Here is a 53,419-nt window from a genome sequence, read left to right as displayed (position 1 = left end):
GCCTCCCGTGTGCTGGAGCGGCGCTGGGCCCACGCATGAATCCATTGATCGAATTCCAAGGCTTCAACAAGTTCTTCGGCCAGCACCAGGTGCTGGCAGACATCGACCTCAAGGTCCAGGCCGGCGAGGTGGTGGTGATCCTCGGCCCCAGCGGCTGCGGCAAGAGCACCCTGCTGCGCTGCCTCAACGGCCTGGAAGAGGCCCAGGGCGGCAGCCTGCGCCTCGACGGCCAGGAGCTGCTCGGCCCCGACACCGACTGGCGCCAGGTGCGCCAACGGGTCGGCATGGTGTTCCAGAGCTACCACCTGTTCGGCCACATGAGCGTGATCGACAACTTGCTGCTGGGGCCGCTGAAGGTGCAGAAGCGCGAACGCCACGAGGCCCAGGCCCAGGCCGAGGCTCTGCTGGCCCGGGTAGGGCTGCTGGACAAGCGTGACGCGTTCCCGCGCCAGCTCTCCGGTGGTCAGCAGCAACGCATCGCCATTGTCCGTTCGTTGTGCATGAACCCACAGGTGATGCTCTTCGATGAGGTCACCGCCGCCCTCGACCCGGAGATGGTCAAGGAGGTGCTGCAGGTGATCCAGGGTCTGGCCCGCGAAGGCATGACCCTGCTCATCGTCACCCACGAAATGGCCTTCGCCCGCGCGGTGGCCGACCGCATCGTGTTCATGGAGGCCGGCAGGATCCTTGAACAGAACCACCCTGAGCGCTTCTTCACTCAACCGCAGACCGCACGCGCGCAGCAGTTCCTGGAGAAATTCTCGTTCGTCGAAAGCCTGCCCAAGACACTGTCTAAGCCACTGCACAAGGAACTGTCATGAAGACTGCCCCTTTCGCCAAACTGCTCGCGCCATTGCTGGGCCTGGCCCTGCTGGCCGGCTGCAACAAATCCGAAGACCCGGCCAAGCCTGCCGCCGCCTCGCCGGCCACCAGCTACCTGGAAACCATCAAGGCCCGTGACAAGCTGATCGTCGGCGTGTTCACCGACAAGCCACCGTTCGGCTTCGTCGATGAAAGCGGCCGCTACGTGGGCTTCGACACCGACATCGGCCGTCGCTTCGCCAAGGACCTGCTGGGCGACGAGAACAAGGTCGAGTTCGTCGCGGTCGAGCCTGCCAGCCGCATCCCGTTCCTGCAGAGCGACAAGGTCGACCTTATCCTCGCCAACATGACCGTCACTCCGGAACGCAAGGAGGCCGTAGACTTCACCAACCCCAACCTGCGCGTGGCGGTGCAGGCCATCGTCGCCGACGGCAGTTCGGTGCAAAAGCTCGACGACCTGGCCGACAAGACCATCATCGTCACCACCGGCACCACCGCCGACATCTGGCTGACCAAGACCCACCCGGACTGGAAACTGCTCAAGTTCGAGAAGAACACCGAGTCGCTGGCCGCGTTGGCCAACGGTCGGGGTGATGCCTATGCCCAGGACAACCTGATCCTGTTCAGCTGGGCCAAGCAGAACCCGGGCTACCGCGTGCTGCCACAGCTGTTGGGTGACGAAGCACCGATCGCCCCGGCGGTGAAGAAGGGCAATACCGAGTTGCGCGATTGGGTGAACGCCGAACTGGCCAAGCTCGGCGAGGAGAAGTTCCTGCTCAAGCTGTACGACCAGTACGTGCGCAAGGAACTGAGCGACGACACCAAGCCTGAGAGCGTGATCGTCGAGGGCGGCAACTGGCAGGGCTGATCGCCTGAACGGGGCCGCTGTGCGGCCCATCGCCGGCAAGCCGGCTCCCACAGGAACCCGCGTAGCCCATGTGGGAGCCGGCTTGCCGGCGATGGGCTGCAAAGCAGCCCCTTTCGGTCTCAGTAATTGCGCGGTAACCAGTTCAACAGGAAATCATTCACCACCTGCGGATTCTCCAGGCTGGAGATATGCCCGGCGAATGGAATCTGTGCCGCCAGGCATCCAATCAACTGCGCCATCTCGGCGGACTCCGCCGGTGGCCTTGGGATGTCCTGGTCGCCACAGAGCACGATGGTCCGCTCTCCCGGCAGCTCACCGAGTCGCGCCAGCAGGTCTGGCCGGCCGAAAATTACCCGGCCCATGGGGTCGAGGCTTTCGCGGATGGTCTTGGCAGTGCTCGCCTTCAGCCCGGCGCGGAACTGCTCGCGCACGTCAGGCACGGTTTCCCCTCCGGCATGAAAGAAGATCGGCACCACGACGTCCAGCAACGGATCGATAAAGGCTCCCGCCTTGCTTGCCGCATCCAGCAAACCGAAATACTTCAGCCGCGTCGCCTCGGGCTCCGCGCCCAGGTAGGTGTCCATCAGCACCAGGCGGTCGACTCGTTCAGGGTGGTCGATGGCCAACTGCGCGCCCCACATGCCGCCAACCGACAACCCGACCAGGTGGCACTTCTGGATATCCAGGGCATCGAGCAACGCCAGGTGCTGGCGGGCCAGGGCAGCCATGTCGACGGTGCTGGCGGGCGGGGCGGCGGAATCGCCGTGGCCCCACAGCTCAGGCACGATGACCCGGAAGTGCCGTGACAGGGCGGCGATCTGCGGTTGCCACATGGCGGACGACCACAGGTAGCTGTGTCCCAGCAGCACTGGGAAGCCCTGGCCCTGGTCGATATAGCTCATGCGTGCTCCGTCGATCTCGATGAAGTGTTTCTGCATTGCGTGACCTCATGGATTGCGAGAGGGCCGCTGTGCGGCCCCGGTTTCTATCTGGGCACCAGCCGCAGCGTGCTTTGCGCCGGAATCACCCCCATCCGCGCCTTGTGATAGCGCCCCTCGATGTAGTCCTCGGCCTGGTCGCCATAGTGCCGGTCGAATGGCACGCCACTCTGCCCGACCGGGTTGATGGTCAGCGCGGCGCCGGCGTCGGCGAAGTCGATCAGGCGGCGGGTGGATGGCCCGTAGGTGACCGGCCAGGGCGCCGGGCCGATCTTCGCCGACAGGTTGTTCGGCACCTCATGGGTCCCCGGCGCGGCGTAGGGCCCGACATTGAACAACAGGTTCAGCGGCTTCTTCACGCCCAGCGGATGGTTGTGCGTGAGGGTATGGGCCTTGCCCCACTGCCAGCTGGCCGGATCCTTGCCGAAGGTCGCGCGCAGGTGCTTGAGGCTGCGCTGCCAGGCCAGGCGCACGATGGCGTTGCGATCGGTGTGTTCATTGCTACCACGCAGATTCCACCACGGCGATTGAGGGTCGCCAGCCAGGCGAGGCAGCGCGGCGTCGATGGCACGGGTGCTGATCAGCACCGGGAACCAGGTGTCGCCCAGTTCGTCGTGCAGGGCGGCGAACGCCAGCTCGTAGAGGAACTGGTTGAACAGCGTGGCGCTGGTGGAGTCCAGCGGGTAGTCGCCGCGCCAGGCCGCCAGTTGCTCGACCAGTTCCTTCTCTTCGTCGCCCTGGGCGACGTTGCGCAAGGTGCCGAGCAGCGGTGCCAGGGTACGCGGGCCATAGTCGGTGCTGGTGTCCAGCTGCAAGGCCTGGCTGTTCTCGGTGTCCCACTTGATGTCCGGGTCGCGTAACAGGCGATCGAGCTGGCGCCCCCGGTCGGCCAGGTTGTAATAGCCGGGCACGGGCATCGCGCCGGGTGGCTGGAAATTGGCCGAGACGATATAGCCGCTGGCCGGGTTCTCCTGCTGTGGATTGGCACTGAACGGGTAGAACCCCGGCTTGGCGGCCTGGCCGCTGCCGCCGTCGAGGATGAACGCCGGGTTGACGCCCTCCGGGCGGATCGGCAGGCGCGCCGCCGCCCACCAGCCGATGTCGCCACGGGCACTGGCCCATACCAGGTTCAACCCTGGCGCCTGGATCTTGCTTGCCGCCTCGCGCATCTTGTCCAGGGTGTCGGCGCGGTTGATCTGGTAGAAACCCTCGAGTATCGGGTTCTCGGTTTCCAGGAAGGCCCACCACATGGCGATGGGCGTCGGGCCGGCGGTGTCGCCGAGCACGCTGTTGACGATCGGACCGTGGGGCGATCGGCGCAAGGTGATGCTGGCCGGCTGCGCAGCCTTGACCGCGATTTTCTGCTCGGTCTTTTCAAGTGTCTGCCAGCGGCCATCGACCATCACCTGCTCGGGGTCCTGCGGGTTGGTCTGTTCCGCGATCAGGTCGACGTCGTCGTTCTGGAACATGGTCAGGCTCCAACCGAAGTCGCGGTTGTGGCCGAGCAGGGCGAACGGGTTGAGCGCCTGGAAGTAGCCATACAGGTTGAAGCCTGGTGCCGACAGCTCGGCTTCGTACCAGATCGCCGGCACCGCGAAGCTGATGTGCGGGTCACCCGCCAGCAGTGGCCGGCCGCTGCGGGTATGGCTGCCGGCCACGGCCCAGGCGTTGCTGCCCTCGAACTGCGGAATGCCGGCATCGCCCAGGGCCTCGTGGCTGAGCCGCGCCAACTGCTCCAGGCTGTGCCAGTCGGCGGCGGCCAACGGCGTGGCCACGGCGCCGTCGGGCTGCCAGTCGAGGTCGAAGATCTTCAGGTACTCGGGGCCGAGCTGATCGCGAATGTAGGTCAGCGCCGGGTCGGTGCGGAACGCGGCGGCGAAGCTGTAGGCGAGGTAGCCGGCAATGCTCAGGGTGTCCTCGGCGGTGAAGGGGCGCGGCGTGATGCCGAGCAGGTCGAACTCCATCGGCTTGGGGTGGCTGGCCTGCCACTGGTTGATGCCGTCCAGGTAGGCCTGCAGCGCCTGCCAGGCCGGTGACTGGCGGTCCTGGCGTTGCACCATCAAGGCCGCCTGGTCGCGAATGCGCAGGCTGCGGAACAGGGTATCGGTGGGCAGCAACTTCTCGCCCAGCACCTCGGCCAGCTCGCCGCGAGCCAGACGGCGCATGATCTCCATCTGGAACAGACGGTCCTGGGCTTGTACGTAGCCCAGGGCGCGGTACAGGTCCTGCTCGTTCTGCGCCTGCAGGTGCGGCACGCCACGGGCATCGAAGCGCACGCTGACCGGCGCCTGCAAGCCGTTGATGGCCGCTTCGCCATCACGCTGGGGCTGCTTGCCCTGCACGTACCAGTAACCGCCGCCCGCGGCGGCCACGGCGATCACCACCGCCAGCAAGGTCAGGCTGCGCTTCATCGAGACTCCTTGTGCACTCGAGCGAAAGAATGTGGTCCGATCATCGGCGGATTCGCGAACTGAGCATAGCCCCCTGAAAGGAGTTTCCATGTCCCTCAGCGAAAAACAGAAAATGCTGGCAGGCCAGCTCTACCATGCCGGCTGCCCCGAGCTGCAAGCCGAGCAGGCGGCCAACCGTCAGTGGATGCACCGTTACAACGGCAGCGTCGAACAACCCAACGAGACGCGCCATGATTTGTTGAAGGCGCACTTCGCCAACGTGGGCGAAGGCGTGGTGATCCGTCCGCCGTTCCACTGCGACTACGGCTACAACATCAGCGTGGGCGCCAACACCTTCATGAACTTCAACTGCGTGATCCTCGACGTGCTGCCGGTGCGCATCGGCGCCGACTGCCAGATCGCCCCGGCGGTGCAGATCTACACCGCCGACCACCCGCTGGACCCGGCGCTGCGCCGCAGCGGCCTGGAAAGCGGGCGGCCGGTGATCATTGGCGACAATGTCTGGATCGGCGGCGGGGCGATCATCCTGCCTGGGGTGACCATCGGTGATAACGCCGTGGTCGGCGCCGGCAGTGTGGTGACCCGGGATGTGCCGGCCGGGGCGGTGGTGGTGGGTAATCCGGCGCGGGTGCGTCAATCGATCCAGGGGCAATAGCAGCCGACCGCCAGGGTATTCGAGGCCTGCACCCGACGCCCTTGTGCCAGCGCCTTGAGGATCGGCTCGATGAAACTGTTGCTCGAGTTGCACACCGCGCCTTCGCTGTAGGGGCCGAAGTAGGCGAGGTTGCCGTCGTGGTCCCAGATCGCCACGGCGGGGCTGGCGGGCAGGTGCTCGCTGCCGGGCAGGCTGGCCAGGGGCTTCAGTGTTCCCAGGTTGGCCGGCAGTTGGCCATGGCTGCCAGGCTTTTGCACGACATGGAAACTGACCCCGAGCGGCGCGAAGTGCTCGACCAGCTCGCCCAGGTGCTGCTGGTTGCCGACATTGCACGGGCAGGCCGGGTCCCAGAAGTGCACCACGCGGATCGGGCCCGGGCCGGCCAACTCGGCTGGGAGGCGCAGTTGGCTGCCGTCGAAGAAGGTGGCCTGGTTGTCGAACGGACGCAGGTAGCGGGACTGGAAGCTGTCGTAGGCCCACCAGGCGGTGGCAGCGCAGAGCAGCAGGGCAAGGAATATCAGAAGTCGCTTCGCCATAGGGGCCTTGCGCGATGCTCGTGGGAGCGGGCTCGCATTGTTCGTCGGAGGAGGGCCAAGCTTGCCATGACGCGGCCCAGAGCTGAATATCGCAGATCAATACTTGCTTCACTCTGGATGTACCGATGCCCGCCAGTTTCCACCCCGACCTGCTGCGCGCCAGCCTGTCGCCCCTTGCCGATCGCCACCTGCTGTCCACCCAGGGCCAGGCCTACCAGGGCTTCTACGGCCTGGGCCTGTCCGCACACAGTTGGCTGGGCGGCTTCCAGGTGGCAGGCTTCGACCTGGTCGGCCAGGTCTGGCTGCCCGAACGGCCACAGGCGACGTTGTTCCTGTTGCATGGCTACTACGATCACATGGGGCTATACCGTCATGTGATCGAATGGGCCCTGGGGCGCGGCTACGCCGTGATCGGCTGCGATCTACCAGGTCATGGTCTGTCCAGTGGCGAACGGGCCAGCATCGATGATTTCAGCATCTACCAGCAGGTGCTCGAGGCGTTGTTCGAACAGGCCCGCGTGCTCGACCTGCCACGGCCCTGGCATCTCTGTGGCCAAAGCACCGGTGGGGCGATCGTGGTCGACCATCTGTTGCACCAGGGCGAAAGCAGCCCTGTCGACGGCGAGGCAATCCTGTTGGCCCCCCTGGTGCGCCCGCGCGCTTGGCGCTGGTCAAAGCTGAGCTATTGCGTGCTGCGCCACTTCGTCAATGGCATCGAGCGGCGCTTCAGCGAAAACACCAACGACCCGGGCTTCCTGCCTTTTCTCGAAGCTGACCCGCTACAGCCACGGCGCCTGCCGACCGCCTGGGTCGGTGCGCTGATGAAGTGGGTCCGGCGCATCGAAGCCGCGCCCCGGAGTACGCGGCGGCCGCTGATCGTGCAGGGCGAGGCGGACGGTACGGTAGATTGGCCGTACAACCTCAAGGTGCTCAAGGCCAAGTTCGCAGAGCCGCAGATCCTCATGCTGCCTGAGGCGCGGCACCACCTGGCCAACGAGCTGCCTGGCATCCGCCAGCGCTACTTCGAGTTCATCGGCCAGCGCCTGGACTGACTTACTTCAGGTTGGCGGCGTTCTGGCCCACGGCCAGGGCGGCGCGAATCGCGGCCACCGCGGCCTTGTAGTAGGCCTGGCCGTCCGTCGATTCGGCGAAGGTGGCGAACTGCTCGAGCTCAGCGTCGGACAGGTCGCGATAGACGTACAACAACGTGTTGTTCAGGTCCTCGCCCACTTGGCTCATCAAGCGCTGGCGTTGGCCATCGAGCAGGTTCTGGGCCTGGCCGCCGCCGAACAGGCCGGGCAGCATCGAGCTCAGGCTGTCGGCCGCCACGCCGGCGATCGCCAGGCTGACCTCGGCGCCGGCCTCGCGGGCGGGCAAGGCCTGGGCCAGGTGGCCGACGATCAGCACGCGGTTGTCGCTGGCCTGGATCTTCGGCAGGCCCTTGGCGTGCTTGGCCAGTTGGTCCTTGCGTGTGGCAAGCAATTCGGCGGCCACGACCTTGCGCCCCAGCGGCGACTGGAAGAAGGCCAGCGCCGGCGAGGGGTTGGGCAGGTTGGCGCGCAGTTGCGCCTGGGCCCGTTGGTCCATGGCCTGGGCTTGGAACCGTTGGTTGCTGTTGTTGACCAGGGCCTGGTAAACCGCAGGCGGCAAGCTGTTGCGGTAGCGCTGTTGGGCGGCGCTCACGGCATCGTTGAAATGGGCGCGCTGGTCGGGCCAGCCAGCGACCTTGTACAGCTGATCGAGGGTGTCTGCCCAGACAGGCATGGTGCAGATCATCAGCAGAAGCAGGGAAAACAGACGGCGCATTCAGGACTCCTGTCGGCAGGCCGCTATTGTCCTTGGCGTGGCGGGGCTTTGTCGAGTCGCCAGCGGCGCTTCCTGACCAAGTGGCGCTGTGCGAGCGCTGGCCGAATGGCTATGATGCGCCATGCACATTCCTTCCGAACATCCGCTGCTGTCGACCATTGTCGATGACCTGGCCACCCGTGGCTGGTCGCAGCAATCTCTTTTCCTGCCCGACGAACTGTCGCGCGCGCTGGCGGCCGAATGCCGCCGTCGCTACGCCGAGGGTGAGCTGAACCCCGCCGGCATAGGGCGTGGCGCCGCGCAGGAGATCCGCGAGGCGATCCGTGGCGACCAGATCCAGTGGATCGACCCCGGTGAGTCGGAGGTCTGCGACCGCTACCTGGGGGCGATGGACAGCCTGCGCCAGGCCATCAACCAAGGGTTGTTCCTGGGGCTCGAGGACTTCGAGTGCCACTTTGCCCTGTATCCGCCGGGCGCCTTCTACAAGCGCCATCTCGACCGCTTCCGCGACGATGACCGGCGCATGGTGTCGGCCGTGCTGTACCTCAACGAGGGCTGGCAGCCGCAGGACGGTGGACAATTGCGCATGTTCCTGAAGGGCGATGTCGAACACGACGTGGCGCCGTTGGCCGGTAGCCTGGTGGTGTTCCTGTCGGGTGAAGTCCCGCACGAGGTACTCCCGGCAGGGCGTGAACGCCTGTCGTTGACCGGTTGGTTCCGGCGCCGTGGCAATGAGCCGTTCTGAGCTGGTGAAGGTGCTGGTCAGCGCCTGCCTGCTGGGCCAGCCGGTACGCTATGACGGGCGTGCCAGCGGCCATCCCGACGTATTGCAGCGTTGGCAGGCAGAAGGCAGGGTGGTGCCACTGTGCCCGGAGGTTGCCGGTGGCTTGCCTACACCACGACCGCCTGCGGAGATACCCGGTGGGCAGGGCGGGGCGGTTCTGGATGGGCAGGCACAGGTGCTGACGGTGACCGGCGCCGATGTCAGCGGCGCCTTTCTCGCCGGGGCCCGCGTGGCGCTGGAACTGGTGCGTCGGCATGGCATCCGTGTGGCGGTCCTCAAGTCGGGCAGCCCCTCGTGTGGCAATCTGCAGACCTACGACGGCAGTTTCAGCGGTGTGAAGGTGGCGGGTGAGGGCGTGACCACGGCCTTGTTGCGGCGCGAAGGGGTGCTCGTGTTCAGCGAGCTGGAGCTGGAAGACGCGCAGCGAGCGTTGAGCCAGATCTGATCGCGGGACAAGCCCGCTCCCACGCGATGCTGATCATGACGGCATTGCGTGGGAGCAGGCTTGCCCCGCGATGCGGTGTTACTGTCCGGCGCTTGCCTGCTTGGTGCCCTTGAGCCATTTGCTTTCCAGGTCAGCCAGGCGGCCATCGTCCTCGATCCGTTGCAGGGCATTGCTCACAGCCGTCTCGAAGGCTGGATTGCCCTTCAGGTACGGAATCACCAGTTTCTGGCTGGCGAGAGTCCGAATGGTGTCGAGTTGGTCGCTCGGTTCGATGCCTTGCTTATTGAAGGCCATGTCGAACTTGCCGCTCTCCACCCCAGGCAGCACCTCTTCGGCTGGGGTCTCGACGAACTCGGCCCGCACATCCAGCTCCTTGGCCAGGGCCTGGCCCAACTCGATCTCGAAGCCGGTCAGGTGTTCGTTTTCCTTGAACGCATAAGGTGGTGAATCGCTCAGCACGGCAATGCGCAGTTCGCCACGGTCGTTGATTTCGTCGATCAGTTCGGCCTGGGCCAGTGGGCTGAACAATACCGCCAGCAGAATGCCAATGGTCAAACGCATGAGTGCCCCTTCTTGTTCGGCAGGTGAATGTCATTCGCCGAGGCTTTCTTTTCTGCCGCGGTCGAACGCAGCCTATGACCGTGTAGCCGCGTTAATGTTTACGCCGGCCTGAAATATTTCTGCCCCTGTTTTTGAACCTCTGCCTGGCTGGTTGGACTATGGTGAAGTACCGCTGTGCTTCGTTTAAGTGATAGCGGTCAATTGAAGTGAATCACAGGAGAAGTGAATGAAAAGCCTATTTTCGCGTGCTGCCGTCGCCGGTTTGCTGATGGGGGCGTCGGTGTTCGCCAGTGCCGCGGATGCGCTGAAGAGCCAGCAGCCACCGGAGGGCGCCAAGGTCTTCATCGTTTCCCCCGCCGACGGGGCCACGGTCGACAAGACCTTCACCGTCAAGTTCGGTATCGAGGGCATGGGCCTCAAGCCTGCGGGTGACCAGACTCCGCACACCGGGCATCACCATCTGCTGGTAGATGTGGACAAGGCGCCGGTCGCCGACATGCCGTTGCCGACCAGCCTGATGCCGGAGAACAACGCACCCCTGCCAGCTGGCCCGCAAGTACTGCACTTCGGCAAGGCACAGACCGAGGCGACCATCACCCTGACGCCGGGCAAGCACACCCTGCAACTGGTGCTGGGCGACATGTACCATGTGCCGTTCAAACCGAACGTCGAGTCGCAGAAGATCACCGTCACCGTCAAATGACGCTTGCTCTGTAGACGCACGCAACGAAAAAGGGAGGCCGCCAGGGCCTCCCTTTCTCATGCAGCCGGCAAACTTAGAACAGTACGCGCGAGCGAATAGTGCCCTTCACATGCTGCAGTTTTTCCTGGGCCAGGTCGGAGTACTCGGCATCGACGTCGATGACCACGTAACCCACTTTCTCGTCGGTCTGCAGGAACTGACCGGAGATGTTGATACCGTTCTCGGCGAACACTTTGTTGATCTCGCTGAGTACGCCCGGGATGTTTTCGTGGATGTGCAGCAGGCGGTGCTTGCCTGGGTGGGCCGGCAGCGCGACTTCCGGGAAGTTGACCGACGACACCGAGGTACCGTTGTCGCTGTACTTGACCAGCTTCTCGGCCACTTCCAGGCCGATGTTGGCCTGGGCTTCGGCGGTGGAACCACCGATGTGCGGGGTCAGGATCACGTTGTCCAGGCCACGCAGCGGGCTTTCGAACTCTTCGTCGTTGGAGCGTGGCTCGACCGGGAACACGTCGATGGCGGCGCCGATCAGGTGCTTGTCCTTGATTGCGGCGGCCAGGTGGTCCAGCTCGACCACGGTACCACGGGCGGCGTTGATCAGGATCGCGCCCTTCTTCATCGCGCGGATTTCCTTCTCGCCGATCATCCACTGGGTGGATGGCAGCTCGGGCACGTGCAGCGAGACGATGTCGGCCAGGCCCAGCAGCTCGTTCAGGCTGGTGACCTGGGTGGCGTTGCCCAGCGGCAGCTTGGTCAGCGGGTCGTAGAAGTAGACCTGCATGCCCAGGCTTTCGGCCAGCACCGACAGCTGGGTACCGATCGAGCCGTAGCCGACGATGCCCAGTTTCTTGCCGCGGATCTCGAAGGAGTTGGCCGCGCTCTTGATCCAGCCACCGCGGTGGCAGGAGGCGTTCTTCTCGGGGATGCCGCGCAGCAACAGGATGGCTTCGGCCAGCACCAGTTCGGCCACCGAACGGGTGTTGGAGTACGGCGCGTTGAACACCGCGATGCCGCGGTTGCGGGCCGCGCTCAGGTCGACCTGGTTGGTGCCGATGCAGAAACAGCCGACCGCGACCAGTTTCTTCGCACAGTCGAAGACCTCTTCGGTCAGCTGGGTGCGCGAGCGGATGCCGATGAAGTGGGCATCGGCGATCTTTTCCTTCAGCTCTGCATCCGGCAGCGAGCCGGTGAGGTACTCGATGTTGCTGTACCCGGCAGCCTTGAGGATATCCACCGCATTCTGGTGGACGCCTTCAAGAAGAAGGAACCTGATCTTGCTCTTGTCGAGAGAAGTCTTGCTCATCTGCGTAAACCTGTATCCCGGAGAAAAATGGCGAGGGGGGTGAAGCGGCGCGGCGTCGGCCTTAGCACGAACAGCGGGAGGGCTATGCTAGCATACGCGACACAATCTGAGCCCATCCCGACAGGTGAAGCGTGCTCAGGGTGACTATGAATAAGTCGAGAGTTCCAGCGATGACCCAGTCCGTGGTAATTGATGAACTGATGACCCTGGTCGACCCTGGCAAGGTCCTCACCGACCCTGCCTCGCTCGACGCCTACGGCAAGGACTGGACCAAGCACTACCCGCCTGCGCCAAGCGCGATCGTCTTCCCCAAAACCATCGATCAAGTCCAGGCCATCGTGCGCTGGGCCAACCGGCACAAGGTCGCCTTGGTGCCATCGGGCGGGCGTACAGGATTGTCGGGCGCTGCCGTGGCCGCCCATGGCGAGGTGGTGGTCGCCTTCGACTACATGAACCAGATCCTGGCCTTCAATGAGTTCGATCGAACCGTCGTGTGCCAGCCGGGCGTGGTGACCCGCCAGCTTCAGCAGTTCGCCGAGGACCAGGGGCTTTACTATCCGGTGGACTTCGCCTCCTCCGGCTCCAGCCAGATCGGCGGCAATATCGGCACCAATGCCGGCGGAATCAAGGTGATTCGCTACGGCATGACCCGCAACTGGGTGGCTGGGCTGAAGGTGGTCACCGGCAAGGGCGAGCTGCTCGAGCTGAACAAGGACCTGATCAAGAACGCCACCGGCTACGACCTGCGCCAACTGTTCATCGGCGCCGAAGGCACCCTGGGGTTCGTGGTGGAGGCGACCATGCGCCTCGACCGTGCGCCGCGCAACCTTACGGCGATGGTGCTGGGCACGCCTGACTTCGACGCGATCATGCCAGTGCTGCACGCCTTCCAGGGCAAGCTCGACCTCACCGCATTCGAGTTCTTTTCCGACAAGGGCCTGGCCAAGATCCTCGCCCGGGGCGATGTGCCCGCGCCATTTGAAACCGACTGCCCGTTCTATGCCCTGCTGGAGTTCGAAGCCAGCACCGAGGAGGTGGCCAACGAGGCGCTCGCCACCTTCGAGCACTGCGTCGAGCAGGGCTGGGTGCTGGACGGGGTGATGAGCCAGAGCGACACCCAGCTGAAGAACCTGTGGAAGCTGCGCGAGTACCTGTCCGAGACCATCTCCCACTGGACGCCCTACAAGAACGACATCTCTGTCACCGTCTCGAAAGTGCCGGCGTTTCTGCGCGACATCGATGCCATCGTCGGCGAGCACTATCCGGACTACGAGGTGGTCTGGTACGGCCATATCGGCGACGGCAACCTGCACCTGAACATCCTCAAGCCCGACCACATGAGCAAGGACGACTTCTTCGCCTCCTGCGCCAAGGTCAACAAGTGGGTGTTCGAGATCGTCGAGCGTTACAACGGCTCGATCTCCGCCGAGCACGGCGTGGGCATGACCAAGCGCGATTACCTGGGCTACAGCCGCTCACCGGAAGAAATCGCTTGCATGAAGGCGATCAAGGCGGTGTTCGACCCGAACGGCATCATGAATCCGGGTAAGATCTTCGCTCCCGAATAAAAAGCAGTGTTCACAGGAGTCGGCCATGAGTTACCAGCACCAGTACGTAGACGGCACGCGCATCCACTTCCCGCTGGGCAAGGTGGTGTGCATTGGCCGCAACTACGCCGAGCATGCCAAGGAACTGGACAACCCCATCCCCAGCGAGCCGCTGCTGTTTATCAAGCCCGGCAGTTGCGTGGTGCCCCTGGAAGGTGGCTTCAAGATTCCGACCGAGCGTGGCTCGGTGCACTACGAGGCGGAAATCGCGGTGTTGCTGGGCAAGCCGTTGTCGACCAAGCCGACCGAGGAAGAGGTGCTCGACGCCATTTCCGGCTATGCCCCGGCTTTGGACCTCACCCTGCGCGACCTGCAGAGCAAACTGAAGGAAAAGGGCCTGCCGTGGGAGCTGTGCAAAAGCTTCGATGGTGCTTGCGTGCTGCCGCCTTTTGTCTCGGCAGGCGCCTTCGAGGATGTGAAGGACATCGGTATACGCCTGACCATCAACGGCGAGGTGCGCCAGGACGGCAACAGCGCGATGATGCTCAACCCCATCGTGCCGATGATCCAGCATATGGCCGCGTGCTTCTCGTTGCAGGCGGGTGATGTGATCCTCACCGGCACTCCGGCGGGTGTGGGGCCGTTCGAGGTTGGCGACGAGCTGGTGCTGGAGCTTCCAGGCGTCAGCCGGTTCGAGAGCCGGGTGCTCTGAGCCGAAGGTTCGCGCCTTTCCTGGAAAAAGTGCAGAGACGTTTACCGTTTTTTCACACCCTTTGCGGATAATGCGCGAACCTACGCCTATCCTCAGGACCCTTGCATGCCCTCTCCCTCCCGCGCTTCCGTGTCTCCCAAGCGCCCCTTTTACCGGCGCTGGCCGTTCGGCCTGGCAGCAGCTGCGGTTATTGGCTACGGCGTCATTTCGGCCATGCACTGGGATGACCGTGGCCTGCTGTGGATAAAGGAAGGTTTCGAAAGCCAGGCTGAACGCCAGGAAAGCATCTGGCTGCCCAGCTACGTGGTCGACATCGATGCCAAGCCGTTGCCCGGTATGGAGCGTGACGAGGCGTCGGACCTGGCGTTCAACCCGCACACCCGGTCGTTGTTCGCAGTCATGGGCAAGCACCCGTTCCTGGTCGAGCTCACCCTCGATGGCGATGTGTTGCGCAAGATCCCCCTGGTGGGTTGGTCCAATCCGGAAGGGGTGGCGGTGCTTGAGGATGGCCAGATCGCCATCGTCGATGAGCGCAACCATGACCTGACACTGGTCAAGGTGGATGCCGGTACCACGTCGCTGAACCGCGCCGACTACCAGCCCTACGACCTGGGCGACGCTGATGAAGGCAACAAGGGCTTCGAGGCCATTGCCTGGGACCTGATGCGCCAGCGCCTGGTCATCGGCGCCGAGCGGCCGCCCAGGATGTTCATCTGGAACACCGATGGGCGCAACCCGCTCAAGGGCCAGAAGCAGCCGCTGGCCAGCGACGAACTGGATCTGCGCAACTTGTCCGCGCTGGGTATCGACCCGCGCACAGGGCATCTGCTGGCATTGTCGGCAGACTCCAACATGCTGCTCGAGCTTGACGAAAAGGGTGAGCAGGTCAGCTTCATGACCCTGCTGGGCGGCTTCAATGGCCTGGCTGACACCATTCCCCGGGCCGAGGGAGTGGCAATGGACGACCAGGGCAACCTGTACATGGTCAGCGAGCCGAATCTGTTCTATCGCTTCAAAAAGAACTGACCGATCAGACATTTCTGATGGTGGCATTAAGCTTTGCTTCAGTTGATAGTGGTTAGCTACGCGCTCCTATTGCCGAGTCCGCCCGCATGCGCCGCCACGTTCGCCTGATCTTCGTCTTCTTCGTGTTTGTCTGCCTGCTCGTGCTGGGGGCTGCCGGGCACGAGTTCCGCATGTTCGAGCGGGGCTGGTTCAACCTCAAGACCTGGTGGCAGCCGGCTGAGCAGAGCATCGGCCTGGATCGTTACCAGGTGGTGCTCGAGGCCAGGCCTATCGAGGGCCTGGACGACGACATCTCGGCGTTGACCTACGACCCCGACCGCAAGAGCCTGTTCACCGTCACCAATGCCCGGTCGGAGCTAATCGAGTTGTCACTGGATGGCCGTATCCTGCGCCGTGTCCCGCTGACCGGCTTCGGCGACCCCGAGGCGGTGGAGTACGTCGGGCCCAACAGCTACGTGATCACCGATGAGCGCCAGCAGCGGCTGATTCGTGTGCGCCTGGACGATGACACCCTGTTCCTCGATGCCGCCGACGCCGAGCAGTTGTCCCTGGGCATCGGCCTGAACGGCAACAAGGGGTTCGAGGGGCTGGCCTACGACTCGGCAGGCAAGCGCCTGTTCGTGGCCAAGGAGCGGGACCCGATGATGATCTACGAGGTGCACGGCTTTCCCCACGACAATCCCGACAAACCCTACGCCGTGCATGTGGTGCAGGATCGCAAGCGCGACCGGCGGTTGTTCGTGAGGGACCTGTCGAGCCTGCAGTTCGACGAACGCAGCGGGCACCTGCTGGCGCTGTCCGACGAGTCGCGGCTGGTGCTGGAGCTTGATGTGAAGGGGCGGCCGCTGAGTACCCTGTCATTGCGCAAGGGGTTCCAGGGGTTGAAGCAGACCGTGCCACAAGCTGAGGGGATTGCGATGGACGATGCCGGGACCATCTATCTGGTCAGTGAGCCGAACCTGTTCTATGTGTTCAAGCAGCCTTGATGGGTTGAGGATGGCCCTTGCTTCGCCGGTGTTCGCTGGCAAGCCAGCTTCCACAAGGTAGTGCGGACCCTGTGGGAGCTGGCTTGCCAGCGATTCGAGGGCGCAGCTCTCGCTGGCGATTACTCGGCCTTCAGGCTCTTCACGCCTTCAGCGGTCCCCAACAACAGCACATCCGCCGGCCGCGCCGCGAACAGACCATTGGTAACCACGCCGACGATCGCGTTGATCTGGCTTTCCAGCTCCACCGGGTTGGTGATCTGCAGGTTGTGCACGTCGAGGATGACGTTGCCGTTGTCGGTTACCACGCCTTCGCGATAGACCGGGTCGCCGCCCAGCTTGACCAGCTGGCGCGCCACGTGGCTGCGGGCCATCGGGATGACCTCGACCGGCAGAGGGAAGGCACCCAGCACCGGCACCAGCTTGCTGGCGTCGGCGATGCAGATGAAGGTCTTGGCCACTGCCGCGACGATCTTCTCGCGGGTCAGGGCCGCGCCGCCGCCCTTGATCAGGTTGAGATGGGCATCGCTCTCGTCGGCGCCGTCCACGTAGAACTCCAGCTCGCTGACGCTGTTCAGCTCGTACACCGGGATGCCATGGCCCTTCAGGCGCTGGGCGGTGGCCTCGGAGCTGGCGACGGCGCCGTCGAAGGCGGTCTTGTGCTGGGCCAGGGCGTCGATGAAGAAGTTGGCGGTCGAGCCTGTGCCAACGCCGACGACGCTTTTCTCATCCAGTTTCGGCAGGATGAGGTCGACGGCGGCCTGGGCGACGGCCTGTTTGAGTTGGTCCTGGGTCATGCGGGCTCCGGGAGGGGCAGGGCGGATATCGAAAGTTGCCTAGTATAGCGGCTCCGGCGGCTTTGCTGTGGTCGCCCGACGTGGCGCTGCGGTAGACTCCCAGCCCTTGTCCCGCGGCCCAGTGATGCTTTCCGATGCTCGAACAGTACGTCAAGAAGATCCTCACCTCGCGCGTCTACGACGTTGCTGTCGAAACCCCGCTGCACACGGCCGGGCAACTGAGCAAGCGCCTGGGCAACACGGTGCTGCTCAAGCGCGAGGACCTGCAGCCGGTGTTCTCGTTCAAGATCCGCGGGGCCTACAACAAGCTGGCGCAACTGAGCGCCGAGGAGCTGGCCCGTGGCGTGGTCACCGCCTCGGCCGGCAACCATGCCCAGGGCCTGGCACTGGCGGCGCGGGAGCTGGGTATCAAGGCGACCATCGTCATGCCCAAGACCACCCCGGAGATCAAGATCGAAGGCGTGCGCTCGCGTGGTGGCAAGGTGTTGTTGCATGGCGACAGCTTCCCCGAGGCGCTGGCCTATTCGCTGAAGCTGGTGGAGGAGAAAGGTTTCGTCTACATCCACCCCTACGACGACCCGCACACCATTGCCGGGCAAGGCACGGTGGCCATGGAGATCCTGCGCCAGCACCCGGGCCAGCTCGACGCGATCTTCGTGCCGGTCGGCGGCGGCGGTCTGATCGCCGGTATCGCCGCCTACGTGAAGTACCTGCGTCCGGAAATCAAGGTCATCGGCGTCGAGCCGGACGATTCCAACTGCCTGCAAGCTGCCATGGCCGCCGGTGAGCGCGTGGTGCTGCCGCAGGTCGGGCTGTTCGCCGACGGCGTGGCGGTGGCGCAGATCGGCCAGCACACCTTCGATATCTGTCGTCATCATGTGGATGAAGTGATCGCCGTCAGTACCGACGAGATCTGCGCCGCAATCAAGGATATCTACGACGATACCCGCTCGATCACCGAACCTGCTGGTGCTCTCGGTGTTGCCGGGATCAAGAAGTACGTCGAGCTCAAGGGTGTGGCCGGGCAGACCCTGGTGGCCATCGACTCGGGCGCCAACGTCAACTTCGACCGCCTGCGGCATGTGGCCGAGCGCGCCGAGCTGGGCGAGAAGCGCGAGGCGATCATCGCCGTGACCATTCCTGAGCGCCCAGGCAGCTTCAAGGCCTTCTGCGAGGCTATCGGCAAGCGCCAGATCACTGAATTCAACTACCGCAAGCACACTTCTGACGAGGCGCACATCTTCGTCGGCGTGCAGACTCACCCGGAAACCGACCCGCGTGCGGCATTGGTACAACAGCTGACGGAGCAAGGTTTCCCAGTCACAGACCTGACCGACAACGAACTGGCCAAGCTGCATATCCGCCACATGGTGGGTGGCCACTCGGCCGGCGCCAGCGATGAGATGGTGCTGCGCTTCGAGTTCCCGGAGCGGCCCGGTGCCCTGTTCAACTTCCTCAACAAGCTGGGCGGGCGTTGGAACATCTCGATGTTCCACTACCGCAACCACGGCGCCGCCGACGGGCGCGTGGTCGCGGGCCTGCAGGTGCCGGAGGAAGAGCGTCACCTGGTGCCGGCAGCCCTGGCCAAGATCGGCTATCCATACTGGGACGAGACCGAGAACCCGGCTTACCGGCTATTCTTGGGCTGAACACGCTTCACCTCGCGGGAGCGGGCCTGCCCCGCGATGAGGCCGAAAGCGAAAAAGCCTGCTGAAGGATGATTTTCACATGGAACACCTGACCACCCTCAAGACCCTGCACATCCTCGCCACGGCCCTGTTGCTGCTTGGCGCCCTGGGCCTGGCGGGCTGGACCTGGCATGCCCGGCGCAAGGGCGACACCGAGGCCTATGGCAAGTTGTTGCGCCGCCCGCTGGTGTTCGTCTGGCTGCTGATGGGGCTGTGCCTGCTGAGCATGCCGTTCACCGGCTGGTGGCTGGTGCACCTGGTCGGCTGGCCGCTGGGGCAGACTTGGGTGCTGGCCTCCAGCGTCATCTATACCCTTGGCGCGTTTGCCGTGTGGTGGCTGGTGGCGCGCCTCAACCGGCTGCGCAAGGCCGAAGCCGTCGGCTTGAAGTTCACCTTGGCGCTGGCGGTGTTCAGCGGTGTGTGCTTCCTGTCCATCGCCGGCCTGATGGGCGCCAAGCCGGTCTGATGACACCCGCCAGCCCGCTCCCATTGGTAAACCTTGGGGGCGGGCGGGGCCCGCGAGGGGTTAACGCAGTCGCGTCACCTTGCCTTCATGCAAACCCTGTATACCAGTGCCACGCCCGGTGTGGCGACGCTCGCCCAATACGCAGTCTTCACCTCGCCGCACATAAGCGTGGCGGGCGCGTTGCTGCGCGCTCAGGCTTTGTGGAACAATGCGGCGACATGCGTTTGCGAGGTTGCTGCCGTGATCGACCCGGATGGTTTTCGCCCCAATGTCGGGATCATTCTCACGAATGATGCCGGGCAGGTGCTATGGGCTCGGCGGATCAACCAGGATGCCTGGCAGTTTCCACAGGGGGGTATCAACCCTGACGAAACGCCGGAAGATGCCCTGTACCGCGAGCTGAACGAAGAAGTAGGCCTGGAACGCCAGGATGTGGAAATTCTTGCCTGCACCCGTGGCTGGTTGCGTTATCGTTTACCCCAGCGCCTGGTGCGCACCCACAGCCAGCCGTTGTGTATCGGCCAGAAACAGAAGTGGTTCCTGCTACGCCTGGTGAGCAATGAGCAACGGGTGCGCATGGACCTGACCGGCAAGCCGGAATTCGATGGCTGGCGCTGGGTCAGCTACTGGTATCCGCTGGGCCAGGTGGTGACATTCAAGCGCGAGGTATACCGCCGCGCCCTGAAAGAGCTAGCCCCGCGCCTGCTGACGCGCGACTGACGACGGAGTCCGACCCCGAGCCATGCTCAATACGCTGCGCAAGATCGTCCAGGAAGTGAACTCCGCCAAAGATCTCAAGACGGCGTTGGGGATCATTGTCTTGCGCGTCAAGGAGGCAATGGGCAGCCAGGTCTGCTCCGTCTACCTGCTCGACCCGGACACCAACCGCTTTGTGCTGATGGCCACCGAGGGCCTGAACAAGCGCTCCATCGGCAAGGTCAGCATGGCGCCCAACGAGGGCCTGGTCGGCCTGGTCGGCACCCGCGAGGAGCCGCTTAACCTCGAGAACGCCGCCGATCACCCCCGTTACCGCTACTTCGCCGAAACCGGCGAAGAGAAATTCGCCTCCTTCCTCGGCGCACCGATCATCCACCATCGTCGCGTGGTCGGCGTGCTGGTCATCCAGCAGAAGGAACGCCGCCAGTTCGACGAAGGCGAAGAGGCCTTCCTGGTCACCATGAGCGCGCAGCTCGCCGGGGTTATCGCCCACGCCGAGGCGACGGGTTCGATCCGTGGCCTGGGCCGTCAGGGCAAGGGCATCCAGGAAGCCCGTTTCGTCGGGGTGCCGGGTTCGCCGGGCGCGGCGGTCGGTCGATCGGTGGTGATGCTGCCGCCCGCCGACCTGGAGGTGGTGCCCGACCGCACTGTCGAGGACATCGACAACGAACTCAAGCTGTTCAACAACGCGCTCGAAGGCGTGCGCGAGGACATGCGCAAGCTGTCGGCCAAGCTCGCCACCCAGCTGCGCCCCGAAGAACGTGCGTTGTTCGACGTGTATCTGATGATGCTCGAGGACGCCGCCCTCGGTGGCGAGGTGGTCGAAGTCATCAAGACTGGCCAGTGGGCCCAGGGCGCCTTGCGCCAGGTGGTCGGCGAACACGTCAATCGCTTCGAGCTGATGGATGACGACTACCTGCGCGAGCGGGCATCGGACGTCAAGGACCTGGGCCGGCGCCTGCTGGCGTATCTGCAGGAGGCCCGTTCGCAGTCGCTGGTCTACCAGGACAACACCATTCTGGTCAGTGAAGAACTGACCCCCGCGATGCTCGGCGAGGTGCCGGAGGGCAAGCTGGTGGGCCTGGTTTCGGTACTCGGCTCGGGCAACTCCCACGTGGCGATCCTGGCCCGGGCCATGGGCATTCCCACGGTCATGGGGGTGGTCGACCTGCCTTACTCGAAGGCCGACGGCATCGAGATGATCGTCGACGGCTACAAGGGCGAAGTCTTCACCAACCCCGGCGAAGTGCTGCGCAAGCAGTACAGCGACGTGGTCGAGGAAGAGCGCCAGCTGGCCAAGGGGCTCGATGCCCTGCGCGAGCTGCCGTGCATCACCCCGGATGGCCACCGCATGCCGCTTTGGGTCAACACCGGCTTGCTTGCCGATGTTGCCCGCGCCCAGCAGCGCGGCGCCGAAGGCGTGGGCCTGTACCGCACCGAAGTGCCGTTCATGATCAACCAGCGCTTCCCCAGCGAAAAGGAGCAGTTGGCGATCTACCGCGAGCAGCTGCAGGCGTTCCATCCGCTGCCGGTGACCATGCGCAGCCTCGACATCGGCGGCGACAAGTCGCTGTCGTATTTCCCGATCAAGGAAGAGAACCCGTTCCTCGGCTGGCGCGGCATTCGCGTCACCCTCGACCACCCGGAAATCTTCCTGGTGCAGACCCGCGCCATGCTCAAGGCCAGCGAAGGGTTGAACAACCTGCGCATCCTGCTGCCGATGATTTCCGGCATCCACGAGCTCGAAGAAGCCCAGCACCTGATCCACCGCGCCTGGGGCGAAGTGCGCGACGAAGGCACCGATGTGCCGATGCCGCCGGTCGGGGTGATGGTGGAGATCCCCGCCGCGGTGTACCAGACCCGCGAACTGGCGCGCCAGGTTGACTTCCTCTCGGTCGGCTCCAACGACCTCACGCAATACCTGCTGGCCGTCGACCGCAACAACCCGCGGGTCGCCGACCTCTACGACTACCTGCACCCGGCAGTGCTGCAAGCTCTGCAGACCGTGGTCAGCGTGGCCCACGAGGAAGGCAAGCCGGTCAGTATCTGCGGCGAGATGGCCGGTGACCCGGCCGCGGCAATCCTGCTCATGGCCATGGGCTTCGACAGTCTGTCGATGAACGCCACCAACCTGCCGAAGGTGAAGTGGATGCTGCGCCAGATCAACCTGAGCAAGGCCAGGGAGCTGCTGGCCGATGCCATGAGTCATGACAACCCGCAGGTTATCCACAGCTCGTTGCAGCTGGCGCTGAAGAATCTTGGGCTGGCGCGGATGATCGGGCCGAACAAGACCCTCTGATTTGTGGCGTCTGGGCTGCCGGGCACGGCGTCCTCTGTAGGAGCGGCTTGAGCCGCGATGGAGGCAGCGCGGTATGTGGCACCCGCTTTGCGGGTGATCGCGGCTAAAGCCGCTCCTACAGAGGCCAGGTCAAGTAAATTGGGTCGGTGAACAGGCCGTTACAACACCTCAAACCTCCAGGCTAACCTCGCCCAGATGCCCCCCAAACGGCCCGAAACTGCGCTCGATCATGCGCCGACGGCCTTGGTCATCGACGATCAGCACCGTGCTCGCCCGCGTCCCGTAGTTCTGGCTGGCGATGAATACACTCGATAGCAGCCGCTCGGTGGCCAGCCCCACGCCGGTCTCGGGTAGTTCGCCGTCCGGCGCGGGCTGTGCATCACCCAGCAGCGTCAATAGTTGCTGTGGATCGGCGTTTTCGAGCAATTTCTCAAGCCCGCTGCGCGCTTTGATCAGCTTCGGCCATGGCGTATCCAAGCCGGCATTCGACAGCCCGTACACCCCCGATTCAAGCAGGCGTGGCGCCGGCTCACGGGCATGCAGGTAGCCCAAGCGCTTGTCATCGCCGACCAGCAGGTTGAACCCTGAATACTGGTCACTGCGGCTGGCTACCCGGTCCAGATAGGCCTCGACCCCCAGTTCGCCCTGCAGGTAGGCTGCCACCAGTTCACCGCGGGACCGCGGCCCCAAAGGCTGGCGTGGATCACGGATATTGGTCAGCGCCGCAAAACGCCCGTTCGGCCCGACACCCAGCCAGGTGCCACCGGCTTCCAGGTCACGCCCGGCGTGCACACCCGTCGCGTCCTCCCAGGCCTTCAAGGCCTGGGTCGGCCGCGCATAGAACTCATCGCGGTTGGCCGCGACGATCAGTGGCCGGGCTGTCCCCGGCCGCCAGGCGAATACGATCAGGCACATAGGTTGTCCCCTTGTGTATTGGGCCACTCTACCCGCGCCGCTGGCCGCTATCCATCTTCTGACACAGAGTTCACTAGAGCGCCGGGCGTGGGTTCCGTTACCATGCCGGATTGTTTTCCACTGGGGCCACGAATGGAATTCGCTCTCTATCTGCTGTTGGGCGCCTGCGCCGGCGTGCTGGCCGGGCTGTTCGGCGTCGGTGGCGGCATCATCATCGTGCCGGTGCTGGTGTTCAGCTTCACCTTGCAGGGCTTCGACCCTTCGGTGCTGACCCACCTGGCGGTCGGCACCTCGTTGGCGACCATCGTCTTCACCTCGATCAATGCCGTGCGCGAGCACCAGCGCAAGGGCGCGGTGCAATGGCCGATCTTCGCCTGGATGACCGTGGGCATCCTGCTCGGCGCGCTGGTCGGGGCCAAGACCGCCTCGCTGATCCAGGGCCCGATGCTGCAGAAGATCATCGGTGTGTTCGCCCTGGTGATCGCCGCGCAGATGGCCCTGGACCTCAAGCCCAAGGCCAGCCGCGGCATTCCCGGCAAGCCCGGATTGACCACCGCCGGTGGGGTGATCGGTTGGGCCTCGGCCATTTTCGGCATCGGCGGCGGCTCATTGACCGTGCCGTTCCTTACCTGGCGTAGCCTGCCCATGCAGCAGGCAGTGGCGACTTCGTCGGCCTGTGGCCTGCCGATCGCCCTGGCCAGTGCCCTGGGCTTCATGTGGCTGGGTTGGCATGAGGAGCATCTGCCGGCCCACAGCCTGGGCTACGTCTATCTTCCGGCGCTGGTCGGCATCGCTGCCACCAGCATGTTCTTCGCCCGCTACGGCGCGCGTCTGGCCCACAAGCTGTCGCCGCGCGTGCTCAAGCGTCTGTTCGCCGCACTGCTGTTCTGCGTCGGACTCAGCTTCCTTATCTGAACCTAGAGGAAAGACAATGCTGCCTTACCCGCAGATCGACCCGGTGGCCGTGGCCCTCGGTCCACTGAAAATCCACTGGTACGGCCTGATGTACCTGATCGGCATCGGCGGCGCCTGGCTGCTGGCCTCGCGCCGATTGAACCGCTTCGACCCCACCTGGACCCGCGAGAAGCTCTCCGACCTGGTGTTCTGGCTGTCGATGGGCGTGATCGTCGGCGGGCGCCTGGGTTACGTGCTGTTCTACGACCTGCACCAGTACCTGGCCAACCCGACGCTGATCTTCGAGGTATGGAAGGGCGGCATGTCGTTCCATGGAGGTTTCATCGGTGTGATGCTGGCCGCGCTGTGGTTCGGCAAGCGCAACAACAAGTCATTCTTCGAGCTGATGGACTTCGTCGCGCCGCTGGTGCCGATCGGCCTTGGCGCCGGGCGTATAGGCAACTTCATCAACGCCGAACTGTGGGGCAAGGCCACCGACGTGCCGTGGGCAATGATCTTCCCGCCGTTCAGCGACCCGGCGCAATTGCCGCGTCACCCGTCGCAGCTGTATCAGTTCGCCCTCGAAGGTGTGGCATTATTCGTCATCCTTTGGCTGTACTCGCGCAAGCCGCGCCCGACCATGGCCGTTTCCGGCATGTTCGCGCTGTTCTATGGCATCTTCCGCTTCATCGTGGAGTTCGTGCGCGTACCCGACGCCCAGCTTGGCTACATCGCCTTCGGCTGGTTGACCATGGGTCAGTTGCTCTGCGTGCCGATGATTCTCGGCGGCATCTTCCTGATCTGGTGGGCCTACAACCGCAAACCGACGGCCAAGGCCACCGTTTGATTTCCACGGCAGGGGCGATCCCCCTGCCGTTCTTGTTACAGGTAAGCCATGAAACAGTATCTAGATCTGGTCCGTGACGTCATCGACAACGGCACGCTGCAGGAAAACCGCACCGGTATCCGCACCATCAGCCTGCCTGGCGCGATGCTGCGTTTCGACCTGCAGAAGGGCTTCCCGGCCATCACCACGCGCAAGCTGGCGTTCAAGTCGGCGATCGGCGAGATGGTCGGCTTCCTGCGCGGCGTGAAGAACGCCGGCGAGTTCCGCGAGCTGGGCTGCAAGGTCTGGGACCAGAACGCCAACGAAAACGCCCAGTGGCTGGCCAACCCTTTCCGCCAGGGGCATGACGACCTCGGCGAAATCTACGGCGTGCAATGGCGCCAGTGGCCCGGCTACAAGCGCATACCGCTGAGCAACCCGGCCGCCATCGAGATGGCCGAGAAGGCCGGCTTCCGCCGTATCGCCCAGGACGAGGAGGACGGCCAGGCGTTCGTCATCCTCTACAAGGCCATCGACCAGGTGCGCCAGTGCCTGGACACCATCGCCAACGACCCGGGCAGCCGCCGCATCCTGTTCCACGGCTGGAACTGCGCCCAGCTCGACGAGATGGCCCTGCCACCGTGTCACTTGCTGTACCAGTTCCACCCGAATGTCGAAACCCGGGAAATTTCCCTGACCCTCTACATCCGCTCCAACGACCTGGGCCTGGGCACGCCGTTCAACCTCACCGAGGGCGCGGCGCTGCTGTCGCTGTTCGGCCGCCTGACCGGCTACACCCCGCGCTGGTTCACCTACTTCATCGGCGATGCCCATGTGTACGAGAACCACCTGGATATGCTGGGCGAGCAGATGAAGCGTGAACCGCTGGCGGCACCGAAGCTGGTGATCAGCGACCGCGTGCCGGCGTTCGCCGAGACCGGCAAGTACGAGCCGGAGTGGCTGGAGAAGATCGAGCCGAGCGACTTCTGGCTGGAAGGCTACGAGCACCATGCGCCGATGACGGCGCCGATGGCGGTCTGACAGACCTTCATCGCCTGAGCTTGAACAATCGCGGGGCAAGTCGCATCGGCGCACCGCCGCTCCCACGCAGGTTATGCACAGCCGGCGTGGGAGCGGCGGTGCGCCGATGCGACTTGCCCCGCGATGCTTTTGGTATCAATGCCCGTGGCTGCGCCCCACATGGGGATGCTCGATCTCCGGCACCGACACCGCCCCATTCGTCTCCAACTGCTGCAAGATCGCGCACTCCGCCCCCTGCGCATTGCACTGCTGCCGCAGTTCCACCAGCTGCGCCTGCAGCGCCACCAGCCCATCGATCCTCGCCTGCACATGCTCGATATGCTCGTCGATCAGCGCGTTGACGCTGCCGCATGAGCCGTCGGGGCTGTCGCGCAGGTTCAACAGGCTGCGGATTTCGTCCAGGGTCATGTCCAGGGTGCGGCAGTTGCGGATGAAGGTCAGGCGCTCGACGTGGGCCTGGGTGTAGAGCCGGTAGTTACCGTCGCTGCGGGCAGGTTCCGGCAGCAGCTGTTCGCGCTCGTAGTAGCGGATGGTCTCCACGGCGCAGTCGGTGGCCTTGGCCAGTTCTCCGATCTTCATGGCAAATCTCCTGCAAAGGGCTTGACCCTATAGTGGCTACAGGGTGTTCACTTGGCAACAACCCACTCTGTGGATCTCTACAGAGGCCAGCGCTCAGTTAAGGATGATTCCATGAACCAGCCTGTCAGCCCCGACCACAAGCATGATCACGCCCATGACCTCGATCATGGCCTCGATCATGGCCACGCGCCCCACGCCCACGGCTGCTGCGCCAGCAAGGCCGCCCCGGCCCTGGTGCAACTGACCGAAAAGGCCAGTGGCCAGGCGCAGCTCAGCCGCTTCCGCATCGAGGCCATGGACTGCCCTACGGAGCAGACCCTGATCCAGGACAAGCTGGGCAAGTTGGCCGGTATCGAGCAACTGGAATTCAACCTGATCAATCGTGTGCTCGGCGTGCGCCATACCCTCGAGGGCACCGCCGAGATCGAGCGGGCCATCGATAGCCTGGGCATGAAGGCCGAACCCTTGGCCGCCGAGGATGATGGCGCCGCCAGTGCGCCCCAGGCCAGCAAGACCCGCTGGTGGCCGCTGGCGTTGTCCGGTGTTGCGGCGATCGCCGCCGAAATCGTGCACTTCTCCGGCAAGGCACCGGAGTGGGTGGTCGCCGCGCTGGCCCTGGCGGCCATCCTCGGCTGCGGTCTCGGTACCTACAAGAAGGGCTGGATTGCCCTGAAAAACCGCAACCTCAATATCAATGCGCTGATGAGTATCGCCGTGACCGGCGCCGTGCTGATCGGCCAGTGGCCGGAAGCGGCCATGGTCATGGTGCTGTTCACCGTTGCCGAACTGATCGAAGCCCGTTCACTGGACCGCGCGCGCAATGCCATCGGCGGGCTGATGCAGCTGGCTCCGGACATGGCCACCGTGCAACAGGCCGATGGCCAGTGGCGCGAGGTCGAGGTGCGCGAGGTGGCAATCGGCGCACGGGTGCGGGTGCGCCCGGGCGAGCGTATCGGCCTGGACGGCGAGGTGGTCAGTGGCCAGTCCAGTGTCGACCAGGCGCCGATCACCGGGGAGAGCCTGCCGGTCGAGAAGGCGGTCGGCGACAAGCTGTTCGCCGGCACCATCAACCAGGCTGGCGCGATGGAATACTGCGTCACGGCCGCAGCCGGTCAATCGACCCTGGCCCGCATCATCAAGGCCGTCGAAGAAGCCCAGGGCGCCCGTGCGCCGACCCAGCGCTTCGTCGACCAGTTCTCGCGCATCTACACCCCCGTGGTGTTCGCGGTAGCGCTCGCCGTGGCGCTCATCCCGCCGCTGTTCATGGCCGGTGCCTGGTTCGACTGGATCTACCGTGCCCTGGTGCTGCTGGTGGTGGCCTGCCCGTGCGCGCTGGTGATCTCCACCCCGGTGACCATCGTCAGCGGCCTGGCCGCGGCGGCGCGCAAAGGCATCCTGATCAAGGGCGGTGTGTACCTGGAGGGCGGGCGCAAGCTGGACTTCCTGGCCCTGGACAAGACCGGCACCATCACCCACGGCAAGCCGGTGCAGACCGACAGCAAGGTGCTCGACCCACTGTTCGAAGGCCGCGCCCAGGCCCTGGCCGCGAGCCTGGCTGCCCGTTCCGACCACCCGGTGTCGGGTGCCATCGCCCTGTTCGCCAAGGGCCAGGATCTCGTTCTGAGCGAAGTCTCCGAGTTCGCCGCCCTGGCCGGTCGCGGTGTGCGCGGTGATATCGAGGGCCAGACCTACCACTTGGGCAACCATCGCCTGGTGGAAGAGCTCGGCCTGTGCTCCCCAGAGCTGGAAGCGCAACTGGATGTGCTGGAGCGCCAGGGCAAGACCGTGGTGCTGCTGCTCGACCGCTCAGGTCCGCTGGCGTTGTTCGCCGTGGCCGACACGGTCAAGGACAGCAGCCGCCAGGCGATTGCCGAGCTGCACGCGCTGGGTATCAAGACGGTCATGTTGACCGGCGACAATCCCCACACCGCCCAGGCCATTGCGGCCCAGGTGGGGATCGACCGCGCCGAGGGTAACCTGCTGCCTGCGGACAAGCTCGCCAGCATCGAGAACCTGTACGCCCAGGGGCATCGTGTCGGCATGGTCGGCGATGGCATCAACGACGCGCCGGCCCTGGCCCGCGCCGAGATCGGCTTTGCCATGGCCGCCGCCGGTACCGACACCGCCATCGAGACCGCCGATGTGGCGCTGATGGACGACGACTTGCGCAAAATCCCGGCCTTCGTCAGGCTGTCGCGCCAAAGCGCGGCGATCCTCACCCAGAACATCGTGCTGGCCCTGGGGATCAAGGCAATCTTCCTGGCTATCACCTTCGCCGGCATGGCCACCATGTGGATGGCGGTATTCGCCGACATGGGCGTGAGCCTGCTGGTGGTGTTCAACGGTCTGCGCCTGTTGCGCAAATAACGCCTGTGGCGTGAAAAAGAGGTTCTGCCAATGCTGAGCGCCGAGCTCAAAGCCTTCTACATGGTGGCCCGCCTGGGCAGCATCACCCTGGCGGCGAAGAAGCTCGGGCTCAGTCAGCCCACGGTGACCACGCAGATCCGCAACCTTGAGGGCCAGTACAACGTCGAGCTGTTCTACCGCGGCGGCCGGCGCCTGGTGTTGAGCGAGGAGGGCGTGCGCCTGCTGCCGATGGTCAAGGCGCTGCTGCAGCAGGAAGCCGACATCGAGTTCGAGTTGCGCAACAGCGGCCAGGCCCAGGGCAGCCTGCGCATCGCCGCCACCGCGCCGTACTACATCCTCGACCTGGTGAAGATCTTCCGCGAGCGCCTGCCGCAGGTGGAGGTGGCGGTGGATATCGGCAACTCGCAGCAGGTGCTGGAAATGCTCGAGGACTACCGGGTGGATATCGCCGCCTCGTCGCAATTGCTCGAAGACGCACGCCTGGTACGCCGGGTGCTGGGCAGCGACCCGCTGGTACTGGCGGTGCACCGCAATCATCCCTTGGCGCAACGCCAGGCAGTGTCGATCGAGGTGGTGGCCGGGCATTGCCTGCTGATGCGCGAGAAGGGCTCGACCACCCGCAAGCTCACCGAGCAGATGATGCAGGACGCCGGGGTGAAGGCCGGGGCGCTGCTGGAGATCGGCAGCCGCGAGTCGATCCGCGAGGCGGTGCTGCGCAATATCGGCATCAGCATCATTGCCCGCCATGAGGTGCCGCATAACCCCGAGCTGCGGGTGCTGGCGCTGGAAAACGCACCGGTGATGCACGAGTACCTGTACTGCCTGAAGGAGCGGCGCCAGGCGCGGTTGCCGGCGGCGTTCCTGGGGGTGGCGCAGGAGGTGGTTGGATCGCAATTCTGACAGTTCTCTACTGGTTGCACCGGCCTCATCGCCGGCAAGCCGGCTCCCACAGGGTTGGCGCCGACTTGCTTTTGTGGGAGCTGGCTTGCCAGCGATAGGGCCCTCAAGACCACTACAAAATCTGCCTATACCACTATCACCGGCTTTTGCCCCAACGCCACAGAACCTTCGCACAGTCTGCCTAGCATGGCCCCCATCGCTTCGATGAGGACCTGCCATGAACCACGTCACCCCGGGCGCACAGATGAAAGTGCGCGGCATCCACAAACGCTTTGGCGCTTTCACCGCGCTCAACGACGTGTCCCTCGACATCGCCGCTGGCGAGCTGGTGTGCCTGCTCGGCCCCTCGGGCTGCGGCAAGACCACCCTGCTGCGCTGCATCGCCGGCCTCGAGCGCCAGGACCGCGGCACGCTGTACATCGGCGACCGCGATATCTCCGAGCTGCCGCCCCAGGCCCGTGACTACGGCATCCTGTTCCAGTCCTACGCGCTGTTCCCCAACCTCACCGTCGAAGCCAACATCGCCTATGGCCTGACCGGCAGCAACCGCGAGGCCTCCCGCCAGCGGGTGAGCGAGATGCTCGAGCTGGTGGGCCTGGCCGGCAGTGAGAAGAAGTATCCCGGCCAGCTCTCCGGTGGCCAGCAGCAGCGCGTGGCCCTGGCCCGCGCCTTGGCGCCGTCGCCCTCGCTGCTGCTGCTCGACGAGCCCATGTCGGCCCTCGACGCCCGTGTTCGCGAGCACCTGTGCACCGAGCTGCGCCAGCTGCAACGCCAGCTGGGCATCACCACGCTGATGGTCACCCACAACCAGGACGAGGCCATGCTGATGGCTGACCGCATCGCCGTGATGAACAACGGCCAGGTCGAGCAATACGCCACGCCCCAGGAAATCTACGACCAGCCGGCCACACCCTTCGTCGCGGAGTTCGTCGGCCAGGGCAACTGGCTGCCGTTCCGGCGCAGCAGCAATAGCCACGCCCAGGTCGGTGGCATGCACATGCGTCTGGCCGACAACGCCAGCGCCGTCAGCAGCGGCCGACTGTTCTGCCGGCCCGAGGCGATCACCGTCAACCCGGTGGTGCACGAGGAAAACCTGTTCCCGGCCAAGGTTCGGGAAGTCACCTTCCTCGGCAACCGATGCCGCATGAGCTTCGAGCTCGAAGCCCTGCCGGGCCATGCGCTGCTCGCGGAGCTTGCGCCCGAAGCCATGCCGCGCCTGGGTTCGCAGGACATCTGGGTGGCCCTGCCGCCGCAGAGCCTGCAGGTGTTCGCCTGAGATGGCCGCGCCCATGACCCTGCCGCTCACTCACGGCAACGACAGGCCACGCACCGGCGTCGCCCTGGGGGACCGACTGTTCGTCGTCGGTGGCAAGAGCCTGTTGCTGGGCCTGCTGGTGCTGGCGGTGCTGCTGCCGTTGCTGGCGATCTTCTGGCGTGGCTTCAGCACTGAAGCCGGGCAGGGCGGGGGACTGCTGGCCGCCCGCGAACTGTTTGCCAGCGCGAACTTCCACTGGCTGCTCGGCAACAGCCTGTCGGTAGCCCTCACCGTTGCCGCCATCGTCGTGCCGCTCGCCTACCTGTTCGCCTATGCCCTGCAACGCACGCTGATCCCGACCAAGGGGCTGTGGCGCGGCATTTCGCTGCTGCCGTTGTTGGCGCCGTCGATGCTGCCGGCGATCGCGCTGGTCTATCTGTTCGGTAACCAGGGCCTGCTGCGCGGGCTGCTCAGCGACAACATTTACGGCTTCTGGGGCATCGTGCTTGGCGAGGCCATCTACACCTTCCCCCATGCGTTGATGATCCTGCTCTCGGCGCTGTCACTGGCCGACGCACGGCTGTTCGATGCCGCTTCGAGCATGGGCGCGGGGCCTGCCCGGGCATTCTTCAGCATCACCTGGCCGGCCACGCGCCAGGCGGTGTTCGCGGCGTTCTGCCTGGTGTTCACCCTGACCATCACCGACTTCGGCGTGCCGGTAGTGGTCGGTGGTGATTACCAGGTGCTGGCGCTGGAAGCCTACAAGGCGGTGGTCGGCCAGCAGCAGTTCGGCCGTGGTGCGCTGATCGGCATGGTGCTGCTGGTGCCGGCGCTGCTCAGTTTTACCGTGGATGCCTGGCTGCGCCGCCGCCAGGGCGAGGCCATGAGCGGCCGCGCCCAGGTGTTCGAGCCCAAGCCGTCGAGGCTGCGTGATGGCTGCTACCTGGCGATCGTGTTGCTGGTCTGCACGGCGCTGCTGGCGGTGATCGGCATGGCGGTGTACTCGTCGCTGGTCAAGTTCTGGCCGTACAACCTGTCGCTGTCGCTCAAGCACTACATGTTCGAAGACACTGCCGGCGGCGGCTGGCTGGCCTATCGCAACAGCGTGACCATGGCCATCGGCACCGCGCTGATCGGCAGCGTGGTGATCTTCACCGGTGCCTACCTGATGGAGAAGACCCAAGGCCAGCGCCTGCTCAATCAGCTGCTGCGCCTGCTTAGCTTCATCCCCATGGCGGTGCCCGGCCTGGTGCTGGGCCTGGGCTACGTGTTCTTCTTCAACCTCAACGGCAACCCGTTACACGTGTTCTACGGCAGCATGGCGCTGCTGGTGGTGTGTACCATCGCCCACTACCTGACCACCGCGCAGATGACCGCCACCACCGCCCTGCGCCAGCTCGACGGTGAGTTCGAAGCCGCCGCGCTGTCGCTCAAGGCGCCGCTGTACAAGCACTTCGTGCGGGTCACCGTGCCGATCTGCCTGCCCGCGCTGCTGGACATCATCCGCTACCTGTTCGTCTCGGCGATGACCACCGTGTCGGCGGCGATCTTCCTCTACAGCCCCGACACCATCCTCGCCGCCGTTGCCGTGCTGAACATGGATGACGCCGGCAACGTTGGCGGCGCCGCTGCCATGTCGACCCTGATCCTTTTGACCAGCGCCGCCGCCTCCCTGCTGCTGGCCGGCGCTTCGCGTGGCCTGCTGCGCCGCTCCCAGGCCTGGCGCCAACGCGCTCCCGGCCATTGACCGACTGCCCATACCAATAGGAACCGCATCATGTTCAAGCCCCTCGCACTTGCCGCTGCCGTATCCGCCGTGTTCAGCCTGCAGGCTTCGGCCGCGACCCAGCTGACCGTCTACACCGCCCTGGAGGCCGAGCAGCTCAAGAGCTACAAGCAGGCCTTCGAGAAGGCCAACCCGGACATCGAGATCAAATGGGTGCGCGACTCCACCGGCATCATCACCGCCAAGCTGCTGGCCGAAAAAGAGCGCCCACAGGCTGACGCCGTGTGGGGCCTGGCGGCCTCCAGCCTGGCCATCCTCGACCAGAACGGCATGCTCGAAGCCTATGCGCCGAAGGATCTGGGCAAGATCTCGCCCAACTACCGCGACGCCTCCAATCCACCGGCCTGGGTGGGCATGGACGTGTGGGCCGCGACGATCTGCTTCAACACTGTCGAAGCCGAGAAGCAGGGCCTGAGCAAGCCGGTGAGCTGGCAGGACCTGACCAAGCCTGAGTACAAGGGCAAGATCGTCATGCCCAACCCGGCCTCGTCCGGTACGGGCTTCCTCGATGTGAGCGCCTGGTTGCAAACCTTCGGCGAGCCTCAGGGCTGGGCCTACATGGACGCACTGCACCAGAACATCGGCCAGTATGTTCATTCCGGCTCCAAGCCATGCAAGCTGGCGGCGGCAGGTGAGTTCCCGATCGGCATCTCGTTCGAGTACCCGGCCGTGCAGCTCAAGCGCCAGGGCGCACCGCTGGACATTGTCCTGCCCAAGGAGGGCCTGGGCTGGGAGATCGAGGCCACGGCGGTGATCAAGGGCTCGCCGAAAGCCGATGCCGCCAAGCGCCTGGCCGACTTCTCCGCCAGCCCTGCCGCCATGGAGCTGTACAAGGAGAACTTCGCGGTGCTCGCCGCCCCCGGCATCGCCAAGCCGCAGACCGAACTGCCGGCCGACTATGAGCAGCGCCTGATCAAGAACGACTTCGCCTGGGCCTCGAAGAACCGCGACCAGATTCTCGCTGAGTGGCGCAAGCGCTACGACGGCAAGTCGGAGAAAGTCGCCCAGCAGTAAGGCCCTCATCGCGGGGCAAGCCGGCTTCTCCACTCAAGAAGCGGGCCTGCCCCGCGATAGCGTCAGCCCAGGCAACGCAGGAGTCCACGCAATGCCAACTTCTTCCAGGATCATCGACGACACCTTCGCCCTGTACGAGCGTCATGGCAGCGCCGACTACATCGGCGAGGCCATCACCCAGCTCGAGCACATGTCCCAGGCAGCCCAACTGGCCATGGCCGAAGGCTACGACGACGAAGTGATCCTGGCCGCCTTCTTCCACGACATCGGCCACCTGTGCGAGGGCGAGGACATGGGCGGTTATGGCGTCGTCAGCCATGAGCGCATTGGTGCCGAATATTTGCGCCGGTGTGGTTTCAGCGAGCGGCTGGCCAGGCTGGTGCAGTACCACGTCGAGGCCAAGCGCTACCTGACCTTGCGCCAGCCCGGATACTACGACCGTTTGAGTGAAGCCAGCCGACGCACCTTGGCGTACCAGGGTGGAGTGATGAACGATGCCGAAGCCGATGCGTTCGAGGCCGACCCGTTGTTCGGGGTCAGCCTGCGCCTGCGCGAGTGGGACGAGATGGCCAAGCAGGTCGGGGTGCCAGTGATGGATCTGCAAGTGTTGAAGGCAAAGGCATTGGCCGTGCTCTGAACAATCTGGCGATTCTCCCTGCTGCAAGATCCCGCATCACTTCTCCCGGTGTTTGCTCCGTTCCTCTCCCCATACTTCTCATCCTGGCAGCCCGCTTGTCGTAATGGTGGGTATGGTGTTGATAATTGTCTTTCGGTGGTTATACTAACCACCGATCGGCCGGCCCAAGGAATGGGTGAATGAACAGCCGTGAAATGATTGCTGTGATCGAGGCGGATGGCTGGTATCTGGTGCGCTCCAAAGGCAGCCACCATCATTTCAAGCATCCTGAAAAAGCCGGGCTGGTCACCATCCCGCATCCCAAGAAAGACCTGCTGCCCGCGACTGCGGCCAGCATTCTGCGCCAGGCACGCATCAGCTACGCCAGCTGACGAGGAGACCATCACCATGTTGTTCCCTATCGCGATCTTCCCCGGTGACGACCAGCACGCCTGGGGCGTGGAAGTCCCGGATATCCCCGGCTGCTTTTCGGCGGGCGAAGACCTCGACAACGCCATCGCCATGGCGCGTGAAGCGATCGAAGGCCACCTCGAACTGCTGGCCCAGGATCAGCAGGAAATCCCCAGGGCCAGCAAGGTCGGCGTGCATGCGGCCAATCCCGCCTATGCCGGCTGCATCTGGGCATTGATCGATATCGACATCACCCGCTACCTGGGCAAGGCCGAGAAGCTCAACATCACCTTGCCGGCGTACCTGCTCACCCGCATCGACAGCTACGTACAGAACCACCCGGAGCACAAGAGCCGTTCGGGCTTCCTGGCCGAAGCGGCGCTCAGGATCCTGCAGGGTGACGGCAAATGATCAGGCGATCTTGCCCTTGGGCAATCGCACGCTGACCCGCAACCCGCCCCCTTGCCGATTCACCAGCGTGAGTTCGCCGCCATGGCTGGAAACGATGCGCTGGGCGATGCTCAGCCCCAGCCCATAGCCGCCAGAGGCCTGGTTGCGTGAGCCCTCGCCGCGCACGAAAGGCTCGGTGACAGTCGCCAGCAAGCCCGGGTCGATGCCCGGGCCGCGATCGTCGATATGGATGTACCCATCGGTTGGCGTGCTTTCCAGCTCCACCGCGACCTCCCCGGCATAGCGCAGGGCATTGACCAGCAGGTTTTGCAGGCACCGTTGCAGCAGCAGGGCGTCTACCTGGGCCAGGCCCACCTGACCATGGATCGGCAAGGGCTCTTCGGCGCTGGCCAAATCCGCGCATTGGCGTGCCACCAGGCGGTCGAGGTCGACCGCTTGCAGGTTCTGCTGCTCGCCCGCCCGCAAGTAGTCGAGCACCTGGCCGATCATGCCGTCCATCTGCGCGATGTTCTGGCGCAGGCGTTCCTTGTGTTCGCTGTCCTCCAGCCGTTCCAGGCGCAGGCGCATGCGCGTCAGCGGTGTACGCAGGTCGTGGGACACGGCGGCGAGGAAGTAGGCCTTGTCGTTGAGCATGCGGATCAGCCGCTGCTGCATGGCGTTGAAGGCCTGGGCGGCGTGCCGCACTTCCTCGGGGCCGTCCAGCGGCAACGGCGCCTGTTCCAGATTGCCTCCCAGGCCACGGGCGGCATCGGCCAGGCGGCGCAGCGGGCGCAGGCACAGACGTACCGCCACCAGGCACACCACCAGCACGGCGGCGATGCGCAGGGCATAGACCCGCAGCAGGTAGTCGCTGATCAGCACCCACGCCGACTCGCCACTCCAGCCCTGCAACTCCTGGCCATCGATGACCAGCCAGTGGCCATCGGCGAGGGGTACGGCAAACTCGATATGCGCCTGGGCGGTGCGCAAGCCGAACAGGCTGCGCCAGACGATGGGCTGACCCAGTTCGTCGGTGAGCCGGACCTTGAGCAACCTCGGCCGCGCATCGCCCCCCAGTTCGTAGGCCAATGCCTGATGCAGCAACAGCTCGATGCGCCGCCAGCCTCGCCGTTGGTCATGCTCACCCTCGGGCGGCGCTTCGGCGCAACGTAGCTGGTAATGCTTCGGTACCTGGCGTGCCGCGCCATGGCACTCGGCCTGGGCGATCAGGGGGGCGCTGCGCGCCGCGATCAACCGCACCGGCGCTTCCAGCACCTGGGCGAAGCGAACGTCGAACCAGATGCTGCTGGACATCAGCTGGATCACCAGGGTGCCGCTGATCATGATCAGCAGCAGTTGGCCGAACAGCGTGCGCGGCCACAGCCGGCGAAGCAGCCGCACCTCAGGCGCCCAGCGCTTCGCGGGCCAGGCTCAGCAGATAGCCTTCGTTGCGGATGGTGAGGATCTGCGCGCCTTGGCCTGGCGCCCGGCGCAGTTGCTGGCGCAGGCGGCTGATGCACATGTCCACCGAGCGGTCGTCGGGCAGATGGTCGCGGCCGAACGCGCTGCGTGTCAGGTGGTCCCTCGAGACCACGCGGTTGTTGGCGTCCAGCAGTTCACGCAGCACACGGTAGTCGGAGCGTGGCAGGTTGAAGGCTTGGCCGTCCGGGTGAACGAGCAACCGCTTGACGTGATCGAGACGCAAGCCTGCAAACAGTTGTGCCTCGCTGGCCGACATCTCGGGCTCTGCCTCCAGGCGTTGGGGGCGACGCAGCACAGCCTTGATCCGGGCGACCAGTTCGCGCGGCTCGAAGGGTTTGGCCAGGTAATCATCGGCGCCTACTTCCAGACCGATGATGCGGTCCAGGGTGCTGCCCCTGGCCGACAGCATCACCACCGCCAAGCCCGGCTGCGCCTGCAACTGCCGGCACAGGCTCAGGCCGTCCTCGCCGGGCAGCATCAGGTCGAGTACCACCAGGTCGACCTTGTGCCGGGTCAACTGCGCGTGCATCTGCTCTCCATCGGCGGCTGCGATTACCTGGTAGCCGGCGTCTGTCAGGTAATCGCAGAGAAGTTCGCGGATCTCGTCGTCATCGTCGACGACCAGCAAGGTCGTGCTCATGGTTGTGGGGTACCTGTGCAAAGGGGAACCGTGAGGCTCATTACGTTCGATTACATCCCCGTACATCCCGTCCATGGAGCCGAAGGGGCAGATGCCTAGAATCGTAACAAAAAATCATCTGCGAATACGAAGCCTTCCCAAATGGTATGCAAGAGCATCATGACTGACACAACCCCCTGGGTCCGAGGCGGCAGTCGCCTCTCCCCGCTTGCCTTCTTCGTGGCCCTCGGGCTTAGCGGCACAGCCTTCGCTGACAGTCCGGTGCTGGAACTGGGCGCCACCAACATCGACAGCAGTGCGCTGCCGCTGGCCGACGACAGCGGCCAGATCGGCTACACCGTGCAGAACACACGCAGCTCCACAGGCTTGCAGCTGACACCCCGGCAGACGCCACAGTCGGTCACCAGCATCACCCGCCAGCAAATGGAAGACCGTGCTATCCACACCCTCGAGCAGGCCCTGGACACCACGCCGGGCGTGAGCATGAGCAAGATGGAAGTGGGCGGGCGCACCGACTTCCGCGCCCGTGGCTACTCGATCAGCAACTGGAAGATCGACGGCTTGCAGTTCCCCGGAGGTTCGGACTTCAGTGGCGGCGGCAACGCGCTGAACATGGACCTGTACGAGCGCATCGACATCGTCCGTGGCGCCAACGGCCTGCTCGGTGGCACCGGCGACCCCTCGGCCACCGTCAACCTGATCCGCAAGGCGCCGACCCGGACCTTCGGCGGCAGCGCCTACGCCACCTACGGCAGCTGGGACAAGCGCCGCCTGGGTGCCGACCTGAACCTGCCGCTGTCCGAGGACGGGCGCCTGCGTTCGCGTCTGGTCATGACCCAGCAGGACGCCGGCTCGTTCCGCGACAACCAGTCCGAACGCTCCCGCGCGGCCCTGGCCAACTTCGAATTCGACCTGGACGATGCCACCACCCTGGGTGCCGGCTACCAGTACGAGTACAGCAAAGTGGTCGGCGGCGGCTGGGGCGCCAACATCCCGATCTGGTACGGCGACGGCAGCAAGACCGACCTGCCGCGCAGCACCAACGTGGTGCCCAGCTGGAGCTTTGGCGAGTACATCACCCGTACCGCCTTCGGCTCGCTGGCGCACCGTTTCGATAACGACTGGAGCCTGGACCTGAAGGTTGCGCAGAGCAGCGGCGAGGCGCTCAACCACCGTGGCCTGGCCAAGGTCAACTCGTCCGGCCGCGGTGTCTACGGCGGCTACTGGAACCAGGACGGCAGCGGCGCGGTGCTCAACGGCCTGCACAGCTCCACCGACACCACCCAGCAATCGGCGCAGATCGACCTGTCCGGCCCATTCCAACTGTTCGGGCGCACCCATCAGGCGATGGTCGGCTACAACGACAGCCGCACCGTGGCCTGGTCACCGCAGTACACCTGCAGCATGGTTGGCGGCGGCAAGGCAGTGAACAGTGGCGTGGGTTGCCAGTTCCGGGCGAACAATGGCCTGGGGCTGGGCAACTGGCTCGACGGCGTGGACGACGACTACGCCATGCTGGCCTCGAAAACCGGCCTGCACAGCAAGACCACCACCCGTCTGCAGGGCATGTATGCCGCCACCCGCCTGAGCGTCACCGACCCCCTGTCGCTCATCCTCGGTGTGCGCAGCACCGACTATTCGGCCACTACCGTCAGCGTCAACGGTGCGCGCAGCAACCAGCAGAACAATGGCATCGTCACCCCTTACCTGGGCGCGGTGTACGACCTGGACGACAACTACTCGCTGTACGCCAGCTACACCGACATCTTCAACCCGCAGAGCGAAGAGAGCGCCAGCGGCACCAAGGTCGAGCCGATCCGTGGCCAGAGCTACGAAACCGGGATCAAGGGTGAATGGTTCGATGGCCGCCTGAACGCGTCCGCGGCCTACTTCCGCACCAGGCAGGAGAACAAGGCAGTGATGGACGGCGACCTGCTGACGCCGACCGGCGCCACTGCCTACAAGGCCGGTTCCGGCCAGGAAACCGACGGTATCGACCTGGAAGTCGCCGGCGCCCTGACCCCGAACTGGAACGTCTATGCCGGCTACACCTACCTGCACTTCCGCCGCCTGGACAGCGACGGGCGCAGCGATCCTTCGCACCTGTTCAAGGCCTCGACCACCTATCGCCTGTCTGGCCCGCTGGACCGCCTGACCCTGGGCGCTGGCGTGAGTGCGCAAAGCAACATCCGCGCGGTGTCCACCCCTGCCGGGCAGCCGAGCAACGGCGTCAGCCGCAGCGCCACCGACGTCAACTGGTCGGGCTATGCGATCTGGAATGCCATGGCCAAGTACCAACTGACCGACGACACCAGCGTCAGCCTCAACGCCAACAACCTGTTCGACAAGCATTACTACACCCGTTACGGGTTCTATGCCGGGGCAATCTATGGCGACCCGCGCAACCTGGCGGTGACGGTGAGCACGGCGTTCTAGAACAGCTTTTGATACCGTTGATGCTGGTTGATTTTTGATCATGTTCCTTATACGTTACACTCATCTAAACTTGTCACGTATAGAGAACATGGATCACTCATTGATCGTTGAGCGCCTGGGCGCGCAGGTTCGCTCGCGAAGGCTTAACCGGGGATTGACCCAGCAGGCGCTCGCAACCTTGGCCGGTATCACCCGGCAAAAGATCATTGCCATGGAGAAAGGTAGCCTGTCAGTGGCCATCGGGGCATATGCACGTGCATTGGCGGCGCTCGGCTGCGAACTGCAGGTCATAGCGGCGGTGATGCCGACGCTTGACGAAATCGAGGGGATGTTCGAATGACGCCGCTGATAGTCGCGACACCCGAGGGTGACAGTGGAGCATTGCTGACCAGTTCAGGCGACTACCTCTTCCGCTATGGCCCGCACACCGTTGCTGATGCGGCGATCAGCCTGTTGATGCCGGTCCGCACCGAGGAATACAGGCATCGCGAGCTGCATCCGGTGTTCCAGATGAACTTGCCCGAAGGGTATGTGCTCGAGCAATTGCGCAACCGCCTGGCGAAGATCGTTCAGGTCGACCCCATGCTTCTCCTGGCGTTGTCCGGCAGCAGTTCGCCGATCGGGCGTGTGCATGTCAGTTCGCAGGTAGTGGACACATTGCTGCGGCGGCAGACGTTTCCGGGAGAGAAGCTGGCGAACATTCTTTCATGGGATGGGGGAGAGGATATCTTCGCCGATCTGGTGGATCGCTACATTCTGCGCGCAGGCATTTCTGGTGTGCAGCCGAAGGTCCTGGTTCCGGAGCAACTGGACCCGTTGTCACAGCGCTTTACCTCGAAAACAGCCGAGCTGATCATCAAGAGCGGGCGCCACGAGTTCCCGGGCTTGGCGATCAACGAATTCCTGTGCATGTCGGTTGCGCAAACCTCTGGCCTGCCAGTGCCTCAATTCTTCTTGTCCGACAACGGCAAGCTGTTCGTCATGCGCCGCTTCGATCGTGACGAGCAGAACAATCCACTTGGTTTCGAAGACATGGCTGCCTTGATGGGGCTTGGCGCCGAACAGAAGTACAGCAAGAGCTACGCTGCCATTGCCAAGGCGATCCGCCTGTTCTGCGCGCCTGAGCATCTTCGGCTATCGCTGCGGCAACTGTTCGAGATGGTTGCGCTCAGCTGTATCGTCGGAAATGGTGATGCCCATCTGAAAAATTTCGGGTTGTTGTACACCGATCCTCTTCGAGGCGATGCGCGCCTGGCTCCGGCGTACGACATCGTCAATACCACGGCTTACATACCGGAAGACGTGCTGGCGCTTTCGCTATCCGGCAACAAATCCTTGTTTGCGTCGCGGCAAGGCTTGCTGGACTTCGCACCGCTTTGCGACGTGAGCAACCCGGCTGAAGTCATTCGCAATCAGCTTGAAGCATTGGAGCGAACACTGGCCAGGGAGTCCGCGCTTTGCGATCAGGCACCCAAGGTGGTTGCCGCCATCAAGGCGAGCGCGGCGCCGTTCATTCAGACTTTTGGTTGAGCGGCATTTCCTGTCCGGGCGCGGCATGCGAAGTGGCCATGGCCGCATCCAGATGATCTTCGAGCTGTTCCCAACCCTCGCCGAACAACTCCACCGGGTGCATGGTCCGGTCCGCGCCATTGCCGCAGGCCAGTGCCTTGGCTGGGCAGTACAGGTCGCAGCCCCAGCAGATCCGTTCGGGATGGCTGGGGTTCGTGGGAAATCGCTTGGCCATGGTCTCCCTCCATGAAGTGGATGCCTGCGCTCAGGCTATGCCGCGCATGGCCAAGGGGCTTGATCCGGATCAATACCGCTAGCGGATCGGCCCGGGCGCCTGCACCTGTTTCATCAGGTCGTCATTCCACTGCCCCTCCACCTGCACATGCGCGGCGGCGCCGAGCATCACCGCCTCGATCAGGTTGTGGTTGAGGTAGGTGTACAGCCCGGGCTGGCGGAAGGTGTACAACGCCGCCCCCGCCGCGCCGCCGGGGATGAACCAGGTCTCCAGGTTGCGCTGCGGCGGGTTGGCGAACTTGCCCGAGGCCCAGACGTAGTCGCCGTGGCCGCCGATCAGGTGCGGGCGAGTATCACGGTTGGCCTGGGAATGGACGATCAGCACGGTCTCGCCCACCTTGGCGGTGAGCGCCTGCTTGCCGGTCAGGGCGCCGACGCTGCCGTTGAACACCACATGGCTGGGCACCAGTCCCTTCATCAGCTGGCTCATGTCACCGAAGCTGGCCATGGGGTTGGCGTAGCGCTTGTACTTGCCGTCCTTGTCGCGGGGGATGTAGTAGTCCTGCTCGCCGATGTACCAGACCTTGTCGTACTGCAACGGGCGGCCCTCGGGGTCTTTCAGGCCGTCACGGGGCAGGACCATGATCGCGCCGTTCATGCCGCACACCACATGCCAGGGAATCATCGCCCCGCCCGGCGCGCAGTGATACACGAACACCCCGGCACGGTCGGCCTTGAAGCGCAGCACCACCTGCTCGCCCGGCTTCACATGGGTCAGCTCACCGCCGCCGAGGGCGCCGGTGGAGGCGTGGAAGTCGATGTTGTGCATCATGCTGTTGCTGGCCGGGTTGACCAGCGTGAGCTCCACGTAGTCGCCCTCGTGCACCACCATCAGCGGGCCGGGCACCGAGCCGTTGAAGGTCATGGCGTGGATGTAGGCGCCGGCGCTGTCGACGGCCAGTTCCTTCTCCTCGATGACCATGCGGAACTCGACAATGCGCGGCTTGCCGGGAGCGCGCTGGCTGTGAGGGTGCACCTGCGGCGGCGCCACCAGTTCGACGCTCACCCGCTCCAGTTTCGCCAGGTCAGGCATCGGGCCGGCGGCTGGCGAAGCGGTCGCGGCCTGGGCCAGGCCACTGCCAAGCGCCGAGGCACCGACGCCCAGCAACACAGTGCCGGCCAGCATGCAACGCCGGGTCAGGGACACGCCTTCTTGCTCGTTCATGGGACTTCTCCTTAAGTCGACGAAAGTCGTCGGGCACAGGAATAGCCGCTTTGAAAGTAGGGTTTATTGAGCGAAAACAAGAAGTGGAGAGGGTGGACAATGTGTCGCAGGCGCGGAAACGAAAAAGCCCCGACATTCGTCGAGGCCCCTGCGATCTGTGGGGAGTGTCCTCTTGAGCGGCCAATCAAGGCGCTGACGGAGTCGGTGGGGGCGGGCGCGATAGAGCTCATCATCAACGGCAGCCCTGCATTCCGCTGCGTGTACGTGGCCAAATTTGCGGACATGGTCGTTGTGTTGCATTCGTTCGTGAAAACGACCAACAGGTCCGACCGGCATGCGATGCAGGTCGCTGAAGACCGCATGAAGGAGTTCAAGCACGAACTGCGGAAGATGGGGTACAGGGTTTAGCTGCCGGGCGTTTGAGTGATCACGATCTGCGCAGGCGAATCGGCATCGTTCGAAGGGAGGGTCAGGCTCGTTCTAAAGCCGAGTTTGTCGAGCATGTCCATCATGGCGTCCAGCGTGAATTTCTCGATCTTGCCATTGGCCAGCTCGGATACCCGGGACTGTGTCACGTTCAGCCTGGCTGCGGCTTCGTGCTGTTTGAGGCCCATTTTTTTGATGCAATGCGTGATGAAGATAGACAGGTCCATCTTCAAGGCCATTTTGCTGGCCGTCTCTGCATCGTGGGTGGCGTGGAAAGGGCTTTCGTGGAATTGAAGCGCCATGGGGTTGCCTCAGCAGAAATATCTAAAATTTAAGATAAAATCGTAGCTGGGCTCGTTTGGCAAGTCAAAGCGTTTGTGTTTGGAGGCGTGTCTTGCTGGGTGGAGAGGGGGTGTTGTCAGAGATTGCCGGGGCCGCTGTGCGGCCCATCGTAGGCAAGCCCGCTCATTGATCGGGTTGGCTTTGAGGGATTTGTTTCGGCTGAGGGACATGAAAACAAAAAAGGCCCACCTTTCGGTGAGCCTTTTTTGATACTGCGTATGGTGCCGGCACCAGGAATCGAACCCGGGACCTACTGATTACAAGTCAGTTGCTCTACCATCTGAGCTATACCGGCACAGGGGCGTCATTATAGCGATGGATTCGGCGCTGTAAACCACTTCGTTGCATCCAGCGCACAAAACCCTAAGTCACCGAACTGAAAGGAGAATTTTCCTACCAACCGCGGTGGATGGAGTTGACGCTTGGCTCGGGCTGGCCGGGGTTGAAGAACAGCTTGCCGTTGTCGCAGCCGCGCTTGCGGCAGCTGCCGTCGGCGTTGTGCAGGGGCAGGCCGCGGTCACCGCCCAGCTGCATGCCGGGCATGTTCCAGTTCAGCGGGGCCGGCTTGCTGCTTGGCAGGCTGTTGGCGCAGCCGGTCATGGCCAGGGCGAGGGTCAGCAGGGCGAAAGGCTTGGTGTGTTTCACGATGTTCGAGTCCGTTCCGGGATCAGTCTTTGTTCAGGATGCGCTGGATGGTGCCGCCGCAGGCCATGTAGCAGGAGTCGTAGTCATTGCCGCAACTGTAGCTGCTCCCTGTGTTGAAGGGGTAGCTCGGGTAGTGGCAACTGTGACGCGCTTCCTTCTTGCTCTTGCCGTTCTGGCAGTACTGGTAGGCCCTCATCTCGGCCTGGTACAGCGCACGTTCGCTGTTGTCCTGCAGGCGGGCCATCTGCTGGCAGTGGTTGCGCTCCGTCGAACAGCTGTTGATGCAGTTCATGCCATGCGCGCTGGGCGGTGGCGAGTATCTATAGGTGTAGCTCGGGCCGCAGCCGGTCAGGGCCAGGGCCAGGCAGGCCAGCACGAGGGCGGCCAGGCCATTGTGGAAAAGTGCCATGGGTGTTGCAGTCCTTGATCATTCGTCGCTGAACTCCAGCAAATCGCCGGGCTGGCAGTTCAGGGCGCGACACAGCTTCTCCAGGGTCTCGATCTTGAAACCCTTGATCTTGCCGTTCTTCAGCAGCGACAGGTTCGCTTCCGTGATACCGATGATTTCCGCCAGGTCCTTGGAACGCATCTTGTTCCGGGCCATGACGACGTCGAGGCGGATGATTATCGGCATAGGAAGCAGTCAGACATAACAGTTGTGTTCATCGCTGATGGTCTTGGCGTCACGCATGAGCAGCGAGAAGGCACACAGCAGGATGCCTTTCATGATCTCGTAGACAGCCTGCGATGATACACCGATCGAGAAGCTGAAGCTCCTTTCGCCGGCCGGCAGATCGATGGCCAGGGCCAGGCCCTGCAAGGTGTAGGTCACCGGCCACAGCAACGGGGTGAAGATGCACAGCAGGCCGACCCACCACAGCAATTTGATATTGGCCGAGGTCCAGGTCTGCCCGCGCGAGAGGCGGTGGAAGAACAGGCCGGTCAGGCTGAGGGCCACAACGGAAATCAGCGTGGGAATCATGTCCACCGCCAGTACCAGGCCGATGGCCAGGGGGGATGCCTGGTAGCCGGGTTCGAGCAGCAGCGGCATCTGGTCGCCGTAGGCTTGCAGGTAGCCGTTGAAAATCTCGGGGAAGTCGAAGATGAAGAGCAAGGGCGTGATGGTCAGCTCGACGACCGCGGTTGTCCAGGCCAGGTAGGCGGCGAATGCGCCGATGGTGCGTAGGCGCGAACGCGCATAGGCCACGGATCTACTGTTCATGGGGTGCCTCCGTACAGTGATGAACGGGGCGGATTATTCTTGATTAATTATCGTAAAACAATAATTAATTTTGTATTTTGCCTCATGGCGACGGTTTGTCGCAGGAGGAGGGCCTGCACGTGGCACCGGCCTTGCCGGTGATCGCGGGGCCAGCCCGCTCCCACGCAGAAGACGGTTGCGTAACCGCAGGGCCATCCCCAGAGAACGAACATGGGGAATATAATTTACGAAGCTTTCAGCAGGCTTTAAGGGGATCTTCCTGAAGTCATCTATTTTCCGTGAGAAATAATTAGTCCTAACCTATCGTTTTGACTTAATCGATCAGCTCAGCTAATCTTGTGTTCATTATGTTGAACAGTAAAGCTTTCAAGCTCCTCTCCTCCTCCCGCCTGGTTTCCCGTGAACGTCACTGGACCGGCGACCTCTAGCGCCACCCTCCCTCTACAGCCGTAAACGTCTCTGTCTGGCGCCGATTGCCTGTGCGCTCGGCCGCTGTCGCCCATGGGAGGGCACCATGCGTTCCTGGATCTACCTGATCGTCGCCATCACCTTCGAGGTGATCGGCACGGCGTCGATGAAACTCGCCGCCACTCATTTCCCCTTGATGGGGTATGCCGTCATGTACGTCATGATCTGTCTGTCGTATTTCTTCCTGGCCCTGGCGGTCAAGCGCGTGCCGGTGGGTGTGGCCTACGCGCTGTGGGAAGGCTTCGGCATCGTGCTGATCACCTTGATCAGTGTGCTCTGGCTCGGCGAAAACCTGGGCTGGACCAAGGCCCTGGGTCTGGCGGTGATGATCGCCGGCATCCTGCTGGTCAAGGCCGGTACCCGCGCCAAGCCCGTCGAGCGTGAAGGGGAGGCCGTGCCATGTTGATTCCATTTGCCTGGCTGGGCCTGGCCATCGTGCTGGAGGTATTGGCCAACCTGCTGCTCAAGTACTCCGACGGATTCCGCCGCAAGGGCTTGGGCCTGGCCTCGATCCTCTGCGTGCTGGCGGCGTTCACCGCCCTGGCGCAGGCGGTGAAGGACATCGACCTGTCGCTGGCCTACGCCATCTGGGGTGGCTTTGGCATCCTTGCCACCGTGGCCATGGGCTGGGCCTTGTTCGGTCAGCGTCTGGCCGGGCGTGGTTGGTTGGGTCTTGCATTGCTGCTGGTAGGCATGGGCTTGCTCAAACTGGCTTGACAACTACTCCGCCAAAGCGCTTGGCAAAATTGCTTATGCACAAGTGGCATTGGCCGCTTGCGCGAAAGGCATGCCGACAGGCGCTACCACCGGTCTTTGCGCAAAGGCCTGTTTTTACTGGCTTTGAGGCCCATGACGGAATAAGCAAAGCAGCGCAAATAGCCCAAGGATCCAAGATTTCGTGATTTTCATCACAAGCTTGTACACAGAGTTATCCACAGGCTGTCAACCGCGCTGCGGCGTTGCGTCGCGCTCACCCAGCAGCAACAGGTTGCGCGGGGTCAGCGGGTAATCGCAGAACACGCCTAGCCGTACCGAATAGCCTTGCTCCTGCAGGAACAGGGCGCGATCGAGCACCAGCCACATCTCCAGTGGGCGGCGGAACAGGTTGCGCACCTGTTCGAGGTTGCGTACCTGGGCCAGGCGTTGCTGGCCGGCTGCCTCCAGGGCAACCCAGTCGGGTTGTCCGTTGATCGCCAACTGCTTGAGTTCGGCCAGGTCGCGACAGTAGTGCTCGAAAGGCTTTGCCAGCCAGCTGACCGGCAGCGAAGGGGTGGGCAGGTATTCGTCCACGTCCCGTTGCTGGCGCTGCAGCAGGTCGAACCCGAGGCGGCGGGCCATGGACTGGTCGCGCTGGCGCCGAGTGCGCTGGCTGGAGGTGACCGCTTCGCTCAGTGGCAGGCCCAGGTCTTCCTGGGTCAATGCCAGAGCCGAGGCCTGGGCGGCACCGGAGAGCGGTTGATAGCGCTTGCCCTGGATGCGGTTGTAGCAGCAGGGCGCGACGGCGATCTGTCGGCATCCCTTCTGGCTTGCCAGTTGCAGCAGCCGCACATGCAGGTCGCCGCAGGCGTGCAGGGCGACCGCGCTCTTGTCGCCATCCAGATGCCGGGCGCTGTCCATGGCCATGACGTCCTGCTGGATATGGGTGGCAGCCAGGTGGTGGTGTTCGCTCAGGGCCTTGCCGGCGCTGACCAGCTCGGCGTCGTACTCCAGGCAGGTCAGCTGCTGGCCGGGTTGCAGCAGGCGCCTGCCCAGGTGGCCTTTGCCAGAGCACCAGTCGAGCCAGTGCCGCGCAGGCTGGCTGAATGCCAGGCGGCGGCTGAAGGCTTCGATCTGCTGCCACTTGCGGCCAGGGACGTTGACGTCGAGACGGTGCCCGGCGGGGTGCAAGCCGGCATCGGGCAGCTCGCCGACGACGGACAGTGCCTGCGCCTGTGCGGCCAGTTGTGGAAATGGGGCCGGGGCCGCAGGTTGCTCGGGGGCTTCGGCTTGCTCAAGGGTGCGTTGGCGCAGCCAGCGGGATAGCTCGATGTGCTCGTCTTCCCAATCCAGGCGCAAGTGGTTGAACGGGCGCGGGCGCCACAGCTGCTGGTGCTGCAGCAGGAAATGGTCGAGGGCCTGGAAGCGCTCGAGCAGGTGCTGGTCGTGGAGGTAAGGCGTGGTCGGCATGCAGGCACCGCAGCACTATCGATGGGGGCCGCCATGCGGCCCCGATGTTGTTTACATCCTCAACGCCCTTGGCAGGCATCCACGCGCAGCCAGCGCTCCAGCACTTTGAAACCCTGAACCAGCACAAACGAGATCAGCAGGTAGAACACCCCGGCGGCAAAGAAGATCTCCACCGGCAGATAGGTGCGGGCAATGATGGTCCGTGCCATGCCGGTCAATTCCAGCAAGGTGACGGTACTGGCCAGCGCACTGGCCTTGAGCATCAGGATCACTTCGTTGCTGTAGGCCGGCAGGCCGATGCGCGCGGCGCGCGGCAGCATGATGTAGAGCAGCGTCTTGCCCCGTGACATGCCCAGCGCCCGGGCCGCTTCGATCTCGCCCTTGGGGATCGCCTGCAAAGCACCGCGCAGGATCTCGGCGATGTAGGCGGCGGTGTGCAGGGTCATGGTCAGCACCGTGCACCAGAACGGATCGCGCAGGTACGGCCACAGCGAGCTGTTGCGCACCACGTCGAACTGGGCCAGGCCGTAGTACACCAGGAACAGCTGCACCAGCAGCGGCGTGCCGCGGAAGAAGAAGATGTAACCGAAGGGCAGGGCGCGCACATACCAGTGACGCGACGAGCGCGCCACGCCCAACGGTATGGCCAGGATCAGGCCGGCGATGACGGCGATGGCCACCAGCTCCAGGGTCAGGGTGGCACCCTGGGCCAGGCGTGGCAGCCACTTGATGATGACTTCCCAGTTCATTTATTCGGCCCTCATGAAGCCGCGAGCGGCGCGCTTTTCCAGGAAGTGCATGCCGGTCATGGCAATCACGGTCAGGCCCAGGTAGATGCAGGCGGCCACGGCGTAGAAGGTGAACGGCTCCTTGGTGACGGTCACGCCGATCTGCGCGTGGCGCATGATCTCTTCCAGGCCGATCACCGACACCAGCGCAGTGTCCTTCATCAGGATCATGAACAGGTTGCCCAGGCCCGGCAGGGCGATGCGCCACATCTGCGGGAGGATGATCCGCGACAGGATGCGACCCTTGGAGAGGCCCAGGGCCAGGCCCGCTTCACGATGCCCCTTGGGGATGGCCAGGATCGCGCCGCGGAATACTTCCGTGGCGTAGGCGCCGAAGCACAGGCCGAGGGCGATCACGCCGGCAGTGAAGGCACTGAGCTCCAGGCCAGGCATGTTCAGCAGTTCGCCAAGGCTGTTCATCAGCCCGACGGTGCCGAAGTAGATGAGCAGCACCCAGAGCAGTTCGGGAACGCCGCGCACCAGTGTGGAATAAGTGCCGCCAAGCCATTGCAAGGGCTTGACCGGCGAGGTCTTGGCCAGGGCGCCGAGCAGGCCCAGGACCAGCCCCAGCAGCAAGGCGCAGAGCGCCAGTTTTACGGTCATCAGGGTACCGGCCATCATGGCCGGGCCGAATCCGTGCAGGTCGATATTCATGGGTAAGTTTGTTCAAGGGACAGGCACCGCCAAGGCGGCGATGCCTGTCGGGGCGAATCAATAGATGCTGAACGGGAAGTACTTGTCGTTGATCTTCTTGTAGGTGCCGTCGGCGACGATTTCCTTCAGTGCAGCGTTGAGCTTGTTGCGCAGCTCGTTGTCGCCTTTGCGTACTGCGATGCCGACCTTGTCGCTTTCGTTCACCGGGTCGCCTTTGAACTCGTAGTTCTTGCCGGCTTCGGATTTCAGCCAGTCGTAGTTGGCGTACTTGTCGGCGAGGATGGCATCGACGCGGCCGGAGGTCAGGTCGAGGTAGGCATTTTCCTGGCCGTCATACAGGTTGACCTTGAACTCGCCGTCCATGCCGCCGTTGTCGTCCAGCCAGGTAGCCGCCTGAGTGGCGCGCTGGGTGCCGATGGTCTTGCCCTTGAGCGAAGCACGGTCGGTCTTGAAGTCGACGTTTTTCGGTGCGATGAACTGCTGCTTGTTCGAGTAGTAGGGGTCGGTGAAGTCAACGGCCTGCTTGCGTTCGTCGGTGATCGACAGCGAGGAGATGATGAAATCGGACTTCTTGGCGTTCAGCGCTGGGATGATGCCGTCCCAGTCGGAAACGGCCACTTCGCACTCGACTTTCATCTTGGCGCACAGGGCGTCGCCGATGTCTTTGTCGAAGCCCACGACCTGGCCGCTGGCATCTTTGTTGTTGAACGGCGGGTAGGCCGCCTCGATGCCCATTTTCAGTTTCTCGGCTGCCATGGCATTGGCCGAGAACACCAGGGTGGCGGCAGCGGCCAGGAGGACTTTTTTATAGGTCTGCATTCGTGTTGCTCCGTTAGCGGTGGCTGGACATGAATTGCTTGCAACGCGCCGAGGTCGGGTTCTCGAAGACCTGCTGCGGCGATCCTTGCTCTTCGACCAGGCCCTGGTGCAGGAAGACCACTTCACTGGACACCTGGCGGGCAAAGTTCATCTCGTGCGTCACCAGCAGCATGGTACGGCCTTCTTCGGCCAGGGCGCGGATGACGTTAAGCACTTCCTGGACCATTTCCGGATCGAGCGCCGAGGTTGGCTCGTCGAACAGGATGACCTTGGGTTTCATGGCCAGGGTACGGGCGATGGCGGCACGTTGCTGCTGGCCACCGGAAAGCTGGGCGGGATAGCTGTGGCGCTTGTCGAAGATGCCGACCTTGTTCAGCAGCGCCTCGGCATGCTCGATGGCCTCGGCCTTGCTCTGGCCAAGTACGCGGCGCGGCGCCTCGATGATGTTGTCGAGGATCGACATGTGCGGCCACAGGTTGAAATTCTGGAAGACAAAGCCGATCTCGCTGCGCAGGCGGTTGATCTGGCGGTTGTCGGCGGCGATCAGGTCGCCGTTTTTCTGCGCCTTGAGCTTGAGGGCTTCACCGGCGACCAGGATCTCGCCCTGGTGCGGGTTCTCCAGCAGGTTGATGCAGCGCAGCAGGGTGGACTTGCCAGAGCCGGACGAGCCGAGGATGGAGATCACGTCACCGTCGCGCGCGGTCAGCGAAATGCCCTTGAGAATTTCCTGCTCGCCATAGCGTTTGTGCAGGTTGCGGATTTCCAGCGCGGGCGTGGCCTGAGCCATTTGCGGTCCTCATGTGTTCGGGTGCGTTCCCAGCTGTTGGCGGCCTTCCTGGCGAGCGCCACGCTAGCATAGCGGCGCAACGGCGGCCAACCGGGTCGCGGGGTGCTCGGGTCGCTGGTGGGACAGTTTGTCGCATCGCTGCAGTGGACTGTCGCCAGGATGTCCGCAATAGCGTTTTGCCCAGCACCGGAGCCTTGATGAAAAAAGGCGCGATGGTGCCAGCTTTGGCCCGGTCTGGGAAGCCGTTTTTAGCCGGGTGGCACTGTGTCGCGGACTTGACGGGGGCAAGGTTGCGCCTGTTGGTTGCGCTTTCTGTTGCGCAAAATTCGTGCACAGGTGTTACCGAGGAGCACCTTTGGTGCATTTGTAAGTGAGTATTTCCGTAATCCAGACTTGGCATGGGGATTTGGCGACCTTTCGGTCAAAGCTTGGCACAATGCGCTGCAAGCCGCGCCGTTATTGGAGGCAGAAATATTTCAGACGAAAGTCATTCTCACCTGGCCCGCTTATTGCCCCCTGGAAACCACTGAATGCGGCGACGCCTATCCACACCTCGGCGCGCTGGCCAGTCATTCGTGTAGTCCACCTCCTTACAAAGGTAGTTTTATGAGCGGTAACAATTCCAATGACCTCGCTCAGGGGCTCAAGCAACGGCATGTGACCATGCTGTCCATCGCCGGCGTGATCGGTGCCGGGCTGTTCGTCGGCTCCGGCCACGCCATCGCCGCCGCCGGCCCCGCCGTGCTGCTGGCCTACGCCGCGGCCGGTACCCTGGTCGTTTTGGTGATGCGCATGCTCGGCGAAATGGCTGTCGCCTCGCCTGACACCGGTTCCTTCTCCACCTACGCCGACCGCGCCATCGGGCGCTGGGCCGGTTTCACCATCGGCTGGCTGTACTGGTGGTTCTGGGTGCTGGTGATTCCGCTGGAGGCCAACGCCGCCGCCGCCATCCTGCATGCCTGGTTCCCCTCGGTGGACCTGTGGGCGTTCTCGTTGATCATTACCCTGGCGCTGACCATCACCAACCTGTTCAGCGTGAAGAACTACGGTGAGTTCGAGTTCTGGTTCGCCCTGCTCAAGGTGCTGGCGATCATCGGCTTCATCGTCGTCGGTTGCGCGGCCATGTTCGGCATGGTGCCGAGCAGCCAGATCAGCGGCGTCAGCCACCTGTTCGACACCCAGGGCTTCATGCCCAATGGCCTGGGCGCCGTGCTGGCCGCCATGCTGACCACCATGTTCTCGTTCATGGGGACCGAGATCGTCACCATCGCCGCCGCCGAATCGAAGGATCCGGGCAAGCAGATCAGCCGCGCCACCAACTCGGTGATCTGGCGAATCTGCCTGTTCTACCTGGTGTCGATCTTCCTGGTCGTGGCCATGGTGCCGTGGAACGATCCGACCCTGGCCGAGAAAGGCTCCTACCAGACTGTCCTCAGCCTGATCGGTGTGCCGAACGCCAAGCTGATCGTCGACATCGTCGTGCTGATCGCCGTGACCAGCTGCCTGAACTCGGCGCTTTACACCTCTTCGCGCATGCTCTTCTCCCTGAGCAAGCGTGGCGACGCCCCGGCGGTTGCCCAGCGCACCACCAAGGCCGGCACCCCGCACTGGGCCGTGCTGCTGTCCACTGCCGCAGCCTTCCTGTGTGTGTTCGCCAACTTCCTGGCCCCGGCTGCGGTGTTCGAGTTCCTGCTGGCCAGCTCCGGCGCCATCGCCCTGCTGGTGTACTTGGTGATCGCCGTGTCGCAACTGCGCATGCGTGCCCAGCGTGAAGCCAGCGGTGAGAAGATCTCGTTCAAGATGTGGATGTTCCCGGGTCTGACCTGGGCGACCATCGCCTTCATTATCGCCGTGCTGGCGGTGATGGCGCTGCGCGAAGATCACCGTGCCGAGATCATCGCCACGGCAATCCTGAGCATTGGTGTGGTGGCAGCTGGTCTGCTGGTGCACCGCAAGCGTGGCGCTGCTGCGCGTGTGGCGCTGGATAGCTGATCCACAGATGAAATGAAAAGGCCGCGTCCTGTGAAGGACGCGGCCTTTTTTGTCTGCACGGGTTGTGGACGCGGGTGCGGTTCGACTCAGCCGAACTGCTTCTGCTGTTGCTGCTGCTTGGCCACGATCTCCGAGGCGGTGACATAGGCGTCCTGGAACTCGTCGCTCTCCAGCCACGCCATGGTCGCGTCCTCGTCAATGCCGTCGAGCCATGCGCGGTAGGCGGTGAACACCATGACGATGTAGTCGGTGGCGTGCTCTTCCTTGTGGCCCTTGAGCACCAACGCCAGCAGCGGGTCGACCAGGAACACCGAGATCATCGGCACCAGGCCGTTTTCCTGGGCTTCCTTCATTTTTTCGAACAGGCTGTCGTAGCTGCCTGACTCCATGGCCTTGTTGAACACCTGCTCGACACTGGCACTGTCGCCAGCGCTGGCCTTGACCGCCTGGCCGCTGCGCACCATGCGATTCTGCTTGGCCTTGGTGGCGGCGCGCTTGGCGCGTTTCTGTTGCTTGGTGTTGG

The 53,419-nt window shown here is 63.9% G+C and carries 58 protein-coding genes and 1 tRNA gene (2 of these 59 only partly in view); 34 read left to right on the top strand and 25 right to left on the bottom strand.

Features of this window, described 5'->3' with window-relative positions; genetic code table 11:
• The 3 genes in view from ACZ9C1_RS17455 to ACZ9C1_RS17445 are tightly spaced (each overlapping or abutting the next) and all read left to right on the top strand, a layout consistent with a single transcriptional unit that may run on beyond the window.
• Nucleotides 1–39, top strand: partial view of an amino acid ABC transporter permease gene (locus ACZ9C1_RS17455; RefSeq protein WP_430944041.1) — the end only. The gene continues 621 nt to the left of window position 1, outside the view; only the last 39 of its 660 coding nucleotides appear in the window; the start codon falls outside the window, past its left edge; the stop codon is at nt 37–39.
• The gene (locus tag ACZ9C1_RS17450; RefSeq protein ID WP_198755011.1) at nt 36–821 is read left to right on the top strand and encodes an amino acid ABC transporter ATP-binding protein; all 786 of its coding nucleotides are present in this window, start codon (nt 36–38) and stop codon (nt 819–821) included. Before ACZ9C1_RS17455 ends, ACZ9C1_RS17450 begins: the two co-directional genes overlap by 4 nt.
• On the top strand, nt 818–1,690 hold the full coding sequence (locus tag ACZ9C1_RS17445; RefSeq protein WP_102684745.1) for a transporter substrate-binding domain-containing protein: 873 nt from the start codon (nt 818–820) through the stop codon (nt 1,688–1,690). The genes ACZ9C1_RS17450 and ACZ9C1_RS17445 overlap by 4 nt, the downstream gene beginning before the upstream one ends.
• 119 nt (nt 1,691–1,809) lie before the next feature.
• On the opposite strand, the gene ACZ9C1_RS17440 is transcribed toward ACZ9C1_RS17445, so the two are convergent.
• Together ACZ9C1_RS17440 and ACZ9C1_RS17435 are read right to left on the bottom strand one after the other, a co-directional pair.
• Nucleotides 1,810–2,628, bottom strand: a complete 819-nt coding sequence (locus tag ACZ9C1_RS17440; RefSeq protein ID WP_476254214.1) for an alpha/beta fold hydrolase — start codon at nt 2,626–2,628, stop codon at nt 1,810–1,812.
• Nucleotides 2,629–2,675: 47 nt separating this feature from the next.
• Nucleotides 2,676–5,039: a penicillin acylase family protein gene (locus ACZ9C1_RS17435; RefSeq protein ID WP_476254213.1), complete on the bottom strand. Its 2,364-nt coding sequence runs from the start codon at nt 5,037–5,039 to the stop codon at nt 2,676–2,678.
• A gap of 88 nt (nt 5,040–5,127) precedes the next feature.
• Here ACZ9C1_RS17435 and ACZ9C1_RS17430 point away from each other — a divergent pair, with 88 nt between their 5' ends.
• Nucleotides 5,128–5,694: a sugar O-acetyltransferase gene (locus ACZ9C1_RS17430; RefSeq protein ID WP_476254212.1), complete on the top strand. Its 567-nt coding sequence runs from the start codon at nt 5,128–5,130 to the stop codon at nt 5,692–5,694.
• Here ACZ9C1_RS17430 and ACZ9C1_RS17425 read toward each other — a convergent pair.
• Entirely contained in the window at nt 5,673–6,230 is a 558-nt protein-coding gene (locus ACZ9C1_RS17425) for a DUF6436 domain-containing protein (protein ID WP_094010966.1), read from the bottom strand. The two genes, ACZ9C1_RS17430 and ACZ9C1_RS17425, sit on opposite strands and share 22 nt — an antisense overlap.
• Nucleotides 6,231–6,355: 125 nt before the next feature.
• Between ACZ9C1_RS17425 and bipL the strand changes: the two genes are divergently transcribed.
• Nucleotides 6,356–7,282, top strand: a complete 927-nt coding sequence (gene bipL / locus ACZ9C1_RS17420) for a phospholipase BipL (protein ID WP_476254211.1) — start codon at nt 6,356–6,358, stop codon at nt 7,280–7,282.
• Between the two features lies 1 nt (nt 7,283).
• Here bipL and ACZ9C1_RS17415 read toward each other — a convergent pair whose 3' ends face one another.
• Complete coding sequence (locus tag ACZ9C1_RS17415) at nt 7,284–8,036, bottom strand: DUF2059 domain-containing protein (protein WP_139674339.1); 753 nt, start codon at nt 8,034–8,036, stop codon at nt 7,284–7,286.
• A gap of 121 nt (nt 8,037–8,157) precedes the next feature.
• Here ACZ9C1_RS17415 and ACZ9C1_RS17410 point away from each other — a divergent pair, with 121 nt between their 5' ends.
• Together ACZ9C1_RS17410 and ACZ9C1_RS17405 are read left to right on the top strand one after the other, a co-directional pair.
• Nucleotides 8,158–8,781: a 2OG-Fe(II) oxygenase gene (locus ACZ9C1_RS17410; RefSeq protein WP_046853760.1), complete on the top strand. Its 624-nt coding sequence runs from the start codon at nt 8,158–8,160 to the stop codon at nt 8,779–8,781.
• Nucleotides 8,768–9,265, top strand: coding sequence for a 2-thiouracil desulfurase family protein (locus ACZ9C1_RS17405; protein ID WP_476254210.1), 498 nt, complete (start codon nt 8,768–8,770; stop codon nt 9,263–9,265). Before ACZ9C1_RS17410 ends, ACZ9C1_RS17405 begins: the two co-directional genes overlap by 14 nt.
• Nucleotides 9,266–9,343: 78 nt before the next feature.
• On the opposite strand, the gene ACZ9C1_RS17400 is transcribed toward ACZ9C1_RS17405, so the two are convergent.
• Complete coding sequence (locus tag ACZ9C1_RS17400; RefSeq protein WP_139674334.1) at nt 9,344–9,826, bottom strand: transporter substrate-binding domain-containing protein; 483 nt, start codon at nt 9,824–9,826, stop codon at nt 9,344–9,346.
• Between the two features lie 226 nt (nt 9,827–10,052).
• On the opposite strand from ACZ9C1_RS17400, the gene ACZ9C1_RS17395 reads away from it, so the two are divergent.
• Complete coding sequence (locus tag ACZ9C1_RS17395) at nt 10,053–10,529, top strand: DUF4399 domain-containing protein (protein WP_476254209.1); 477 nt, start codon at nt 10,053–10,055, stop codon at nt 10,527–10,529.
• Between the two features lie 73 nt (nt 10,530–10,602).
• Here the strand turns inward: ACZ9C1_RS17395 and serA are convergent, their stop codons facing one another.
• Nucleotides 10,603–11,832, bottom strand: a complete 1,230-nt coding sequence (gene serA / locus ACZ9C1_RS17390; RefSeq protein ID WP_110697229.1) for a phosphoglycerate dehydrogenase — start codon at nt 11,830–11,832, stop codon at nt 10,603–10,605.
• A 170-nt stretch (nt 11,833–12,002) separates the two neighbouring features.
• Between serA and ACZ9C1_RS17385 the strand changes: the two genes are divergently transcribed.
• The 4 genes from ACZ9C1_RS17385 (at nt 12,003) to ACZ9C1_RS17370 (ending at nt 16,103) form a co-directional block, all read left to right on the top strand.
• Entirely contained in the window at nt 12,003–13,400 is a 1,398-nt protein-coding gene (locus tag ACZ9C1_RS17385; RefSeq protein ID WP_110697231.1) for an FAD-binding oxidoreductase, read from the top strand.
• Between the two features lie 25 nt (nt 13,401–13,425).
• Nucleotides 13,426–14,091 carry a fumarylacetoacetate hydrolase family protein gene (locus ACZ9C1_RS17380; RefSeq protein ID WP_046853765.1) on the top strand — a complete coding sequence of 222 codons (666 nt, stop codon included), beginning with the start codon at nt 13,426–13,428 and terminating at the stop codon, nt 14,089–14,091.
• Between the two features lie 105 nt (nt 14,092–14,196).
• On the top strand, nt 14,197–15,117 hold the full coding sequence (locus ACZ9C1_RS17375; protein WP_277502286.1) for an SdiA-regulated domain-containing protein: 921 nt from the start codon (nt 14,197–14,199) through the stop codon (nt 15,115–15,117).
• 86 nt (nt 15,118–15,203) lie between these two features.
• Complete coding sequence (locus tag ACZ9C1_RS17370; protein ID WP_277502285.1) at nt 15,204–16,103, top strand: SdiA-regulated domain-containing protein; 900 nt, start codon at nt 15,204–15,206, stop codon at nt 16,101–16,103.
• Nucleotides 16,104–16,222: 119 nt separating this feature from the next.
• Here the strand turns inward: ACZ9C1_RS17370 and rpiA are convergent, their stop codons facing one another.
• Nucleotides 16,223–16,897: a ribose-5-phosphate isomerase RpiA gene (gene rpiA, locus ACZ9C1_RS17365; RefSeq protein WP_038707000.1), complete on the bottom strand. Its 675-nt coding sequence runs from the start codon at nt 16,895–16,897 to the stop codon at nt 16,223–16,225.
• Between the two features lie 134 nt (nt 16,898–17,031).
• On the opposite strand from rpiA, the gene ilvA reads away from it, so the two are divergent.
• From ilvA to ptsP, 4 genes are all read left to right on the top strand, one after another.
• Entirely contained in the window at nt 17,032–18,546 is a 1,515-nt protein-coding gene (gene ilvA / locus ACZ9C1_RS17360) for a threonine ammonia-lyase, biosynthetic (protein WP_476254208.1), read from the top strand.
• Between the two features lie 79 nt (nt 18,547–18,625).
• Nucleotides 18,626–19,051 carry a DUF2269 family protein gene (locus ACZ9C1_RS17355; RefSeq protein ID WP_267302592.1) on the top strand — a complete coding sequence of 142 codons (426 nt, stop codon included), beginning with the start codon at nt 18,626–18,628 and terminating at the stop codon, nt 19,049–19,051.
• Between the two features lie 240 nt (nt 19,052–19,291).
• Entirely contained in the window at nt 19,292–19,771 is a 480-nt protein-coding gene (locus tag ACZ9C1_RS17350) for an RNA pyrophosphohydrolase (protein WP_028688498.1), read from the top strand.
• A 22-nt stretch (nt 19,772–19,793) separates the two neighbouring features.
• Nucleotides 19,794–22,067 carry a phosphoenolpyruvate--protein phosphotransferase gene (gene ptsP / locus ACZ9C1_RS17345; protein WP_046853769.1) on the top strand — a complete coding sequence of 758 codons (2,274 nt, stop codon included), beginning with the start codon at nt 19,794–19,796 and terminating at the stop codon, nt 22,065–22,067.
• Nucleotides 22,068–22,235: 168 nt separating this feature from the next.
• On the opposite strand, the gene ACZ9C1_RS17340 is transcribed toward ptsP, so the two are convergent.
• Nucleotides 22,236–22,982 (bottom strand): NRDE family protein, encoded by a 747-nt coding sequence (locus ACZ9C1_RS17340; RefSeq protein ID WP_457378479.1) that lies wholly within the window; start codon nt 22,980–22,982, stop codon nt 22,236–22,238.
• Between the two features lie 132 nt (nt 22,983–23,114).
• Here ACZ9C1_RS17340 and ACZ9C1_RS17335 point away from each other — a divergent pair, with 132 nt between their 5' ends.
• Genes ACZ9C1_RS17335 through ACZ9C1_RS17325 form a run of 3 tightly spaced genes read left to right on the top strand, consistent with a single transcriptional unit; the run spans nt 23,115 to nt 25,743 of the window.
• Nucleotides 23,115–23,897, top strand: coding sequence for a sulfite exporter TauE/SafE family protein (locus ACZ9C1_RS17335; protein ID WP_102684728.1), 783 nt, complete (start codon nt 23,115–23,117; stop codon nt 23,895–23,897).
• 16 nt (nt 23,898–23,913) lie between these two features.
• A complete protein-coding gene (gene lgt / locus ACZ9C1_RS17330; protein ID WP_102684727.1) occupies nt 23,914–24,723 on the top strand; it encodes a prolipoprotein diacylglyceryl transferase in 810 nt (269 codons plus the stop codon).
• 48 nt (nt 24,724–24,771) lie between these two features.
• Complete coding sequence (locus tag ACZ9C1_RS17325) at nt 24,772–25,743, top strand: thymidylate synthase (RefSeq protein WP_046853772.1); 972 nt, start codon at nt 24,772–24,774, stop codon at nt 25,741–25,743.
• 135 nt (nt 25,744–25,878) lie between these two features.
• Here ACZ9C1_RS17325 and cadR read toward each other — a convergent pair whose 3' ends face one another.
• Nucleotides 25,879–26,322 (bottom strand): cadmium resistance transcriptional regulator CadR, encoded by a 444-nt coding sequence (cadR, locus tag ACZ9C1_RS17320; RefSeq protein ID WP_476254207.1) that lies wholly within the window; start codon nt 26,320–26,322, stop codon nt 25,879–25,881.
• 111 nt (nt 26,323–26,433) lie between these two features.
• Here cadR and ACZ9C1_RS17315 point away from each other — a divergent pair, with 111 nt between their 5' ends.
• The 8 genes from ACZ9C1_RS17315 to ACZ9C1_RS17280 all read left to right on the top strand — a co-directional run bounded on the left by ACZ9C1_RS17315 (nt 26,434) and on the right by ACZ9C1_RS17280 (nt 35,082).
• Nucleotides 26,434–28,689 carry a heavy metal translocating P-type ATPase gene (locus ACZ9C1_RS17315; RefSeq protein WP_476254206.1) on the top strand — a complete coding sequence of 752 codons (2,256 nt, stop codon included), beginning with the start codon at nt 26,434–26,436 and terminating at the stop codon, nt 28,687–28,689.
• A 30-nt stretch (nt 28,690–28,719) separates the two neighbouring features.
• On the top strand, nt 28,720–29,589 hold the full coding sequence (locus ACZ9C1_RS17310; RefSeq protein WP_277502280.1) for a LysR family transcriptional regulator: 870 nt from the start codon (nt 28,720–28,722) through the stop codon (nt 29,587–29,589).
• A gap of 217 nt (nt 29,590–29,806) precedes the next feature.
• On the top strand, nt 29,807–30,865 hold the full coding sequence (locus tag ACZ9C1_RS17305; protein WP_277502279.1) for a putative 2-aminoethylphosphonate ABC transporter ATP-binding protein: 1,059 nt from the start codon (nt 29,807–29,809) through the stop codon (nt 30,863–30,865).
• 1 nt (nt 30,866) lies between these two features.
• Nucleotides 30,867–32,591: a putative 2-aminoethylphosphonate ABC transporter permease subunit gene (locus ACZ9C1_RS17300; protein WP_476254205.1), complete on the top strand. Its 1,725-nt coding sequence runs from the start codon at nt 30,867–30,869 to the stop codon at nt 32,589–32,591.
• 30 nt (nt 32,592–32,621) lie between these two features.
• Entirely contained in the window at nt 32,622–33,644 is a 1,023-nt protein-coding gene (locus tag ACZ9C1_RS17295) for a putative 2-aminoethylphosphonate ABC transporter substrate-binding protein (RefSeq protein ID WP_476254204.1), read from the top strand.
• Between the two features lie 91 nt (nt 33,645–33,735).
• Nucleotides 33,736–34,281, top strand: a complete 546-nt coding sequence (locus ACZ9C1_RS17290) for a phosphonate degradation HD-domain oxygenase (protein WP_102681828.1) — start codon at nt 33,736–33,738, stop codon at nt 34,279–34,281.
• Between the two features lie 179 nt (nt 34,282–34,460).
• Entirely contained in the window at nt 34,461–34,652 is a 192-nt protein-coding gene (locus ACZ9C1_RS17285) for a type II toxin-antitoxin system HicA family toxin (RefSeq protein WP_102681827.1), read from the top strand.
• Nucleotides 34,653–34,668: 16 nt separating this feature from the next.
• Entirely contained in the window at nt 34,669–35,082 is a 414-nt protein-coding gene (locus ACZ9C1_RS17280) for a type II toxin-antitoxin system HicB family antitoxin (protein ID WP_476254203.1), read from the top strand.
• Here the strand turns inward: ACZ9C1_RS17280 and ACZ9C1_RS17275 are convergent, their stop codons facing one another.
• Both ACZ9C1_RS17275 and ACZ9C1_RS17270 read right to left on the bottom strand, forming a co-directional pair.
• The gene (locus tag ACZ9C1_RS17275) at nt 35,083–36,462 is read right to left on the bottom strand and encodes an ATP-binding protein (protein ID WP_476254202.1); all 1,380 of its coding nucleotides are present in this window, start codon (nt 36,460–36,462) and stop codon (nt 35,083–35,085) included.
• A gap of 1 nt (nt 36,463) precedes the next feature.
• Nucleotides 36,464–37,183, bottom strand: coding sequence for a response regulator (locus ACZ9C1_RS17270; RefSeq protein WP_110697258.1), 720 nt, complete (start codon nt 37,181–37,183; stop codon nt 36,464–36,466).
• Nucleotides 37,184–37,342: 159 nt separating this feature from the next.
• Here ACZ9C1_RS17270 and ACZ9C1_RS17265 point away from each other — a divergent pair, with 159 nt between their 5' ends.
• The 3 genes from ACZ9C1_RS17265 to ACZ9C1_RS17255 all read left to right on the top strand — a co-directional run bounded on the left by ACZ9C1_RS17265 (nt 37,343) and on the right by ACZ9C1_RS17255 (nt 41,149).
• The gene (locus tag ACZ9C1_RS17265; protein ID WP_431196984.1) at nt 37,343–39,619 is read left to right on the top strand and encodes a TonB-dependent siderophore receptor; all 2,277 of its coding nucleotides are present in this window, start codon (nt 37,343–37,345) and stop codon (nt 39,617–39,619) included.
• Nucleotides 39,620–39,707: 88 nt separating this feature from the next.
• On the top strand, nt 39,708–39,959 hold the full coding sequence (locus tag ACZ9C1_RS17260; protein ID WP_110697262.1) for a helix-turn-helix domain-containing protein: 252 nt from the start codon (nt 39,708–39,710) through the stop codon (nt 39,957–39,959).
• Entirely contained in the window at nt 39,956–41,149 is a 1,194-nt protein-coding gene (locus ACZ9C1_RS17255) for a type II toxin-antitoxin system HipA family toxin (protein WP_277502275.1), read from the top strand. The genes ACZ9C1_RS17260 and ACZ9C1_RS17255 overlap by 4 nt, the downstream gene beginning before the upstream one ends.
• Here ACZ9C1_RS17255 and ACZ9C1_RS17250 read toward each other — a convergent pair.
• A complete protein-coding gene (locus ACZ9C1_RS17250) occupies nt 41,130–41,363 on the bottom strand; it encodes a DUF3079 domain-containing protein (RefSeq protein ID WP_476254201.1) in 234 nt (77 codons plus the stop codon). The genes ACZ9C1_RS17255 and ACZ9C1_RS17250 overlap by 20 nt on opposite strands.
• A gap of 78 nt (nt 41,364–41,441) precedes the next feature.
• Nucleotides 41,442–42,587 carry a copper-containing nitrite reductase gene (nirK, locus tag ACZ9C1_RS17245; RefSeq protein ID WP_476254200.1) on the bottom strand — a complete coding sequence of 382 codons (1,146 nt, stop codon included), beginning with the start codon at nt 42,585–42,587 and terminating at the stop codon, nt 41,442–41,444.
• Nucleotides 42,588–42,686: 99 nt separating this feature from the next.
• On the opposite strand from nirK, the gene ACZ9C1_RS17240 reads away from it, so the two are divergent.
• The gene (locus tag ACZ9C1_RS17240) at nt 42,687–42,995 is read left to right on the top strand and encodes a type II toxin-antitoxin system RelE/ParE family toxin (protein WP_476254581.1); all 309 of its coding nucleotides are present in this window, start codon (nt 42,687–42,689) and stop codon (nt 42,993–42,995) included.
• On the opposite strand, the gene ACZ9C1_RS17235 is transcribed toward ACZ9C1_RS17240, so the two are convergent.
• The 6 genes from ACZ9C1_RS17235 to ACZ9C1_RS17210 all read right to left on the bottom strand — a co-directional run bounded on the left by ACZ9C1_RS17235 (nt 42,992) and on the right by ACZ9C1_RS17210 (nt 45,222).
• Complete coding sequence (locus ACZ9C1_RS17235; protein ID WP_046853787.1) at nt 42,992–43,315, bottom strand: helix-turn-helix domain-containing protein; 324 nt, start codon at nt 43,313–43,315, stop codon at nt 42,992–42,994. The two genes, ACZ9C1_RS17240 and ACZ9C1_RS17235, sit on opposite strands and share 4 nt — an antisense overlap.
• A gap of 259 nt (nt 43,316–43,574) precedes the next feature.
• Nucleotides 43,575–43,650, bottom strand: a tRNA-Thr gene (locus ACZ9C1_RS17230).
• A gap of 98 nt (nt 43,651–43,748) precedes the next feature.
• The gene (locus ACZ9C1_RS17225; protein ID WP_371918090.1) at nt 43,749–44,000 is read right to left on the bottom strand and encodes a hypothetical protein; all 252 of its coding nucleotides are present in this window, start codon (nt 43,998–44,000) and stop codon (nt 43,749–43,751) included.
• 22 nt (nt 44,001–44,022) lie between these two features.
• On the bottom strand, nt 44,023–44,409 hold the full coding sequence (locus ACZ9C1_RS17220; protein WP_046853791.1) for a hypothetical protein: 387 nt from the start codon (nt 44,407–44,409) through the stop codon (nt 44,023–44,025).
• An 18-nt stretch (nt 44,410–44,427) separates the two neighbouring features.
• A complete protein-coding gene (locus ACZ9C1_RS17215; RefSeq protein ID WP_023629980.1) occupies nt 44,428–44,634 on the bottom strand; it encodes a helix-turn-helix domain-containing protein in 207 nt (68 codons plus the stop codon).
• A gap of 9 nt (nt 44,635–44,643) precedes the next feature.
• Nucleotides 44,644–45,222 carry a hypothetical protein gene (locus ACZ9C1_RS17210; protein WP_198755336.1) on the bottom strand — a complete coding sequence of 193 codons (579 nt, stop codon included), beginning with the start codon at nt 45,220–45,222 and terminating at the stop codon, nt 44,644–44,646.
• Between the two features lie 514 nt (nt 45,223–45,736).
• Between ACZ9C1_RS17210 and ACZ9C1_RS17205 the strand changes: the two genes are divergently transcribed.
• A complete protein-coding gene (locus ACZ9C1_RS17205; protein WP_139674277.1) occupies nt 45,737–46,096 on the top strand; it encodes an SMR family transporter in 360 nt (119 codons plus the stop codon).
• Nucleotides 46,090–46,407: a multidrug/spermidine efflux SMR transporter subunit MdtI gene (gene mdtI, locus ACZ9C1_RS17200; RefSeq protein WP_023629978.1), complete on the top strand. Its 318-nt coding sequence runs from the start codon at nt 46,090–46,092 to the stop codon at nt 46,405–46,407. The genes ACZ9C1_RS17205 and mdtI overlap by 7 nt, the downstream gene beginning before the upstream one ends.
• A gap of 225 nt (nt 46,408–46,632) precedes the next feature.
• Here mdtI and ACZ9C1_RS17195 read toward each other — a convergent pair whose 3' ends face one another.
• Genes ACZ9C1_RS17195 through ACZ9C1_RS17175 form a run of 5 tightly spaced genes read right to left on the bottom strand, consistent with a single transcriptional unit; the run spans nt 46,633 to nt 50,904 of the window.
• A complete protein-coding gene (locus ACZ9C1_RS17195; RefSeq protein ID WP_476254199.1) occupies nt 46,633–47,856 on the bottom strand; it encodes a methyltransferase in 1,224 nt (407 codons plus the stop codon).
• A 59-nt stretch (nt 47,857–47,915) separates the two neighbouring features.
• The gene (locus tag ACZ9C1_RS17190) at nt 47,916–48,605 is read right to left on the bottom strand and encodes an ABC transporter permease (protein WP_110697277.1); all 690 of its coding nucleotides are present in this window, start codon (nt 48,603–48,605) and stop codon (nt 47,916–47,918) included.
• Nucleotides 48,606–49,298: an ABC transporter permease gene (locus tag ACZ9C1_RS17185; protein ID WP_094010996.1), complete on the bottom strand. Its 693-nt coding sequence runs from the start codon at nt 49,296–49,298 to the stop codon at nt 48,606–48,608.
• 57 nt (nt 49,299–49,355) lie between these two features.
• The gene (locus tag ACZ9C1_RS17180; RefSeq protein ID WP_110604171.1) at nt 49,356–50,117 is read right to left on the bottom strand and encodes an ABC transporter substrate-binding protein; all 762 of its coding nucleotides are present in this window, start codon (nt 50,115–50,117) and stop codon (nt 49,356–49,358) included.
• Nucleotides 50,118–50,130: 13 nt separating this feature from the next.
• A complete protein-coding gene (locus tag ACZ9C1_RS17175) occupies nt 50,131–50,904 on the bottom strand; it encodes an ABC transporter ATP-binding protein (protein ID WP_046853793.1) in 774 nt (257 codons plus the stop codon).
• Nucleotides 50,905–51,510: 606 nt separating this feature from the next.
• Between ACZ9C1_RS17175 and gabP the strand changes: the two genes are divergently transcribed.
• Nucleotides 51,511–52,896, top strand: coding sequence for a GABA permease (gene gabP / locus ACZ9C1_RS17170; protein ID WP_277502267.1), 1,386 nt, complete (start codon nt 51,511–51,513; stop codon nt 52,894–52,896).
• A gap of 86 nt (nt 52,897–52,982) precedes the next feature.
• Here gabP and ACZ9C1_RS17165 read toward each other — a convergent pair whose 3' ends face one another.
• Nucleotides 52,983–53,419, bottom strand: the 3' portion of a protein-coding gene (locus ACZ9C1_RS17165) for a hypothetical protein (protein ID WP_277502266.1). It continues 7 nt past the right edge of the window; the window shows 437 of its 444 coding nt (coding positions 8–444); its start codon lies beyond the right edge, outside the window; it ends in the stop codon at nt 52,983–52,985.

Source organism: Pseudomonas sp. TE21435, from assembly GCF_056279265.1.
This window is presented reverse-complemented; position numbering and strand designations above follow the sequence as displayed.

What these genes read in the sequence shown, in the direction of transcription:
- ACZ9C1_RS17450 (WP_198755011.1), top strand. Translation starts at nt 36, where the DNA reads ATGAATCCATTGATCGAATTCCAAGGCTTCAACAAGTTCTTCGGCCAG.
- ACZ9C1_RS17445 (WP_102684745.1), top strand. Translation starts at nt 818, where the DNA reads ATGAAGACTGCCCCTTTCGCCAAACTGCTCGCGCCATTGCTGGGCCTG.
- ACZ9C1_RS17440 (WP_476254214.1), bottom strand. Translation starts at nt 2,628, where the DNA reads ATGCAGAAACACTTCATCGAGATCGACGGAGCACGCATGAGCTATATC.
- ACZ9C1_RS17435 (WP_476254213.1), bottom strand. Translation starts at nt 5,039, where the DNA reads ATGAAGCGCAGCCTGACCTTGCTGGCGGTGGTGATCGCCGTGGCCGCC.
- ACZ9C1_RS17430 (WP_476254212.1), top strand. Translation starts at nt 5,128, where the DNA reads ATGTCCCTCAGCGAAAAACAGAAAATGCTGGCAGGCCAGCTCTACCAT.
- ACZ9C1_RS17425 (WP_094010966.1), bottom strand. Translation starts at nt 6,230, where the DNA reads ATGGCGAAGCGACTTCTGATATTCCTTGCCCTGCTGCTCTGCGCTGCC.
- bipL (WP_476254211.1), top strand. Translation starts at nt 6,356, where the DNA reads ATGCCCGCCAGTTTCCACCCCGACCTGCTGCGCGCCAGCCTGTCGCCC.
- ACZ9C1_RS17415 (WP_139674339.1), bottom strand. Translation starts at nt 8,036, where the DNA reads ATGCGCCGTCTGTTTTCCCTGCTTCTGCTGATGATCTGCACCATGCCT.
- ACZ9C1_RS17410 (WP_046853760.1), top strand. Translation starts at nt 8,158, where the DNA reads ATGCACATTCCTTCCGAACATCCGCTGCTGTCGACCATTGTCGATGAC.
- ACZ9C1_RS17405 (WP_476254210.1), top strand. Translation starts at nt 8,768, where the DNA reads ATGAGCCGTTCTGAGCTGGTGAAGGTGCTGGTCAGCGCCTGCCTGCTG.
- ACZ9C1_RS17400 (WP_139674334.1), bottom strand. Translation starts at nt 9,826, where the DNA reads ATGCGTTTGACCATTGGCATTCTGCTGGCGGTATTGTTCAGCCCACTG.
- ACZ9C1_RS17395 (WP_476254209.1), top strand. Translation starts at nt 10,053, where the DNA reads ATGAAAAGCCTATTTTCGCGTGCTGCCGTCGCCGGTTTGCTGATGGGG.
- serA (WP_110697229.1), bottom strand. Translation starts at nt 11,832, where the DNA reads ATGAGCAAGACTTCTCTCGACAAGAGCAAGATCAGGTTCCTTCTTCTT.
- ACZ9C1_RS17385 (WP_110697231.1), top strand. Translation starts at nt 12,003, where the DNA reads ATGACCCAGTCCGTGGTAATTGATGAACTGATGACCCTGGTCGACCCT.
- ACZ9C1_RS17380 (WP_046853765.1), top strand. Translation starts at nt 13,426, where the DNA reads ATGAGTTACCAGCACCAGTACGTAGACGGCACGCGCATCCACTTCCCG.
- ACZ9C1_RS17375 (WP_277502286.1), top strand. Translation starts at nt 14,197, where the DNA reads ATGCCCTCTCCCTCCCGCGCTTCCGTGTCTCCCAAGCGCCCCTTTTAC.
- ACZ9C1_RS17370 (WP_277502285.1), top strand. Translation starts at nt 15,204, where the DNA reads ATGCGCCGCCACGTTCGCCTGATCTTCGTCTTCTTCGTGTTTGTCTGC.
- rpiA (WP_038707000.1), bottom strand. Translation starts at nt 16,897, where the DNA reads ATGACCCAGGACCAACTCAAACAGGCCGTCGCCCAGGCCGCCGTCGAC.
- ilvA (WP_476254208.1), top strand. Translation starts at nt 17,032, where the DNA reads ATGCTCGAACAGTACGTCAAGAAGATCCTCACCTCGCGCGTCTACGAC.
- ACZ9C1_RS17355 (WP_267302592.1), top strand. Translation starts at nt 18,626, where the DNA reads ATGGAACACCTGACCACCCTCAAGACCCTGCACATCCTCGCCACGGCC.
- ptsP (WP_046853769.1), top strand. Translation starts at nt 19,794, where the DNA reads ATGCTCAATACGCTGCGCAAGATCGTCCAGGAAGTGAACTCCGCCAAA.
- ACZ9C1_RS17340 (WP_457378479.1), bottom strand. Translation starts at nt 22,982, where the DNA reads ATGTGCCTGATCGTATTCGCCTGGCGGCCGGGGACAGCCCGGCCACTG.
- ACZ9C1_RS17335 (WP_102684728.1), top strand. Translation starts at nt 23,115, where the DNA reads ATGGAATTCGCTCTCTATCTGCTGTTGGGCGCCTGCGCCGGCGTGCTG.
- lgt (WP_102684727.1), top strand. Translation starts at nt 23,914, where the DNA reads ATGCTGCCTTACCCGCAGATCGACCCGGTGGCCGTGGCCCTCGGTCCA.
- ACZ9C1_RS17325 (WP_046853772.1), top strand. Translation starts at nt 24,772, where the DNA reads ATGAAACAGTATCTAGATCTGGTCCGTGACGTCATCGACAACGGCACG.
- cadR (WP_476254207.1), bottom strand. Translation starts at nt 26,322, where the DNA reads ATGAAGATCGGAGAACTGGCCAAGGCCACCGACTGCGCCGTGGAGACC.
- ACZ9C1_RS17315 (WP_476254206.1), top strand. Translation starts at nt 26,434, where the DNA reads ATGAACCAGCCTGTCAGCCCCGACCACAAGCATGATCACGCCCATGAC.
- ACZ9C1_RS17310 (WP_277502280.1), top strand. Translation starts at nt 28,720, where the DNA reads ATGCTGAGCGCCGAGCTCAAAGCCTTCTACATGGTGGCCCGCCTGGGC.
- ACZ9C1_RS17305 (WP_277502279.1), top strand. Translation starts at nt 29,807, where the DNA reads ATGAACCACGTCACCCCGGGCGCACAGATGAAAGTGCGCGGCATCCAC.
- ACZ9C1_RS17300 (WP_476254205.1), top strand. Translation starts at nt 30,867, where the DNA reads ATGGCCGCGCCCATGACCCTGCCGCTCACTCACGGCAACGACAGGCCA.
- ACZ9C1_RS17295 (WP_476254204.1), top strand. Translation starts at nt 32,622, where the DNA reads ATGTTCAAGCCCCTCGCACTTGCCGCTGCCGTATCCGCCGTGTTCAGC.
- ACZ9C1_RS17290 (WP_102681828.1), top strand. Translation starts at nt 33,736, where the DNA reads ATGCCAACTTCTTCCAGGATCATCGACGACACCTTCGCCCTGTACGAG.
- ACZ9C1_RS17285 (WP_102681827.1), top strand. Translation starts at nt 34,461, where the DNA reads ATGAACAGCCGTGAAATGATTGCTGTGATCGAGGCGGATGGCTGGTAT.
- ACZ9C1_RS17280 (WP_476254203.1), top strand. Translation starts at nt 34,669, where the DNA reads ATGTTGTTCCCTATCGCGATCTTCCCCGGTGACGACCAGCACGCCTGG.
- ACZ9C1_RS17270 (WP_110697258.1), bottom strand. Translation starts at nt 37,183, where the DNA reads ATGAGCACGACCTTGCTGGTCGTCGACGATGACGACGAGATCCGCGAA.
- ACZ9C1_RS17265 (WP_431196984.1), top strand. Translation starts at nt 37,343, where the DNA reads ATGACTGACACAACCCCCTGGGTCCGAGGCGGCAGTCGCCTCTCCCCG.
- ACZ9C1_RS17260 (WP_110697262.1), top strand. Translation starts at nt 39,708, where the DNA reads ATGGATCACTCATTGATCGTTGAGCGCCTGGGCGCGCAGGTTCGCTCG.
- ACZ9C1_RS17255 (WP_277502275.1), top strand. Translation starts at nt 39,956, where the DNA reads ATGACGCCGCTGATAGTCGCGACACCCGAGGGTGACAGTGGAGCATTG.
- ACZ9C1_RS17250 (WP_476254201.1), bottom strand. Translation starts at nt 41,363, where the DNA reads ATGGCCAAGCGATTTCCCACGAACCCCAGCCATCCCGAACGGATCTGC.
- nirK (WP_476254200.1), bottom strand. Translation starts at nt 42,587, where the DNA reads ATGAACGAGCAAGAAGGCGTGTCCCTGACCCGGCGTTGCATGCTGGCC.
- ACZ9C1_RS17240 (WP_476254581.1), top strand. Translation starts at nt 42,687, where the DNA reads ATGTGTCGCAGGCGCGGAAACGAAAAAGCCCCGACATTCGTCGAGGCC.
- ACZ9C1_RS17235 (WP_046853787.1), bottom strand. Translation starts at nt 43,315, where the DNA reads ATGGCGCTTCAATTCCACGAAAGCCCTTTCCACGCCACCCACGATGCA.
- ACZ9C1_RS17220 (WP_046853791.1), bottom strand. Translation starts at nt 44,409, where the DNA reads ATGGCACTTTTCCACAATGGCCTGGCCGCCCTCGTGCTGGCCTGCCTG.
- ACZ9C1_RS17215 (WP_023629980.1), bottom strand. Translation starts at nt 44,634, where the DNA reads ATGCCGATAATCATCCGCCTCGACGTCGTCATGGCCCGGAACAAGATG.
- ACZ9C1_RS17210 (WP_198755336.1), bottom strand. Translation starts at nt 45,222, where the DNA reads ATGAACAGTAGATCCGTGGCCTATGCGCGTTCGCGCCTACGCACCATC.
- ACZ9C1_RS17205 (WP_139674277.1), top strand. Translation starts at nt 45,737, where the DNA reads ATGCGTTCCTGGATCTACCTGATCGTCGCCATCACCTTCGAGGTGATC.
- mdtI (WP_023629978.1), top strand. Translation starts at nt 46,090, where the DNA reads ATGTTGATTCCATTTGCCTGGCTGGGCCTGGCCATCGTGCTGGAGGTA.
- ACZ9C1_RS17195 (WP_476254199.1), bottom strand. Translation starts at nt 47,856, where the DNA reads ATGCCGACCACGCCTTACCTCCACGACCAGCACCTGCTCGAGCGCTTC.
- ACZ9C1_RS17190 (WP_110697277.1), bottom strand. Translation starts at nt 48,605, where the DNA reads ATGAACTGGGAAGTCATCATCAAGTGGCTGCCACGCCTGGCCCAGGGT.
- ACZ9C1_RS17185 (WP_094010996.1), bottom strand. Translation starts at nt 49,298, where the DNA reads ATGAATATCGACCTGCACGGATTCGGCCCGGCCATGATGGCCGGTACC.
- ACZ9C1_RS17180 (WP_110604171.1), bottom strand. Translation starts at nt 50,117, where the DNA reads ATGCAGACCTATAAAAAAGTCCTCCTGGCCGCTGCCGCCACCCTGGTG.
- ACZ9C1_RS17175 (WP_046853793.1), bottom strand. Translation starts at nt 50,904, where the DNA reads ATGGCTCAGGCCACGCCCGCGCTGGAAATCCGCAACCTGCACAAACGC.
- gabP (WP_277502267.1), top strand. Translation starts at nt 51,511, where the DNA reads ATGAGCGGTAACAATTCCAATGACCTCGCTCAGGGGCTCAAGCAACGG.